The sequence below is a fragment of the Pseudoalteromonas sp. Angola-30 genome, from assembly GCF_028599215.1.
Taxonomy (GTDB): domain Bacteria; phylum Pseudomonadota; class Gammaproteobacteria; order Enterobacterales; family Alteromonadaceae; genus Pseudoalteromonas; species Pseudoalteromonas atlantica.
In genome coordinates this window covers 1-57,671 of the sequence record NZ_JAQREI010000010.1, presented here as the reverse complement: position 1 = coordinate 57,671, position 57,671 = coordinate 1, and the positions used below count along the sequence as shown (strand labels likewise).

The window sequence follows — 57,671 nt, the reverse complement described above, 5'->3', positions numbered from 1 at the left end:
AAAATGTGAATATCGTCTTCTGATAGGTCAATAACCGTGGTTGCTTGCTCTGCAAGGTGTCCACCGTCAATAATTAAATCTACGTGTTTATCTAAACGCGTTAAAATTTCATCTGGGTCTGATTCTGTAAACTCTTCTCCAGGTAAAATTAACGAACACGACATTAACGGCTCCCCAAGCTCTGCAAGTAATGCACATGCAATTGGATGCTCTATAACGCGCATACCAATGGTTTTTTTCTTATCGTTTAATAACCGCTTTGGCACCTCTTTTGTACCTTTAAAAATAAAGGTGTATGGCCCTGGCGTATTATTTTTAATAAGCCTAAACATTTGGTTATCTACACGGGCATAAGTTGCCAGCTCAGATAAATCGCGGCATACCAGCGTAAAGTTATGGTGTTTTTCTATTCCACGAATACGCTCAATGCGCTCTTTTGCTTGCTTATTACCGAGGTTACACCCTATCGCGTAGCCCGAATCTGTTGGGTATACAACAACCCCGCCCTGTTTAATAATATCAACCGCTTGGCTAATAAGTCGTGGCTGTGGGTTTGCTGGGTGAATATGAATTAATTGACTCATGATAATGCTCCTTCTTGCCCTTCCCACACTTGCCAAACCCCTTGGCAGTCTTTGGGTAAGTATAAGTTTTTACCTAGCTCTAAATAACTAGTTGGAAAATGAAAGTCAGAACCTTGCGAGCACAGTAAACCGTACTCTTGGCTCAATTGTCCTAAAAATTGGCGTTCAGTGGGCGCTTGTTGCGGCTGCGCAACTTCCATGGCATCGCCCCCGTCACTTTTGTATTGCACAAGTAACTTGCGTAACCATTTATTAGACATTTGATAACGCCCTGGGTGTGCAAGTACCGCAACCCCGCCTGCAGCATGAATGGCGCTAATGGCTGTTTGCATATCACACCAATTGCTAGGAACATAACCTGTTTTACTGCGCCCTAAGTATTTTTTAAATACCCCAGGAAAATTTTTAGCAACGCCTCTTTCAATCAATGCACGCGCAAAATGTGCACGTGTTATTTGGGCGTTTTCTGCCAGCGCCTTGGCTTGCTCGTAAATGCCATCAAAACCGTTTTTTGCCAGCCTTTTGCCTATTTCAATAGCGCGTTCATCACGCTTTTGCTGCTGCGCCGATAACAATGATGTAAGGGCATTGTTGTTTATATCAATATTTAGCCCAACAATATGTATTTCAAAGCTTTCCCACTTGGTAGAAATTTCTACGCCAGATATAAGCTTAAGCGGTAGGTTTTCTGTTTCGATAAACGCTTTTGCCGGCGTAATAGCAGCCACAGTGTCATGATCGGTTATCGCAAACACATCAATGTTTTTTTCTACGGCGCGGTTTAATAATTGCTCAACTGTTAAATGTCCGTCTGAATGCGTTGTATGGCTGTGTAAATCGTATTTTATCAAAAGAAAACTGCTTAAATTTAAGGGTAATAGATGTTTATATAAGTATAACAACTTTTTTGACTAAATTGTTTTAAATAAACACTTGACACAAAAGCGCTAAATACGTTTTACTGTAGCCACTTTAAGACACATTAAGAATTAATAAAAATGATCAATTCAATTCAACACACTATTTGGTGGTGGCACTCATAATTTTTGGGTGATGAATTGTCGTGTCTAGCAAATATTCAAAACCCGCAACTATGCGGGTTTTTTTATAACTAAATTTTACGTATTTAATTTTTTATTTTGAGGCAAAAAAACATGAATAACGGTCTTACTCTTACACATCGTTGGTGGTGGCGCCTGATATAGCGGGACGGTAATGATCTGTTTGTAATTTAGATATCGTTATTCAAACCCCGCATTGCAAAAGCATTGCGGGGTTTTATTTTTTGAGGGAATGAGGTTTGATTTTTAGTCATATAACTACCACACCAGGCGAAGTTACTAGCATAACGCAAGTACGCGACTACATTAGTAGCCCACTTGCACTTTATGCGGCACTTGATAAGCCTAATTCGCTACTGCTTGAATCAGCCGAAATTGATTCTAAAGACAGTGTTAAAAGCTTAATTTTAGTTGACTGCGCGCTGCGCATTGTTTGCCAAGGTAAAACCGTCACGATAAGCGCACAATCTAATAACGGTAAACAGTTACTGCCATATTTAAGAGCCAATGTGCAAAGCTGCGATGCAACCTTAACTGACACAAGCCTAACTCTTATTTATAAAGGCGGCTCTAATGACATTGACGAGGCAAGTAAACTGGTTGCCGATAATGCATTTAGCGCACTACGCACCTGTATAAACAGTATCAAAAGCACCACCGAAAACCCGTTTTCGGTATTTTTAGGCGGTGTATTTGCCTACGACATGGTGGCTAATTTTGAGAAGCTAAGCGACGTACCCGATGGCGAAAACACCTGCCCAGACTACGTGTTTTACTTAGCCGAAACCTTAGTGGTTATCGACCATCAAAAACAAACCACCGAGCTTATTGGTAATGTGTTTAATGGCCCAGACGTACACGCTAATTGTTTTGAGGTAGGTAAAGAGCTAGAACGATTAAATGCCCTATGTGATAAAGCAGAAGAGTTTAGTGCGCCTATGCAAACAGGCACCTGCGATGTAAGTGTTGATATAAGCGATGAAACTTACTGCGAGCAAGTGGTTAAGCTTAAAAAGAACATCGTTGATGGTGATATTTTTCAGGTTGTGCCTTCGCGTACGTTTTCACTGCCCTGCCCTGATTCGTTGCACGCATATAGCCAGCTTAAAAAGCAAAACCCAAGCCCTTATATGTTTTATATGCGCGATGAAGAATTTGCTTTATTTGGCGCCTCACCTGAGTCTGCGCTTAAATACGAAGTACAAAGCAAACAAGTTGAAGTTTACCCTATTGCCGGTACTCGCCCACGTGGAAAATTTGCCAATGGCGCAATCAACCCAGATTTAGACAGCCGTATAGAGCTTGAACTAAGAAACGATCAAAAAGAGCGTGCCGAGCATTTAATGCTGGTTGATTTAGCTCGTAACGATGTGGCACGCATTAGTGTAGCCGGCACGCGCCATGCAAAAGAGCTATTAAAAGTAGACCGCTACTCGCAAGTAATGCACTTGGTTTCTCGCGTGGTGGGCACCTTAAAGCCTGAGCTTGATGCACTACACGCTTACCAAGCGTGTATGAACATGGGCACGCTGGTAGGCGCTCCGAAAGTACGCGCTGCCGAACTTGTACGCCAAACCGAAGGCAAACGCCGTGGCAGCTACGGTGGCGCAGTAGGCTATTTAACAGGCGATGGTGCAATGGATAGCTGCATTGTTATTCGCTCAGCGTTTGTTAAAAATAATACCGCGTATGTGCAAGCAGGTGCAGGTGTCGTTTACGATTCTGATCCGCAAGCCGAAGCTAACGAAACCCGCGCTAAAGCCCAAGCGGTGATCACCGCCATAAAATCGACTTATGAGGCGGTATAAAATGAGCACAGCAAACCCAATGAAAATATACTTTTTAGATAACTTTGATTCGTTTAGCTACAACCTTGTTGATGAACTAACCATGCTGGGCTGTGAGCTTGTGGTATACAGAAATAACATACGTGCAGAGGTTATTTTTAATAAAATGCGTCAAGAGCCTGGGCAAGTATTATTAGTGCTTTCGCCAGGACCTGGTGCACCCAGTGATGCAGGTTGCTTAATGGAATTAATCGAACTGGCTAAAGGCCACTTCCCCATGCTGGGCATTTGTCTAGGGCAACAAGCACTTACACAAAGTTATGGCGGAGTAATCGGCCACGCTGGCGAAACCGTACATGGTAAGTCATCAATCATTAATTTAAACCCGCATCCGGTGTTTGAAGGAATGGGCAACACCATGCCCGTAGCCCGTTACCATTCATTAATGGCAACCAAGGTACCTGAAAATATTGAGGTAATTGCACAATTTGACGATATTCCTATGGCCATATATCACCACGACGATAAAGCGTTAGGTTATCAATTTCATCCTGAGTCAATACTTACGCCAAATGGTGCAATGCTACTTCAACAAAGTGTTGCGTACTTAACGCGCACCAACTAATAGAGGACATTATGAGTACCCAAGCACAAGAGACCATAAATGTTCAATACGCTATTGAGCAACTTATTCAAGGCAAGTCGTTAAACTATGCCCAATCAAACGCATTATTTAACCAAATAATGCAAGGTAACATGAGCGAAATAGAGCTCACTGCATTGCTAATTAGCCTTAAAATAAAAGGCGAAGTAAGCGATGAAATTGCCGGCGCGGCAGCGTCAATGCGAGAAAACGCCGTTGCCTTTACAACCGCTAGCACGCAACTTGCCGATAGCTGCGGCACCGGGGGCGATGGCTCAAACACGATTAATATTAGTACTACCGCGGCTATTGTTGCAGCTGCCGCGGGTATTAATATGGTAAAACATGGTAATCGCAGTGTATCGAGTAATTCGGGCTCTGCTGATTTATTAAAAGCACTGGGCATTAATATTGATATGAGCCCAGCACAGGCTGCACAGTGCCTTGAACAAACCCATTTTACCTTTTTGTTTGCACCGCATTATCACAGTGGTGTACGCCACGCGATGGGCGTACGTACTGCGCTTAAAACACGTACCATTTTTAATATTTTAGGCCCGCTTGCTAACCCTGCTGCACCACACGTGCAATTACTGGGTGTTTACGATGAGTCTTTATGTATGCCAATGGCGCAAACACTTAAAACATTAGGCACTAAGCGCGCGATGATAGTGCATGGCTCTGGCACTGACGAAATAGCCCTGCACGGCCCAACTAACGTAGTTGAGCTAAACAATGGCGAAATAACGCAGTACACATTAAACCCAAGCGACTTTGACCTTGCAAACTATTCACTTGAACAACTAGCCGGTGAAGGCCCACAATATAACGCAAATGCAAGCCTTGCTATTTTACAAGGTAAAGGCAGTGATGCGCACAATGCTGCAATCGTGGTCAATGTGGCTGCACTTTTATACCTTAGCGGTAAAGTACAGTCATTAAAAGAAGGCGCACAACAGGTACAAACATTACTAAGTTCAGGCAAAGCCATGAACACATTAAATGCAATTATTGAGGTAAGTCATGGCTAATGTATTAGACAAAATTGTTGCTGATAAAAAGCAAGAGCTAATAGAGCGTAAAGCCGCGCGCCCACTAGAGAGCTTTAAACACCTAGCAGTGCCAACTAGCCGCAGCTTTTATAAAGCGTTAGCAAAGCCGGGTACGCAGTTTATTTTAGAATGTAAAAAAGCATCTCCTTCAAAAGGGCTAATAAGAGAGCCGTTTGATTTAACCGAGATCACCTCTGTTTATAAAAAATATGCTAGCTGCATGAGCGTACTTACAGATACTAAATACTTTCAAGGTAGTTTTGATTATTTAGAGTTTGTGCGTAGCCAAGTAGAGCAGCCACTTATTTGTAAAGACTTTTTTATTGATGAGTACCAAGTTTACATGGCACGTATTTATGGCGGCGATGCTATATTACTAATGCTTTCAGTGCTTGATGATGAACAATATAAAGCGCTACATGCAGTTGCCGACTCGCTTAACATGTCGGTATTAACCGAAGTAAGTAACGAAGAAGAAGTGCACCGTGCCCTTGCACTTGATGCGCAAATTATTGGTATTAATAACCGTGACCTTCGCGATTTAAGCACTGATTTAGCAACCACCGAAAAGCTACGTACGCTTATCCCACAAGATAAAGTGGTTATCTCAGAGTCAGGTATTTACACTCATCAAGATGTTAAACGTTTAGCGCCATTATGTGACGGCTTTTTAATTGGCAGTTCTTTAATGGCTGAGCGCGATTTAGAACAAGCCTGCAAAAAAGTGATTTTAGGTGATAACAAAGTGTGCGGTTTAACCCGAGCACAAGACGTACAGGCCGCTTACAACAACGGCGCAGTGTACGGTGGACTCATTTTTTACCCTAAGTCGCCTCGTTATGTTGATTTAGATTGTGCTATTGAGCTGAGCCAAAGTGCGCCACTTAAATTTGTCGGTGTTTTTGTTAATGCAAGCCCGCAGCAAGTGGTACAATACGCGCACGAACTAAAACTTGCCGCAGTACAATTACACGGTCAAGAAAGTGACGATTACATTGCCGCATTACGTACACAGTTACCTAAAGGTTGTGAAATTTGGAAAGCACAGGCAATTAAAGATACATTGCCAACCCCAGCTACGGGCGTAGACCGCCATCTTTATGATACCCACAGCGATACACAAGCCGGTGGTACAGGTAAAGCATTTGATTGGGCAGTACTGCGCGACGCAACAACCCCCTTTATGCTAGCGGGTGGCTTAAATCCAGACAATATAAAAGACGCGCTTTCTCAAGGTGCCCTAGGCCTTGATTTAAATTCAGGCGTTGAAGAATCTGCGGGTAAAAAGTGCCCTATCAAATTACAAAATGCTTTTACAAGCATCAGAAATTATTGAGGTTATAATGCAAAATCCAGCTTATTTTGGCGAGTTTGGCGGTATGTTTGTACCTGAGCTACTTGTCCCTGCGCTTAAGCAGTTAGAGAACGAATTTAACAAAGCACAAAAAGACCCTGAGTTTCAGGCTGAGTTTACAAAATTATTAAACGAGTATGCCGGTCGCCCTACGCCGCTTACATTAACGCGTAATTTAATTAAAAACCCTAAAGTTAAACTTTACCTAAAACGTGAAGATTTACTGCACGGCGGCGCACACAAAACCAACCAAGTACTTGGTCAAGCGTTGCTAACTAAACGTATGGGTAAAAAAGAAGTTATTGCCGAAACTGGTGCGGGCCAACACGGCGTGGCAACAGCCCTAGCCTGTGCATTACTTGGCTTAAAATGCCGCATTTATATGGGTGCTAAAGACGTTGAGCGCCAACAGCCTAACGTATTTAGAATGAAATTAATGGGCGCAGAGGTTATTCCGGTAACCGCCGGCTCTGGCACATTAAAAGATGCGGTAAACGAAGCGCTACGCGACTGGTCTGCAAACTACCAAGACGCTCACTACTTACTTGGTACCGCAGCGGGTCCTCACCCATTCCCAACAATTGTACGAGAGTATCAAAAAATCATTGGTGAAGAAGCTAAACAACAAGTATTAAAAGCAGAAGGACGCTTACCGGATGCCGTACTAGCCTGTGTTGGCGGTGGCTCTAATGCCATTGGTATGTTTACTGACTTTATTGACGAGCCAAGTGTAAAACTTATTGGTGTAGAGCCTGCAGGTAAAGGCCTAGATACCCACGAGCACGGCGCTACAATTTGTAAAGGTACTAAAGGTATATTGCACGGTACCTATACGTACATTATGCAAAATGACGATGGCCAAATTGAAGAGTCATACTCAGTATCTGCCGGCCTTGATTACCCAGCAGTAGGCCCACAGCACGCGTTTTTACACGAAACAGGCCGTGCTCAATATGTGGGGATTACCGATACAGAAGCCCTTGACGCGTTCCAAGCACTGGCTAAAAACGAAGGCATTATTCCAGCTCTTGAATCAAGCCATGCCCTTGCTTATGCGCTTAAATACGCCGAAGAGCAAACAGAAGAAAGCATTTTAGTGGTTAACTTAAGTGGCCGTGGCGATAAAGATTTAACCCACGTACACAGTGTTTTATCACAAGGAGGTCAGCTATGAGCCAGTTAAATACAGATCGTTACGGTAAAACCTTTGCTGCACTTAATGAGCAAAAACAAGGTGCATTTGTGCCATTTGTTACCATTGGCGACCCAGGTAAAGAGCAAAGTATTGCCATTATTAAAAGCTTAATTGATGGCGGCGCGGATGCACTGGAGCTAGGTATTCCGTTTTCGGACCCAATCGCCGATGGCCCAGTTATTCAAGCGGCGAATATTCGTGCTCTCGATGTAAACATTAACACGCAAGATTGCTTTGATATTATTAAAGAAATACGCGATTACAATGCAGATATTCCAATTGGCTTATTATTGTATTCTAACCTTGTGTTTAAACGCGGTTTAGAAACATTTTATAAAGATGCTAAAGCGGCGGGAGTAGACTCTATTTTAGTTGCTGATGTACCACTGCATGAGTCTAAAATGTTTAGAAAAGCAGCCATGGCAAACGGTGTAGACCCAATATTTATTGCCACACCCAATGCCGATGACGATACTCTGCGCCAATGTGCATCTTACGGCCGTGGCTACACATATTTATTATCGCGTGCGGGTGTTACCGGCACCGATACTAAAGCGCAAATGCCAGCGGGTAACATAGTAACTAAGCTAAAAGAATACCATGCAGCCCCTGCTTTATTAGGCTTTGGTATTTCTACGCCCGATGATGTAAAAGCCGCTCTAAACGCCGGCGCAGCTGGTGCTATTTCAGGCTCAGCCGTTGTTAAAATTATTGAAGCAAACCTAAATGATTTAGACGCGATGACAACGCAGTTAAAAGCGTTTGTAGCAGATATGAAAGCGGCCACCGCACTGTAAAAAATTAAAATTTACGCATTAAAAAAGGGCATTTAAAATGCCCTTTTTTATTAAGCTCTACACTTAATGAGCTTGATGCTTACCTTCTAAAATTTCTTCAATAAATTTTGCATTAAATGCTTCTAAATCTGCAGGACTGCGGCTTGTTACTAAACCTTGGTCTACACTCACCTCTTCATCAACCCAGTTTGCACCAGCATTGATTAAATCACTTTTAATGCTCGGGAATGATGTAACGGTACGGTCGCGTAATTTATTAATTTCGGCAAGTAACCAAGGGGCATGGCAAATAGCTGCGACGGGTTTGTTTTTCTCGGCGCCAAAAAAGCCATCTATAAACGCTTTTGCGTGCTTATCTTGGCGTAACGTATCTGGGTTAAATAAGCCACCTGGCAGCATAAGCGCATCGTAATCGCTGGCACTGGCATTTGTAACAAGTTTATCTACGCTTACTTTGTCGCCCCATTTATCTTCATCCCAGCCGGTGATTTCACCCTCTTTTACCGACACAATATCAATATCGGCGCCGGCATTAAGTAAAGCATCACGTGGAGATAATAGCTCACTTTGCTCAAAACCATCGGTAGCTAAAATAGCAATTTTTTTGCCTTGTAAACGAGTGCTTGTTTGTAATGTAGACATATAGATCTCCTTATTGCGTTTAATAAAATGTTTCAATCACCCTATTAAAAGCATAAGCGATGCCAAATTTAACCTATTGAAAATAATGGATAATATAAATTAAAGCTATCAAAGCTATGTAAATCATTTAGAGGGTTTGAACAATCTACATAGCTTAATTTAAAGTGCGTATGAAAAACCAGCACACAAGCTTTGCTTACAAGATGAAGTAGTTAGGCATTAACTAAAAGCTGGGGATTTATTTTCTAGACGCACCCTATTAGCGGGGTGCGCAAAACTATAATTTTGTGATTAATAGCGCTAACTAAACCTAAAAAGGTAACCGGGCTTAGCAAGTATTGGTTGCAGGAACTAGTCGCTGGTACTGGTCACTGGTACCGGTCAATACAAGTTGCTATTTAAAGGAGATCTTTTAATGCTTTGGCAGGTTTAAATACGGGTTTGTTAGCGCCTTCTATTTCAATGCTTTCGCCTGTTTGTGGGTTACGGCCAGTGCGCGCTGGGTAGTAGCTTAAAGCGAATGTACCAAATCCATTAATTTGCACTTGGTCGCCTTCAGACAGCGATTTAGTAATTACTTTTTGTAAGCTAGTAAGGGCTGCTTGTGTGTCTTTTTTTGTTAGTTCACTGCGTTTTGCTATTTGGGCAACAAGTTGTGCTTTGTTCATTGTAGGCTCCTAAATGCACACTTAATCAGTGTTGGTTAAGCGTGGGAATATGATGATGGATAATTAAAGCCACGCAGGCTAAGGCTTACAGGGCAACAAGTCAACCTTGTAGTTGCCTAGTGTTATGTGGTAAAAACTTCCCTGACTTCTTTTTGTATAATTTAGGTAGTATATGCACGCATTGATTGAATACATCCCGCTAATATTATTTTTTGCGGTATTTAAATTAGTTGATATTTACTGGGCAACAGGCCTTTTAATGGTCACTACGCTTATTCAAGTTGCGTATAGCTACTTTAAGCACGGCCATGTACCTGCCCGCCAATGGCTATTTTTTGCTATTGCAGCGGTGTTTGGCACATTAACCTTAGTACTCCACGATGAGCAGTATATAAAATGGAAAGCCACGTTAATTTATGCAGGCCTAAGCCTTACCTTATTAATTAGCCGCTACGTGCTGAATAAAAATCTTGTTAAAAAAGCCCTTAGCTCAATCCTCGAAAACGCCAACGACTCTAAACAGGCGATTGAAGTACCTGAGCCGGTGTGGAATAAGCTTAACTTAATGTGGGTTGCCATTACCGCAGGTATTGCAGTGCTGAATATTTACATTGCGTATAATTTCTCACTCGATTTTTGGGTTAACTTTAAAGTGTTTGGCTTAATGGCCATTACTTTTGTGAGTATTTTGATCACTATTTTTGCTTTGTATAAATACTTCCCTGATGAAGAAGAACCCGCAAAGTAAAACACCTTCGTCATAAAAATGTCGTCTTTGCTTGATAGCGTGTAAAAAAAATCAATCAGAGACGACCTTGAACGCCAATCAATACCGCTGGTTTGAATTTACCCTAATATTTGTTTTATTGCCTTTAATAGGCTTTACCCTTCGTAGTTACCTAGCTAACTGGCTAATACCCGCACTGATTGTTTTAATGAGTGTGTGCTGCATGTTATTACTGAACGACCCTCACTTTAAGCGATTTAGACTTACAAGCCTGGGGCAGTTTTCTGCGGTAAAGCGACGTTTATTTAGTTTCTTTTTTTTAGGAGCGCTTTTTTCAGGCGTGTTTTACGGCATTATTCACCAAGAAAATTGGTTTAGTATGCCGCTGCACTCATTTTATAACTGGTTACTTTTACTGCTTCTATACCCGCTGCTGTCGGTATTACCACAAGAGCTAATTTTCAGAACCTACTTTTTTCATCGCTATAAACGTATTATGCCCAAAAAAAGAGTGCGTATAGTGGTAAGCGCAACGGTGTTTGCCCTTGCCCATATTGTGTATGCCAATTGGGTGGCTGTAGGCTTAGCATTTTTAGGCGGGTTATTATTTTCGTTTACTTACGCGCAAAGCCGCTCAACCATAGTGTGTGTAATTGAGCATAGCTTATGGGGATTGTGGATGTTTACACTGGGGATTGGCACTTCATTAGACTCAGGAGCTATCAGCTAACAAGCTAAGCCGCTATTTTAAACACAAAAAAGCCGCGTTAATACGCGGCTTTTGAAAACTTTTTTAGCCTAAAAACCAAATAACTTAAAGGCAAAAAACTTAGTCGCTACTGTATTAATAAATATGGCTAATAAAATAACCGGAATAAACGTAGAAAGCGAAAAGTTAACGTATTTCTCCATAAAGCTACCGGCGTAATTTGGTGAGCCTTGGCTTAGCTCATCTGTTAGGCGCGCTTTTTTCCAGCGGTACATAACAAATAAACACACCATTAAACCATTCAGTGGCAATATAGTGTCGTAAAATACATCATACACAATATCAAAAAAGCTTTTATTACCGCTGCCGTAACTAGTAAACGACGTTAGGCTATCAACCATACCAAACGACATAGTACATAATATAGTTAACACACCGGTGGCTAGCGTTAAAATACCTAAGGCTTTTTTACGGCTGACCCCTTTGCGGTCGCTAAGGGTCGCTGTAGGTACTTCTACAATTGATACAAGCGAAGTAATCGCTGCAAAAAACACTAATAAAAAGAACGAAAACGCCACTGCAGACGCGCCAAAGTAACCAATATCATTTTGTAGTGCTAATAAAATTTTAGGTAAGTATACAAATATCATCGATACAGACGAGTCAGAAAGAGCGGCAGGGTCGGTATTAGGATCAAAACTAAATATTGCCGGTAAAACCATTAAACCGGCAACAAATGCCACTAATGAGTCGGTAATAGCCACCATTTTTGCACTGCCAACAATGTCATCTTTTTTAGATATGTAAGAGGCGTACGTCATTAAAATGCCCATACCTAGCGATAGTGAGAAAAACGCTTGGCTTAGTGCACCATTAAGCACACTGGCGCTCATTTTAGAAAAATCAGGAATAACATAATATTTAACACCAGCCATGGCGTTATCAAGCGTTAATACATACGCTACAAGGGCGAGCAACATAACAAATAAAGCCGGCATTAAAAACTTAGCGGCTTTTTCTATGCCTTGTTTAACCCCACCCAATAAAATAAGGTTAACAATAATAACGACCACTGCCATGTAGCCAAAAACAGTGTAGCTATTTATAAAGCTGCCAAAATGGCTCGGATCTGCCAATGCATCTAAATTACCCATGGCGGTTTGGCTTAAGTAACCAAAAATCCACACGGTAATAACCATGTAAAATACGGCAATCATAAACGGCGTTAATACAGCCAAAAAGCCTGCAAACTTCCATTTTTTGTCGTTATTTGCCAGCGCTTTGTACGAACCAAGTGGATCTTTTTGCGCGTTACGACCCATGGCCATTTCAGCCATCATTACTGGTAAACAAATAAAAGCAACAAACAAAGCGTATACAAGTAAAAATGCACCACCACCATTTTTAGTTGCCGACACAGGAAAACCTACTAAGTTGCCAATACCCACTGCCGAACCTGCTGCAGCCAGTATAAAGCCAAGACGGGAGCTAAAATGCTCTCTATTATTGCTCATGTATTAACCTTGTTATTTTTAAGTTATTCAAGCGACTCTACCAGTGTTGTGCCGCGCTTTTCAAGCAATTACACACTAAAAATAATTAATAACTGTAAACCTAGCTTTAACGGTAATTTGTTCACCAACTATCAACGTTGTGCTAGTATTTGCGTTATTAAACTTAACATTTTTTTGAGAATTACTATGTTGTACATGATTTATTCAACCGACGTTGAAAACAGCTTACCGCTTAGAAAAGAAGCCCGCCCCGCCCACTTAGCACGTTTAAGCGAACTCGACTCTCAAAACCGTTTATTTGTTGCCGGCCCACTGCCAGCAATCGACAGTGAAGACCCGCAAGATGCTGGATTTACAGGTTCATTAGTCATTGCAGAATTTGATTCACTTGAAAAAGCACGTGAATGGGCAGCCTCTGATCCATACGTTGCAGCCGGCGTTTACGCAAACACCGTTGTAAAACCATATAAAAAAGTATTACCAGCGTAACGCACACCCTGAATTTAAAACGTTATTTAATTCAGGGTTGGTTCACTGCTAATTAATTAAGCTGGCGAACGTAAAAGCGCATATTGGACGTTTTTACTTGAGTTTTAGTAGCTTAGTTAATTAGAATAGCTGGGTTTGATCTAGGAGTTCCCGTCATGCGTGTATTATTAACCCTTGGTTTAATTGCCTGTATTAGCGTCAGTGGCGCCGTACACGCAAGTTCGACTGTTACCAAAGCAGTTAAAAAAACTGAGATCAGCAAAAAGAAAGCCGTAATACTTGCAAAAGAAGAAACTGACGGTAAAACCTTAAAAATTACAGAACAAGCAAAATTTTATACTGTACGTATACTCAAATCTGACGGCCACGTCGTTGATTTACATATAAATAAAAAAACCGGCGAAGTGAAAAAGGATTAGCAAATGCGAATTTTAGTTATAGAAGATGATTTACACTTAGCAGACAACCTACGTAATGCTTTAGAGAAAGAACGTTACAGTGTTGATTTATGTCACGATGGCGAAGCTGGCCTATTCCATATTACAGAATACCCGCTAGATATGGCGGTGGTTGATTTAGGCTTACCAAAAATTGACGGTATTGAGCTAATCAATAAAGCACGTGCACAAGGCGTGACGATCCCTATTTTAATCTTAACGGCGCGCGACCGCTGGCAAGACAAAGTTGAAGGCCTAGATGCTGGTGCCGACGACTACTTAACCAAGCCGTTTCATGTTGAAGAATTAATTGCGCGTTGTAACGCACTTATTCGCCGCAGTGCGGGTAAAGCAAACCCTGAAATGACAGCGGGTCCAATTAAAATTCATACTCGCTCACAACAAGTTTGGGTTAACGACAAAGAACTTAGCCTTACGGCTTATGAGTACAAAGTACTTGAGTATTTAATGGTTAACCCGCAAAAAGTAATTTCTAAATCAGAACTTACTGAGCATATTTACGACCAAGATTTCGATCTTGATTCTAACGTTATCGAAGTATTTGTACTTCGTCTGCGTAAAAAATTAGACCCTGAAGGCACATTAAACCCAGTAGAAACACTACGTGGGCGTGGTTACAGGCTTAAAAGTCAGTGGTAGCATCGCAAATATCGCTTAAAATAAGGCAAGGATTTATCCTTGTCTTTGTTTTATTGGTGGCACTGCCTATTTTGTTTTACTCGATTGGTAAAGCGTATTACGCCTCATTAGTCGAAACCACCGAAAAAAATCTAGAAGCCCACTTATACTCCCTTATTTCTGAAGTCGACTTTACTGAGCGCGGCATTATTATGCCCAGCACAATTTTAACGCCTGAGCTTAATAACTTAAATTCAGATACCTACGCAATGATTTACCGCGATGATGTACCTGTGTGGCACTCAGAGTCGGCTGTAAACGTAAACTTTAAACCCGAGTACATAGAGCCTAAAGCAGGTGCGGCCGACTTTAGACGTGTGGTTTACAACAATGCGGTTTACTGGCAATTAAGCCTAACGGTCATTTTAAATAATATTGACCAATCTGAGCAGGCACGTTTTATATTACTTAAACGAAACGATGCATTGCTAAGGTTAATGGATGGCTTTAAACAAACCTTAGTCGATTGGATGTTTATAATGGGTATTGCGATTGCCGGTTTAATGGCAATTGGATTTATTTGGAGCGGCCGGCCGTTACAACGTCTTGATAAAGAAATAAAAGCCATTGAGTCGGGCGATATTCAAGAAATTAAAGGCTTATACCCTGTAGAGCTACAAACAATTAAATCAGACCTAAACTTATTACTAGAGTCGCAGCAACGTCAAAAAGAGCGCTACAGAGCCTCTTTAAGTGACCTAGCACATGCATTAAAAACGCCCCTTGCGGTATTAAAATCAAGCCCGCTTGCTAATGATGCCGATGCCCAAGAGCAACTTGATAGAATAAATGTGATGATCGAGCATCAGTTAAAACGTGCAGCTACTGGCGCCTCAGATACATGGAAAAAACAAACTCCAGTTAAACCTGTGGTTGATTCTATTTTAAGTGCAATGGCCAAGGTATACCGCGATAAAGACATTATATTTAATTGTACCGTGACCGATAAAGATTACTTTTTAGGTGACCAAACAGATTTAATGGAATTACTGGGTAATTTAATTGATAACGCCTGTAAAGCGTGTCGCTCGCAAGTAGAAATACAAGTTATTCAAAGTAAAACACTGTGCATAGGCATTAGTGACGATGGACCCGGTGTACCCGAGGATAAACGCGAGTCTTTATTAACCCGTGGTACCCGCCTTGATACTTACGAAAGCGGCCATGGTGTTGGTATGGCGATAGTCTCGGACTTGGTTAAATCTTATAACGGACACTTAACGATTAATAAGTCGGACACCTTGGGCGGCGCACAATTTATTTTAGAGTTTAATTACAATGATAAAAAATAGCCTTTTAATTACACTTGCGAGCCTATTAGCACTAAGTGCTAATGTCAGTGCGCAAGCACAGTGTACGCTTGAGCAAAACGCAACGCCAAGCCAAACTAAACGCTATACGCAGTGTTTAGACACCCAAATAAATCAGGCTAAATACAATCAGGGTACTTGGGTTCAAAAACGTAAATATGAACTCACTAAATTAGAAGAGCAAAGCGGAAATACGCAAATACTGATGTTGTTTAAGCGCAGCGTCGACAACCACCAAAAGTATATTGAAGCAAGCTGCCAATGGCGCTATATATTAAAACTGCCAAATGCCAGCCAAGCTGCTATTGATTACAAATTATGTGAACTTGCACTTATTGAACAGTTTACTCAAGTGCTTAAAAAGCCACTTTAAACGGGGATTAACACCCATAAAAAAAGCGATTAATACTGTGTATTAATCGCTTTTTTTGTATCAATTATTTAATCAAATACGCAATTTTAAGCTATGAAAACCAATTGATATTATTTATCGTCTATCGACTCACCAGTACCAAGTAGCGTGGCAACCCAGCGCCCTTCATCACTTGCCTCTAGGGCTATTTTAACAATCATGGTAAGCGGTACCGATAGCAACATGCCTACAGTGCCTAATAACCAACCCCAAAATATTAACGACAAAAACACCACCAAGGTAGAAAGCCCAAGCCCTTTACCCATAAATTTAGGCTCTACAATGTTACCCATTACCGTATTAATAATTAAATACCCTGCACCTACAAGCCCGGCTGTTAATGGTCCTTGTGTAATGAGTGCTAACAATACAGCTGGTACTGCGGCAATAATAGAACCTATATTAGGAATATAATTAAACATAAAGGCCAACACGCCCCACAGCACAAAGTAGTCAACATCTAAAATCCATAAGTAAAATGCTGCAATAATACCGGTGGCTAAACTCACCAATGTTTTAATTGCTAAATACGAATTAATAGAAACCAAAAAGCGGTCAATTTGCTCCATTTTTCTATCTGGGTCGGCAAGTGCCATATGAATTTTTTTGCTTAATGCAGGCCCTTCAAAAAGCATAAACACCACAGTTAAAATTATTAAAAACATGTTTGCCATTACGCCACCTAAGCCGGTAAGCATATTCGTGGCTACATCAACCATTTTACCTGGGTCAAACATAGAGAGAATTTGATCTCTATCGATTAAGATATTGTATTGCGATGCAAGATCGACCAGCCACACAAACTCTTCTTGTAATTGGGCTTTATATTCAGGAAGTTGCTGAGAAAAGTCGTTAACTGATTGTCCTACAAGGCCGCCTAAGCTTACACCTAAGCCCACAATGATAAGCACCACAATAACAACAGAAACCCCTTTAGGGATCCGATAGCGACCAAAAAATGTGATCAGCGGGTTGCATACAATGGCAATAAACGCCGCCAAAATAAAGGGAATAATAATAACACTTGCGGCCTTAATACCGGCTAATACAACCACCAGGGCTGCAAATATTATTAAGCTTTTATTTACGCCAGTTAAACTTGCCAACGCGCCAATCCTTTTCTTATGAAATTCGCTTTAGTGTAAGGCAAAAACTAATTAAATGAAATATTTACAAAGTGATCGTTGTTTTTTAGTTAACGTAATAATTTGCATTAAGATAGTTTAAATAGTATACATTTTAAACAAATCGTACACTTAAAATTGGTAAGATTTTTATGCATATTTTTTTTACAGGCGCTACAGGCCTAATAGGTAAACACTTAACGCCTTTTTTGCTGCATCATCATAAAGTAACCGTACTGAGCCGAAATAAAACCAAAGCCCATGTATTGCTTGGTCATAATATTGATGTAGTAAGCAGCGTTGATGAGGTTAATTTTAACCATGTTGATACCGTGATTAATTTAGCCGGCGAACCTATCGTCAACAAACGCTGGAGGCAGGCACAAAAACAAACAATTAAAAACAGCAGAATAAACCTTACCACGCAAATCAGCGATGCTATTTTAAATTGCAGCACGCCCCCTGCTACATTTATATCTGGTAGTGCCATTGGCTATTATGGCCGCCAAGGCGATACCCCGGTAGATGAGGACACCGAAGATGTAAATAATGAATTTAGCCATCAGCTATGTAAAGAGTGGGAGCACGCGGCACTAAAAGCGCAAAGTGATAAAACACGGGTGTGCTTATTACGCACGGGAATTGTACTTAGCAAAAACGGCGGCGCTTTAAGTAAAATGCTTCCTGCGTTTAAATTTTTTGCAGGTGGCCCCATTGGTGATGGGGAGCAAGGTATGTCGTGGATTCATATTGATGACATGATCCAACTGATTTTATTTATTATAAAACACACGTCGCTTTGCGGGCCAATTAACGCCACTGCACCCACCCCTGTTAGCAATAAAGTATTTAGCAAAAGTTTAGGTAAAGCATTGTCACGCCCTGCGGCCCTAACCATGCCAAGCCCTGTGTTAAAATTGTTAATGGGTGAAATGTCTGATTTGCTCACTACTGGGCAATATGTAATACCCAAAAAAGCGTTAGCGCATAATTACCGTTTTCATTTTACGGATATAGATTCGGCTCTAAGAAGTTTAATAAAGTAGGTGTATTCAGCATAGATACACCTAATAAAGGTTATAAAAATACTACTTTAAGCTAGGTTACTGTAATTAATATAAGCTTTAGTATCTAGTCTCCATTAAAATAGTCGTTTTATAATAAAAGAACCTTTCTATGCTGCACTTACCAACCGTTATAAGCCTTTCTTTTATTTTAAACCTTATAATTGGGCTGTATTTTATCTCTATTTATCAATATAAAAAACAAACTAGTTTTTTATATTTTGGCCTAGCTTGTACGACCTTTACATTCGCCATACTATGCGCAAGCTTACGCGTGATCATTGCATGGCCGTTTATTACCCATTACTTTGCCAGTCTATTTATTATTGCTTGCCCACTTTTTTTAATTATGGGATTAAAAGCACTCAGCCCTTTAAATAAAAGCATATGCAAGCAAGTTAGCTATTTACTCATCGTGGCTGCGGTTTTTGTGCTCATAGTTTACAACACCGCTGTAGAGCAAATATTGGTTAGTTTAACTGTGGCAGGGTTATTTTTGTATGCTTCGTATATTGTTTTAAGCACCCGCTTTATAGCAAAATTACAGCAACGTATGCTATTGCTTTGCCTATTACTGCATGCACTCGTTATGCTAATACAGGGAGTTTTATTACTGTTGCCGTTTTTTACCGCGCTCAACTTTGATTTTGCCTCTGTTTTGCAATTTACTTTAGCTGTACACTTAATACTTGCCACTAGCGCCGCCCTATTGCTGCCTTTTTTAGTGTTTGCCAATACAGAGCATACACTCAACTCCCTTGCTAATCGCGACCCATTAACCCAGCTATTAAATAAACGCGGTTTAAATGCAGTGGCCAAGACGTTATTTAATAAAAATAATGACGAGCATCCCCTTAGCATTATTATGGTCGATATAGACTTTTTTAAGCGCGTTAACGATGAATTCGGACACGATGCAGGTGATGAGGCAATTAAATGGGTTTCGCAGCATATTGCCGCGCTTTTTTCTAACAGCGCAGTTACCGCGCGTGTTGGCGGCGAAGAGTTTGCAATTTTACTTAGCCACTGCACTTTAAATGAGGCACAGTGCGCGGCAAACACCCTCAGAAAAAACATTAAAAACAAGCCCTTTAGCTATTACGGCAACACCATTTATTTAAGAATAAGTGCTGGAGTGGCGTGCAGCGATACTCAAACAAGCTCTTTTAAATCGCTACTTAGTGCGGCAGATAAGCGCTTGTATATTGCTAAAACCACAGGACGCGACAAAGTTATATATGAATCTGCACAAAACCCTTTTATAAATAACAAACCGGTTTGCACATAAAAAAAGCCCTTCAATTGAAGGGCTTTGACATACACACTAAAACAAAATGATTACTGACATTTAAGCCCAGCAGAGTCTGCCTTATTAGGCACAAACTGAATGTTTGCTACCGACACTGAGGTTTTACTGCTTGCATGTAAACTAAACGGGCTTGTAAGGCTTGCAAAGTCTACGCCTTGGTTAGCAAAACAACGTAAGTCTACCGACACCGACTGCCATTTATTTTTGATGGATTGATCAACCATTTTACTCAAAGCAATCGCACCACCACACTCACCTGAACAAGTCATAGCAAGGTTTACGTCATCGGTTAGTGGCTCATTGAGTTTAATATCAAAACTAATAACGCCATTAGCCTCTAAATACGTAATGGTATCTTCTGCAAAGCTTGTGACTATTTCAGCACTTGCCTTTTGCTCGCCACTAAAATTAAATTGGCGCGCGTCTTCTTGAACTGTTTTATCCTCAGTACGGTATTTAAGTGAACCTAGTTGATGAGTACTGCTTGATACATCTAATAGCTCATCGCCAGATTTAAGTAATAAACGCCACGGAGCAACCGGTGCGCCAACTAAAATATCCATACTAGTGAGTGCTGAGTTATCTAATTTAGAGTCTTCGTCTAAATTATCAGCCAATACATTTTTATCGCCATAAGTTAAACCAAAGCCGTACGGTAATAATGGGCTGTAATCGTCATCGCCTTTATTAACCGTTGCTTGTACTGCTGTTTTAGGCCATGAAAACGAAAGCTTGCCGCTAAAGTCATGTTGAATACTGCCATCTTTACCTTTTAAAATAACATCGGCAATACCGCCGCCTTCTGTACCTGGCAGCCATGCTGCAACAAATGCATCTGAGGCATTTAATTCACTGTTAACCCACATAGGGCGACCGGAAATAAATACCGATACAACCGCAATACCCTGCTCTTTTAACGACTTTAATAACGCGAGCGATTTTTTATTACCACGCTCAAATTCAAGGTTATCTCTATCGCCATGGCCTTCTGCATAAGGCTCTTCACCAAATACCACAACGGCTACATCTGGGCGCTGATCATATGAGCCATCCACGCTTAAAATGGCACGACCACCCGCCTCAGTAATTTGTTTTTCAAGACCTGCGTAAATAGACGTGGCACCAGGAAAATCAGCATTTTTGTTATTTGTCCCTTGCCAAGTAATACTCCAACCACCCGACTGCTTACCTATGTTATCGGCTCCATCGCCGGCAATTAGTACAGTTTGGTTTGCATCAAGAGGCAAAATATTGTTTTTGTTTTTAAGTAAAACAAGTGATTCACGTACTGCCTGACGCGCAACTTCGCGGTGCTGCTGCGCACCAATTAGCTCAGTTTTACCCGAAAACTGACGCTTAGCCGGGCTTGGTTTATTAAATAAACCAGCACGCAATTTAACGCGTAAAATTCTACTTACTGCATCATCAATGCGCGACATGCTGATTTCGCCAGCTTTGACTTGCGCTATGGTGTTTTCGTACAGCGGCTTCCAAGCGCCCGTTGGCACCATAAAAATATCAAGTCCCGCGTTAACAGCCTGTGCACAGCTTTCGTTTGTACAGCCTTCAATTTGGCCGTGGCCGTTCCAATCCCCTACCACAAAACCATCAAAGCCCATGCGGGTTTTAAGCACATCGGTTAACAGGTATTTATTGCCGTGGTTTTTAACCCCATGCCAGCTATTAAACGATGCCATAACCGACTGACTTCCCGCCGATAAGCCACCTACATAACCTTGGGCATGTATATCAAACAAATCTTGCTCACTGTCGATATTATTACCTTGGTCATCGCCATCGACTGTGCCGCCATCACCTAAAAAGTGCTTAACGGTACTAATAACACGTTTATCACTTAAAAAGTCGCCATCGGCCTTGCCCTGTAAACCATTTACAATGGCAGCTGAATAATCGCGTACAATGCGAGGGTCTTCTGAATAACCTTCATAGGTTCTGCCCCAGCGGTCGTCACGCACAACAGCCACTGTAGGTGCAAATACCCAATCAATACCCGTTGCCATTACTTCAACCGCAGTGATAGCTGCTATTTGCTCAATCAATGCCGGGTTGTTTGCCGCACCTAAACCAATATTATGCGGAAATAAGGTCGCGCCAATTACATTATTGTGACCATGCACCGCATCGGTGCCCCACATTGTGGGTATTTTACTGCCATCGATAGAGTCATCTACCGACGCCTGATAAAAATCTTCAGCCAATTTTACCCAGTCCATTGGTGTTGCGTGTTTATCACCGTTAGGAAACGCACCGCCCCCATTTAGGTATGAGCCAAAGCCATATTTGCGCATGTCTTCAACGGTAATATCACGAATTTCTGGTTGAATCATTTGAGCTACTTTTTGCTCAAGTGTCATCGTTTTTAAATAATCGGCTATTTTAGCTTCAATTTCTGGGTCTTGTTTTACGGCAATATTAAGTTTTGGCCAAATTTTCTCTGTTTTAGACAACGCATTATTAGCTTCAGGAGAGGTTGTCGCGTCATTTGAACAAGCCGCTAAAATGCCTAGTGATGCAATTAATGAGGCACGTGCTATTTTATTAAGTGAAAAAGGGGTTTTCATTATAGAGTCTCCTGAGCTTGAACTGGTTTGCTTCCGCTTAAACCATAAAACGCGATAAATAAGTAACAAAAAATTGGTAAAACATACGAAAGTTGAACACCCACGCTATCAGCAAGTGCACCTTGTAAAAGTGGCACTATTGCACCCCCTACAATCGCCAAGCACAAAATACCAGAGCCCTGCGCGGTATGCTTACCAAGGCCATTTAACGCTAAACTAAAAATAGTTGGGAACATAATAGAATTGAATAAACCAACCAAAAGTATTGACCACATTGCTAATTGACCCGACGTGCTCATGGCAATAACCACCAAAATAATAGCCATGCTTGCGTTAAAGCCAAGTACTTTACCAGCGGGTAATTTTTGCATTACCGCTGCACCAATAAAACGCCCCACCATAGCTCCGCCAAAATAATATGTGATGTAGTGAGCGGCAACATGCTCTTTTAAACCGGCAATATTTTCTTGTGCTAAAAAGCTAACTAAAAAACTGCCAATCGCAACCTCTGCACCTACATACATAAATATACCCACAGCACCGAGTGTTAGGTGGCGGTATTGCCATGCACTACCTTCAATTGTCTCTGACTTTTCAGCGGCTTCTTTTTGCTCATTCATTATGTCTGGTAATTTAAGCCATGCAAAAATACCGGCTAGTAAAATAAGCATGCCTGCTAATAGTAAATAAGGAAGTTGTACCGACTCTGCATTTTGTGCCGGTGTTAAAAACGCCTCAGAGGCAGAGTCAAGAATCAAAAATGCACCAAATGTAGGGGCAACCGTAGTGCCTAGCGCATTAAATGCTTGCGTTAAGGTAAGGCGAGAAGACGCTGTTTTAGGGGCGCCCAATAAACTTACATAAGGGTTTGCAGAAACCTGCAATAAGGTAATACCGCTTGCCAGAACAAATAAAGCAAACAGAAATACTGGGTAATTATGTAGCGCCGCGGCTGGGTAAAAAAGTACACAACCACATGCCGCTATAAGTAACCCCACTACAATGCCTTTTTTATACCCTAATTTTTTAACTATATAGCCACTTGGCAGTGACATTAAAAAATAAGCGCCAAAAAAACAAAACTGAACCAGCATTGCCTGAACATAAGTTAGGTTAAACACCGCTTTTAAATGCGGGATTAAAATATCGTTTAAGCAGGTAATAAACCCCCACATAAAAAATAAAGTAGTTAAAGATGTTAATGCAAAACCATAGTTTTTATCTTGGTAGTTTTGCGACTGTGTGTGTGTCGTCAGTGGTGCTGAACTGGCCATGGGCTCTCCGCAATTTATTATTATAAATTAATGCAAAAGTCGTTATTAAAAATTGCCGTGTAACCCAGCAACATTAAAGAGTTGACCTTCGTATCAATTAACACTAATCTAAAAATGTAAGCGCTTTCACGTGTAATTAAATACGAACATGTAACATATTTCAACAAGTTTTATTTTTTTATAAACGCGCCCTTACGCTTCATCGCAGTAAATACAGTGGCTATTTATGCATTTAAGGTTTAAAAAGGTTTGTTACTAATGACAAAATTATCGTTACCATCTCATTCACCTCTATTAACAAAAAACTTTGTTTATGGTGTGGCTACGGCATCATTTCAAATTGAAGGCGGGTATGAGCATCGCCTGCCCTGTATATGGGATACCTTTTGCGATACACCCAACAAAATAGCCGACAGCTCAAATGGGCATGTTGCCTGCGATCATTACAACCAGTGGCAAAACGATATTGAATTAATAGACTCGCTTGGCGTAGATGCATATAGACTTTCTATCTCTTGGCCGCGAGTTATTACCTTATCGGGCGAGCTAAACCCTGAGGGCGTAAAGTTTTATACTAATATTCTTGATGAGCTTAATAAGCGCAACATTAAAGCGTTTGTAACGCTATATCACTGGGATTTACCTCAACATTTAGAAGATAAAGGCGGCTGGTTAAATCGCGATACAGCTTATGAATTTGCTCGGTATGTAAAGCTTATTAGCCAAGCATTTGGCGAGCGGGTATTTTCGTACGCGACCCTAAATGAGCCATTTTGCAGTGCTTTTTTAGGCTACGAAGTAGGCATACATGCCCCAGGTTTAGTGGGCAAAGAGTACGGTAAAAAAGCAGCGCACCATTTATTGCTTGCCCATGGTTTGGCAATGGATGTGTTAAAGCAAACCTCGCCTAATACTCAAAATGGTATTGTGCTTAATTTTACACCTTGCTACCCATTAACGCAGTCAGCCGAGGATATAAATGCAGCTCGTTACGCCGATGATTATTTAAATCAATGGTATATGAAACCAATAATGGATGGCCAATACCCAGAAATTATAAAACAGCTTCCTAGCAATCAGCAGCCTGAAATCCACCCTGGCGATATGGACATAATTTCACAATCTATTGATTACTTGGGCATTAATTTTTATACGCGCCAAGTATACAAAGCACACCCTAGCGATATATACGAGCCACTTGCACCACAAGGGCCTTTAACCGACATGGGCTGGGAAATTTACCCGCAGTCGTTTAGCGATTTACTTGTAACGCTTAACAACACCTACACCTTACCGCCTATTTATATAACCGAGAACGGCGCGGCTATGCCCGACACCATAAAAAATGGCGAGGTAAACGATGTAGAACGCCTAAACTACTATCATAGCCACTTAAATGCCGTGCACGATGCCACAGCCCAAGGGGTTAATATTATTGGTTACTTTGCGTGGAGCTTAATGGATAATTTTGAATGGGCTGAGGGCTACTTAAAACGCTTTGGTATTGTTTACGTTGATTATAAAACTCAGCAACGTACTATAAAAGCCAGTGGCCAAGCTTATAAAAGCTTGATACAAAGCCGTAAATAGCCAATAAAAGCTATTCGATTAATCGCATAAATAAAAATCAAAAAGCGAGAACCTAACATCATGATAAGTGTAAAAGAAAAAATAGCCTATGGCCTTGGCGATACGGCAAGTAATATTATTTTTCAAACAGTTATGATGTTTTTAATGCTTTACTACACAGATGTAGTAGGGCTTTCTCCTGCGGTGGTAGGCACCATGTTTTTAGTGGTTAGATTGTTTGATGCCATCACCGACCCAGTTATGGGCAACTTAGCCGATAAAACCCAGTCGCGCTTTGGCCATTTTAGGCCCTATTTATTGTGGCTTGCCCTGCCCTTTGCGCTTATTAGTATTTTAGCTTTTACCACGCCAGAGCTTGAAGGCACCGATAAAATTATTTACGCCTTTACTACCTACACCTTGCTTATGGTGGCGTATACCGCCATAAATATTCCTTATTGCGCATTAGGTGGCGTGCTCACTAACGATGTAAAAGAGCGTGTTAGCGTGCAATCTTATCGTTTTGTGTTTGGTATGTTAGGCGGCGTTATTGTTGCGGGCTGTACAATGCCAATGGTTGAATACTTTGGCCAAGGCGATAATGCCAAAGGCTACCAATACACCATGACGGCAATGAGCTTGCTTGGCTTAGTGTTATTTTTACTGTGTTTTTTTGGTACCAAAGAGCGTGTAGAGCAACCGCCTGAGCAAAACCTGTCGTTGTTTAAAAGTTTAAAAACCTTGATTAAAAACGATCAATGGCGAGTCCTGTGCGCTGCCGCGCTATTTTTACTCACTGGCCAAGTATTACGTTTAACCTTAGGGGTTTATTACGTTAAATACTATCTAGGGCAAGAAGATTTAATTACCTCCTTTATGACCCTAGGAGTGGTTGCCAGTATGGTTGGGTGTGCGTGTGCTCAGCCGTTGGCTAAGCGATTTTGTAAAATAAAAGCCTATATTAGTTTGCAGTTAATCGCTGCGGGCATATGTATTGCGAGCTATTTTATCTCCCCTGATAATATTACCTTGGCATTTGCCGCCTTTATTTTGTGGAAGTTTTTTTTAGATATGGCCACCCCGCTACTGTGGGCAAAAATGGCCGACACCATAGACTACGGGCACCACAAAACTGGGGTAAGAATTACTGGCCTAGTATATTCGGGCGTTATATTTTTTATAAAAATGGGTGTGGCGTTAGGCGGTGCAATTGCAGGCTGGCTGCTGTCTTTTTATAATTACCAAGCGCAAACAATGCAGAGCCTTGATACGCAACAGGGTATTTTATTATCGTTTACTATTATACCGGCGTTTGGCTCTTTGTTTGTTGCATTTATTATGCGTAAATACACGCTCAATAACGCACAGTTAGCCTCTATACAGGCATCGCTAAAAACTAGTGCTAGTTAACATTTGGTGGGTACGGTATTATTTGCCCGCCAAAATAAAGGATATAAGTGAGTTAACAATAACATGGCCACAATTTATGAAGTGTCGGAGCTTGCTGGCGTATCGTTAGCTACAGTGTCACGGGTAATGAATAAAAACACCCGCGTAAGTGAAAAAACCACTAAAAAAGTACTCGATGCAATGCAGCAGCTGGGCTATAAGCCCAACTCTATTGCGCAATCGCTTGCCTCTAACAGAACCAACAGCGTGGGTATTTTGGTATCAGAGCTTCATGGTCCTTTCTTTGCTCAAATGATGGCAGGCATCGAGTCAGCCCTACGCGCTGCGGGTAAGCACGTTATTATTACCACCGGTCACAGTGAAGACGATAAAGAAAAAGACGGCATTGAATTTTTAATTAGCCGCAAATGCGATGCGCTAATTTTACATGTAGAGTCAGTCAGTGATGACTACCTAATTGAGCTAAGTAAAGGTAAAACCCCTATTTACCTTATTAACCGATACGTACATTCACTTGAAAGTAACTGCATTAGCCTAGATAACGAACTCGGCGGCTACTTAGCCAGTAAATCTATTGTTGAACAAGGCCACACAAATATAGCTTATATCGCGGGGCCGCAAGTTAAAGCCGATGCCAGAAACCGTTTAAAAGGCCATAAAAAAGCGCTGCACGAAAAAAACATTCCCTTTAATGAGGCGCTGTTTTACGAAGGTGATTTTAACGAAATTGGCGGCAGCAAAGGCCTTGAAAAACTACTCAACACGCGTATTCCGTTTAGTGCTTTAGTGTGTGCCAACGATGAAATGGCATCAGGTGCTATGAAATACGCCCGTGAGCATGGTTTTAATTTACCAAACGATTTGTCGGTGATTGGCTTTGATAACGTTATATTTGCCAATTATCTTTACCCTACACTTACCACCATAGATAACCCAGTAGAAGAAATGGGTGAAATGGCTGCAAAAATGGTGCTACAAGATGTCTATCAGTATAAAAACTTACACATAAACCGCGTGTTTGAACCCACCCTAATTAGACGTGATTCAACCCAAGCATTGTCAAAATAACGCATAAAAACGCATAAAAACGCATAAAAAAACGGCGCTATATTAAGCGCCGTTTTTATTAACCCCCAGTAACTTATTTTGCTATCCAGGGGGTTACTTTAACTACGTTTTCTATATCACCAAGCAGATTTACGTCATCTTCCCAGTTATCCTGTACTGCAAAGTAGCAGATTGATTTTTCGCACTGTATATGTGGGTTATTAAAAGTCACAGGCTCTTTAAATGTTACAGCAACGCCTTTTTGCTCAGGCAATAAAAACCACATGAGCTTACTAACAAAAAAGCCTGATAAATCTGTTAAAAGTTCATCTAACTCGTTATTAATTGTGTACAACGAATCTTTAGTTAAGCTAAGCCCTTCAAATTCGCTGGCCTCAATTTGCAGTTTTAACTGACAATCGTGATCAGGGTTTTGTGGCTCTACAACAATAACGGCTTTATCCGTATCGAGCTGCTTATCAAACGGTAAAAGTAACTGTGCTTTATCGGTAAAATTAAGCGGGTATTCGTTATTTTCAGTTAAAATTGTGCCGCTTTTAATTGCACATGCCTCGTTTGTGGCAATATCGCTAATGTAAAAGTTAACTCGTGCATACTGAAAGTCGCCCTTGTTAACCACTTTTAATCTATCGTAAAAGCCATCGTACGACATAACAAACTCTTTGGCATTGACGGTACTTGCCGCCAAACTTAATAAAATGAGTATGGCGTTAATATTTATGAGTCGTTTTTTATTCATCAAAGTAAGCTCTGTTTTGGTTAATCATGGTGTTTAGCTCTTCTATGTAGGCCTCGCCGCGCTCTGAGTACGACATTAAACCATGCGTTAGTGCCGTTGCCGCAATGGGCTTTTGCTGTTGTCGTAAATCTTCGCGTATCAGGCGTAAATCTTTGTAGGCATTATGCGTGTTTATATTTCTAAAATACGAGCTTACTGCCGCGCGTACCGACTTAAATGCAGCAACTTCGTGCGCCGCTCCACTATTGCGGCGTCTTGGCACCATACCGCAGCCTTTTGAATAACACCATTGGCCAAAAAAGTTAAGCCCTATGCGTGCAAAGCGCGATGTGCCCCACGCCGACTCATTCGCCGCTTGCATTAGCGCAAGCTCTTTAGGAATAATATCAACACGGCGCAGCGCTTGGCTTAAAATTAGGGTGTTTACTGTTTCTGGTAAGCCATAGGCTTTTAAAATATTAACGATGTCGCGCTGTTGCTTTTTCTCGAGCGGTTCGTTGTATTCAAGCATCATACGCGCAATTTCTAACTTAGCGCGTTGCTGTAATATTTTTTTATTTTCAGCCTCAACATGCGGGCGAATAAAATCAAAAAATGCCTGTTTTTTCTCTTTTACATCAGCAAACTCAGAAAATTTAGGTAAGGTAACATTGTGCAGGGGTTTTTCTTTTTTCTTTACTTTTTTAGGTTGTTCACCTGTGGTTTGTTCTTCAACCTCTTGCTCATTACTTTGCATAAACGGATATGCAAGCGCCCATAAAAAAAATACGCTTAGTAACAGCTTTAAAATGGTTTTTAGCATGTAGTCTCTCTTTCAAACAACAATTATGCATGGGTAATACACACACATACGAAACCCCATTATACCTAAGCCACTACATAAACGCGAATAACACCCAGTGTGTAACCCTTTAAGGGCCACGCTTTGCTAAAAAATGCTAAAGTGGCTGCTTGCGATAAATATATTATCCACCAGCTCAGGTTATGTACTTGTTCATTCGCAATTTATTAGGGCATGGGTATACTGAGCTTATACCGTGTATAACAATGTTTTGTGAGTAAGCAGTATGGATAAGCAATGGCAAAGCCGAATAATAGAACAGTATAAAAATCGTCCTAACGATAATCGCTCCCCCTGGCAGGTAGACCGCTCTCGTATAATTCATGCCGCAGCTTTTAGGCGCTTACAAGCAAAAACCCAAATTATGGGGATAGGCTTAAACGACTTTTATCGCACACGCTTAACGCATTCTTTGGAGGTATCGCAAATTGGTACCGGCATATTACGGCATTTAAAAGCACAGCACAGCGATTTTGAACACTTCCCCTCTACCGGTTTATTAGAAACCTTATGTTTAGCCCACGATATAGGCCATCCGCCGTTTGGCCATGGCGGCGAAATAGCCTTAAATTATATGATGCGTGAGCACGGTGGATTTGAAGGCAACGCACAAACATTACGTATAGTCGCTAAACTTGAGCCTTACTCTAACGGCCACGGCATGAACCTAACGCGCCGCACGTTGCTTGGCTTTATTAAATACCCCGCATTTATAGACGATTTATGGCACACCATTCCGACGGTAAATAATACACGCTCATTTATAAAAGCAGATGATTGGCGCCCCGCTAAAGGCTTATACAAAGACGATGCTCAAATATTTAAATGGATCATTGCCCCTTTAAGCGACAACGACAAAGCCCTATTAACTAGCCATACACCAATAGATCAGTACCGTGCAAAAACCCGTTATAAATCGTTAGATAGCGCTATAATGGAACATGCCGATGACATAGCATATGCAGTGCACGACCTAGAAGATGCCATAGCCACTAAAGTGCTCACACTAGATGATTGGCAAACACATGCATTACCCCACTTAAACACGCTTAATTACGATTGGTTAAACACTAAATTAGACTCGCTTACCCAACGCTTGTTTTCAAAAAACGATTTTGAGCGTAAAGATGCCATTGGCGAGCTGGTAAATATGTTTATTATTCATATTCATTTAGATGTTCAGCATGGTGATTTTGAGTGCCCTATTTTAAAGTACACTGCAAAGCTAGACCCACAGTACGAGCGTGTTTTACAAATACTTAAGCATTTTGTATTTAATCGCTTAATACGCGACCCAGAAATGCAGCAAATAGAGTTTAAAGGTCAAAACTTACTGATTGAATTATTTACCGCTTTTGCCAGTGACCCTCTGCGTTTATTACCCGAAACAACGCAAGCGCTTTATCTAGACGCTGAAAAACAAAACCAAGGGATGCGCATAATATGCGACTACCTAAGCGGCATGAGCGATGAGTACGCCTATAAAACCTACCAGCGGTTATTCTCACCAGTACAATAAAAAGCCAAGAGCACACCATGTTAAGCGTTTGGTTAAGGGTAGAGCCTGTGAAAGGGGTTATTGCAAATAAATAGGCGTGCGCAGGAGGCGTTATCGAGCCCACTCGGTTACAAACCTTGCGCCGCAGTTAAATAACCTCTTGTTTGCAAAAATTTTTCCTGCAAAATCTAGCAGGCCCTTGTATATTTAATAAACTATAAAAATAAGAGCATTGACTATGAACACACCACACACTTTTAACTCCTTTAAAGCGTTTTACCCGTATTACTTAAAAGAGCACCGCAATGTAACCTGCAGAAGGCTTCACTTTATTGGCAGCACGCTAGTACTTGCAGTCATCTTTATTGCATTGATCAAGCAGCAATATAGCTTGCTGTGGTTATTACCGGTTATTGGCTACGGATTTGCTTGGGTTGGGCATTTCTTTTTTGAAAAAAACCGCCCCGCCACTTTTAAGCACCCCCTTTATAGCTTATGGGGAGATTGGGTCATGTTTAAAGATATACTTATCGGTAAAATAAAATTTTAATTTTTATATTATTTTATTATAAAAATCACTCGCAACCTTTTTAAACGCTATACAATTTTCAGCTTAAATAACCTGCTCTTTATATGTTAATTTATTTAACATATAAAAGGTGGGTTATACATTTAATTTAAAAAACACTGAGTAACAGCCATTATTAAAGGCGTGCGCACTGCTCTTACCTGTTAATTAAAAGTAAACTTCATGGTTGCCAATTATTTTGTGGTTCATCAGTTACTTACAAACTCCAGCCTATTTATAGCTTTTACCTCATTTAGTCTTATTAATTAGACCTTGTAACTATATACCCTTTAATTTTAATTGAATGTTATTCAATTGACTCGTTTTGTTAATGCGGTTTATGTTCTCAAAGCAGCTCCATTAAAAAGTAGCAGCTATAAAAACAAAAATTTTAAATCAATGGGTGATCAAATGAGGATTAACAACATGAATAAAAGCCTACCGTTTAGGTTAAATAACTTAAAAGTGAGTACAGCAGTGGCTGTGGGCGCATCGCTTTCGCTATTTGGTGCGTTTACTGCCCACGCGGCACAGCAAACACCTCAAGCACAAGAAGATATAGAGCAAATAAGCGTTATTGGCTCACGCCGTTTAGGGCGCACAGTTGAAGACAGCGCCGTACCTATTGATATTATTGGCGCTGAGGCGCTTACCAGTTCAGGCCTTACGGAAACAAACGCGCTACTGAGCAATTTGTTACCAAGTTTTAACTTTCCACAGGCATCGCTTACCGATGGCAGTGATCATGTACGCCCTGCACAACTACGTGGTTTAGCACCCGATCATACCTTAGTGCTGGTTAATGGAAAGCGTCGTCATAGTAGCGCACTGCTTAATTTAAATGGTTCAACGGGCCGTGGCTCATCTTCTGTAGATTTAAATGCAATACCAGCTAATGCAATTGAACGCATTGAAGTTTTACGCGATGGCGCTGCGGCGCAATACGGCTCTGATGCTATAGCGGGTGTGATTAACATTGTACTTAAAAGCGCAAGCAGCGGCGGCTCCCTTGCGGCTATTTATGGGGCTAATATCACCGAAATGGATGGTGTGCCTCAGCTTGAATCGGTATCAGAGGGTAGCAATGGCAACCTAGCATTTACCGAAGGCGGCGATCGCTCTTTAACCGATGGGCAAACGCTCACTTTGCAAGGTAATATTGGTTTAGAGCTTGGTGATAATGGCTTTTTAAACATTTCGACTGAATACCGCGACCGCCACTCAACTAACCGTGCCGATTACGATCAACGCGAAAACTACGACCGATTAGAAGATGGCTCACTCGACCCTCGCGAGTTTACAGTTAACCGCTATAACCATAACTTTGGTAATGGGAATGTAGAAGACCTATCGGTTTTTTATAATGCAGGGTATCAATTAGCTAACGATGCAGATTTGTATTCATTTGGCTCTTACTCTAAACGTGAAGGTGAAGGCGCTGGTTTTTATAGACGCGCAAGCGATAGCCGTAATATAGAAGAAATATACCCCGACGGTTTTTTACCTGTGATCACCTCAGATATAAACGACTACTCACTCGCGTTAGGTGTTAAAGGCTTTATAAGTGATTGGAACTACGATGTATCGGCTGTGTATGGTGAAGATGCATTTGAATTTGGCGTAACCAATAGTTTAAATACCTCATATGGCCCCACTAGCCAAACACGCTTTGATGCAGGTACGCTCACATACGATCAACTTACTTTAAATGTTGATTTAAGCCGCGAAGTGGATGTCAGCTTTTTAGAAAGCGCGGTAAGTGTTGCCATTGGTGCTGAGTACCGCACAGAAGGCTATCAAATAGAAGCTGGCGAAGAAGCCTCATACGCACAAGGCTCATTTGGCCCAGGTGGCGTAGTCACAGGCGAAGATGGCCCGTTTGGTGCAGCAGGTGCACAAGTATTTCCAGGCTTTACACCCGAATCAGAAGGTGACAACAGCCGCCATAATGTAAGCTTTTACATAGACTTAGAAACCTACCTGACAGATGATTGGAACATAGCTGTGGCAGCCCGTTATGAGGATTACTCAGATTTTGGCGATACACTTAACGGCAAAATTGCAACGCGCTATTCGTTAACCGAAGATTTAGCCATACGCGCTTCAGCTTCAACGGGGTTTAGAGCGCCTTCATTACAACAGCAATATTTTACTTCGGTTGCTACTGTATTTGTTGATAGCGTTCCGACCGAAACCGGCACCTTTGCACCAAGCAGCGATGTAGCTAAAGCGCTTGGATCACCGGGCCTTGATGCCGAAGAAGCCACTAACTACGGGGTTGGCTTTACTTGGTCTACCGACTTTAATTTCAGCTTATCGGTTGATTACTATCAAATACTAATTGATGACCGTATTGTTTTATCTAACAATTTATCGGGCGCAGCAATAGAAGAGCTACTAGCAGGCACGGGCGCTAACCAAGGCCGCTTTTTCTTAAACGCTATTGATAGTAAAACGCGTGGTGTTGATGTGGTTGCCTCGTACAACTTAATAACCGATGGCTATGGCGATATTGCCTTTAACTTAGGGTATAACTACGGCAAAAATGAAGTCACTGATATTATTGACCCGCCCGCTGAACTGCAAGGTGCTGGGTTTGATCAAGACAACTTGTTCTCAGGTACAGAGCTGCGCCGCTTTGAAGTAAGCACCCCGCGCAATAAATATAATTTAAGTGCTACATGGACCCATGATGCGCTGCGTACCACACTAAGAACTACGCGTTATGGTGAAACCCAAGACCCTTCATCAACGCCTGAGCTAAACGAGGTATTAAAGCCTAAGTGGATCACTGATTTAGATGTAGCCTATGCCGCTACCGATAACCTAACGCTTAGTTTAGGTGCCAATAACATTTTTGATGTATACCCAGATCCTACCCGCGAAAATGTAGAAGAAGTCTCTACTTTTTCTCGCTTGTTTGCTTATTCGAGCTTTTCGCCCTACGGATTTAATGGCCGTTACGTGTATGGCAAAATAGAAATGAAGTTTTAAGCGCTAAACATTTCAAAAAGTACTCAAAAACACAAAAGCCACCTAGTCGGTGGCTTTTTACTGCGAACTGCTCAAATCAATTAGATTTTAGTTAACCAGCCGTGTTTGTCTTCACTTTTACCCCATTGAATATCGTTCAATGCTTGGCGTAATCGCGCTGTTGTAGGGCCTGGCTCGCCACTGCCTACTTTGTATTCTTTATCGTTATGAATAAACGTGCCTACCGGCGTTAACACCGCAGCAGTACCTGAAAGTGCAGCTTCTGTGCCTGGCTTTGCAGCACGCTCTAAAAGCTCGGTAACGCTAAAGTTACGCTCGCTTACCGTCATGCCTAAATCTTTTGCAATGGTTAAAATGCTATTACGGGTTACGCCATGTAAAAACGTGCTATCAAGCGCTTTGGTAATAATTTCGTTACCATCAATAAGAATAAAGTTAGCTGCACCTGTTTCTTGTACGTCGCCGCCAGGGCAAAACAAGATTTGATCAGCTTGGTATTTTTCGCGTGCTGCGCTAATTGGTGCAAGTGCACTGGCATAGTTACCGCCACTTTTTACCATGCCCATGTGCGGGGCACAGCGCATGCCATCTTCTTCAAGTAATACACGCAGTGCAGTAGCGCCGCCGGTAAAGTAATCGCCAACTGGCGATAAAAGTGTATATAACAACGAGCTCATTGACGGTGCAGCCGCTTTACCAATGGCAGCCTCTGTTCCTATGTGAGTTGGGCGAATGTACATAGAGCCTGGTGGTAGTGGCGTTTCATCAGCATACTCTTTAACAATCTCGATAATCATGTCTTTTAGCATTTGACCGTCAAAGCTTGGTAAGCTTAATAACGCAGAGCTTTGCTGCATACGCGCAATGTTTGCATCTATTCTAAAAATATAAATAGAGCCATCTTCGTGGCGAAAAGCTTTTAAGCCTTCAAAACACGTGCTTGAATAATGAAGGACGTGCGCGCCCGCATGAAGTTCAAGTTTATCGGAAGGGACGATTGAGCTTTCGCTCCATTGGTTATCAGAAAAACGAGCTTGAATCATCTGCGGCATAAACACGGTACCGAATGCGGCCATTTTAATCTCTCTTGTGTGGTCTATTTTTCTCCATTGTATGACATTCATGCATCATTTAACCATAGCAAAACTGAGGCTTTTTTAATTATCAAAAAGAAATTTTTGCAACTGCTGTTTATAAATTGGCCATATTGTTAAGCACATACAAAAAAGCCGATTAATGCACCTTCATTAATCGGCTTTTTAAAGACACATTATTTATTTAAACGAGTACCTAATAATACGTTTTAATACCGAGCTGTACTGTTTAAAAAAACCACCGGTATGATAATCAATACCGTGTTTTTGCATAACGGCTTGCACTTGCGGGGCCACTTCTTGATAGCGAGAGGACGGCATATCTGGAAATAAGTGATGCTCAATTTGGCAACTTAAATGCCCAGTTAAAACATGAAACCAATGCGGGCCTGTAATATTAGATGAGCCCAATACCTGGCGATAATACCACTGCCCTTGCGTTTCGTTTATGCAGTCTTCTTCTTTAAAGGTTTCGGTGTCCTCGGTAAAGTGGCCACAAAAAATAATGGTTGAGGTCCATAAATTACGGATCAAATTTGCCAGTAAGTTGCCTGCTAATACCCATAAAAACAAAGGGCCTGCCAATAAAGGAAATATCACATAATCTTTTATTAATTGGCGCGCACCTTTACTAAAAAAGCGCTGCTTTAGGGTAGAATGCGATACACCCCCTTCGCGGTTTTCTTTCTTTTTACCTATAAACACACGTTCCGCTGCCAGCTCGTGATACGACACACCCCACTGAAACAGCACACTTAAATTTATATATGTAATAAACTGCCACACATTTTTTAAGCGCCATTTAAAATCATTGCTTAAACGCAATAAGCCATAACCAAAGTCGCGGTCTTTACCAATAATATTAGTGTAGGTGTGGTGCTCAAAGTTATGAACGCGATGCCAACTTTGCCCATCGCAAGCAATATCCCATTCATAATGCTGCGAGTTAAGCTGCTTATCGTTCATCCAATCGTATTGGCCGTGCATAACATTGTGGCCAATTTCCATGTTGTCTAAAATTTTTGCCAGCGCTAATAACAGTACACCCGCAACCCAAAGTAATGGCTGAATAAAGCCCAGCATAAGTAAAATACGGCCACTCCACTCACATAGCCGCTGCTTTTTAACAACCGAGCGAATGTAGTTTGCATCTTGTTGCCCTACTTTGCCTAGCGTATCCATTTTTATGCTATCTAAATCGTGGGCTAACTGATCAAAGTTTATGTTTTTCATAGCTGTAACTCCAAGTCGCTAACAGGTTGACTTACACACAGTTGAATTAACTGCTCGCCGTTATCACTCAACTCACCAGTTTTTAAATTACGCACCACGCCTGACTTTTTAATGCACTGGCACTGGTGGCAAATACCAATGCCACACCCGCGTTTAACCGGTAATTGTTTTGCTTCAAACTGTGCTAACAATGCATTGTTAGCATTTACGACATGAGCGCTGCTATTAATCTGTACGTTAAACAGGCTGTCGTCATTTTGGCTTGGCAGCGTTAAACCAAATGCCTCTTGGTAGTAATTTAAATGGTGTTTTTTAGCAAAGTCACACACCGTTTTCATGAAGTTTGCAGGCCCACAGCAGTATATATCTGGGTTTTCCCATACATTTACATGGCGAGTAATATCATCTGATTGCTCGCGTGTGAGCAGTAAAAAAGAAAAATGCGAAAACTGGTTTGCTAATGCGCTTAGCTCGTCTACACATTGGTGTGCAGCAGCTTTGGCATAGTAAATCAGCGATACTTTTTGTGTGGTATATTTTAAATGCTCACTAATCATGGCAAGCATAGGTGTAATACCCGAGCCGCCCGCTATAAACGTTGCATTGTTTTGGGTGTTTTTATAAACAAAGTCGCCACTAGGCGCTGAAACATTGCACCACTCACCGACTCGTAAAGCCCTGCTTAAAAGGCTTGTAAAACGCCCTTGCTCATTAGTTTTAATTAATAAACGCACCAACCCCGTTTTTTTAAATTGCTCAGGGCTTGAGGCAACTGTAAACACACGAGTTAATAAACGCCCGTTTATTTCTACCGTTAAACTAATATGTTGGCCAGCAATGTGTGCCTGCCAGTGCTGAGTTGGCTTTAAGGTAATACTTAAAAAATCACCATTGTGCTGCGTCAGCTCTTCTATTTTTGCTCTATAAAGACCAGCACGCCACGCAGGCTTAACCATTTGCATTATGGGCTCAATGTAGCCTGCAAAGCTTTGATGGTGTAAAAACCACTTCGAAAATTGGTCTAATACTTTAGTAATCATCACTATTAATCTCTTGGATATTAAATATTGAATTTGAACTTACATGTGTACGCTCAAACTTCAGCGCACAAGTGTACGCCCAAAAAAATTAATTTCAACAGTATTAGAGTAAATATTCAGTTTTTTTAGCGCAATTTTTACGCATCCCTCTAATTTAAAGCGCTGTACTAAAGCCTCAATTAAGGTGTAATAAATAGCTATTTAAAATATTAAAACCAGCCATACAGCACTGCGGGTAAACTCTTTATGATTGAAATGTATATAGTTTTTATTAAAGCGCTACATTTAGCAAAATCATCAGCAGCATGCTAATGTAGGTATTACTTGCTTATTTATTGGACAGGGATATGACTGCGTTTATACCTACAAAAACGATTGCTAAAACATTATCAACGGCGTTTATAGCTGTACTCGTTTCAACACCGGTGGCGGCTGTTGATTACAAAAACCTTGATGTATTACCGCTCAATGTAAAGGCCGTCAGTGTGGCTAAAGGGGTAACTATCCCCTGGGCTATTGAGCCGTTAAGTAATGGTGATTTACTTATAACCGAGCGCAGCGGCACACTTTATTTACTGCCTAAAAACTCATCTAACTTAACTAAGCTCTCGGGTTTGCCACAAATTGATGCCAACGGGCAAGGCGGTTTACTAGATTTAGCCCTACATAGCGGACCAGACGATAGCCAATGGCTTTACATAACTTACTCAAGTACCCAAGGCGCTAAAAGTGGCAGTAATACAGCCCTAATGCGCGCCAAGCTTAGTGACGATCGCACTGAGCTTTTAAACACACAATTACTATACAAAGGTGAGCATAACAGCACAAAAGGCCAGCACTACGGAAGCCGTATTGTGTTTGATAACCAAGGGTATGTTTACTTTTCGATTGGCGATCGCGGGTCGCGCGATAAAAACCCACAAGACTTAACCCGTGATGGTGGTAAAATTTATCGCTTACACGATAATGGCCGTATTCCTAAAGATAACCCGTTTGTAAATCAAAAAAGCGTTAAACACGCTATTTGGTCTTACGGACACCGTAACCCGCAAGGCATGTGGTTTGAAAAAACAACACAAACGTTATGGTCTCATGAGCACGGCCCACGCGGCGGCGATGAGCTAAACATAATTAAAGCGGGCGCTAATTATGGCTGGCCGGTGGTTAGCTATGGGGTTAATTACAGCGGTACGTCGTTTACCGAAATACAAGAAAAAGACGGCATGCAATCGCCCGTACTGCATTGGACCCCCTCCATTGCCCCTTCTGACATGTTATTGGTTAGCAGCGATAAGTACCCGCAATTAAAAGGCAAGCTTTTGCTATCGTCTATGAAGTTTTCGTTTTTAAGTGCACTGGAAATATCTAACAAAGGTGTTTCAAAGCAATATAAAATTTTAGAAGGAATAGGCCGCGTCCGCAGCTTAGCACAAGGCAGTGATGGCTATATTTACTTAGGCATTGACGGACAAGGAATTAAACGCCTTGAGCCTGAGCAATAAAACCGTTAGTAACCGCAGCATAGCAAATAATGCGTTTACCTTGTTTTTATATAACAAGGTAAACGCCCTACGGCTAAAAGAACTATTTAGCTCTTTGTAGCGTATGGTAATGCTAGGGCGTGTTGATCTCTGATGGTTGAATTTGCAGTAGTATGTTTGGTTTTTAGGCAAGGCAGAGCCTATGAAGTGTGGTTACTCCCCATAAATAGGCGATAACGCAGCATAAATGCCAAACATGCGCTGCCCTTCGGGTTCTGCCTAGGGGCGATAAACTCTTTGTTGCCTACATGGATGTAGGTAAGGGGCGTGAGCAGGACGCGGAAGCTTTACTCGGTTTTTACTTAGCCCACTAGGTTGCAAACCTCGCGCCGCGATTTAATCGCCCCTAGATTGAACAAATTTCAACCCGCAAAGATCAGCACGCCCTAGCCTAAGCCAAGCGTAATAAACCAATATTGGATGGTTACTTTAACTCACTTTTAGCTTCAGGTTATTAAAAAATTTAAACACTAGGGTATTAATTTAAAGTGCTACACGTTAGTTGTTTGTAGCACTAACAACGCTAAGCTACCTGATCAGATTCATCGCTTGAACACGGGCAGTTATCGTCATTTTGTTTAAGGCATTGTTGGTAATTAAACCAATGAGCCACAGCAATAAACGCCGACCCAATTAAAGTAAACGCTTTTTCGGCAACCTCATGCCCTAGTAATACCGCACATATCATAAAGGCTAGCCCAATAACGCCACAGGCCATATAACGTAAACGTTTATGCTTTTTACAGCCTAGGCTCAATGCTAATAAACTGGTGGGCAATACCGCCGCAAGAATCCATAAATGAAATTGTTCACTATCTATTTGCAGTACAGCAAAGCTTGGCAATAGCGCTAAAATAACCGGGGTTGCAAAACAATGCACTGTACACATTAACGATAACCCAATCGCCATACGATCCATAACACTTTGACTCGACTTCATTATTTCCTCTACTAAATTAGTGCCTCTACTCAAAAGCGTTACTTTTAAAGAGACATTTTAGTAACAACAGTTAATTACTATTGATACATTATAACACTTCTCGCATAATTGATATAATATAACATCTAACAAGGTAGTCAAATGAAACCTAGATCACAATTAGCTGCTCTCATAGCAGCTTTATTACCTGCAAGTGTGCTTGCATCCACAATTGAAGGTGTTGTTCTAAACAACAAAGGTAAAGTAGTTACCAATGCAACAGTAGAAGTTGAAGGCTCAGACCTTAAAGTAACCACCGATGAAAACGGTAAATTTGTAATAACCGAGCTAAACAATGGCTTAAAAGAGCTTCATGTTGTGGCGCCAGGTTATGCTCACCTTCATCGCGATATAACAATAACGAATGATGAAAACCAATCGGTTACGTTTAATTTAAAGCGCTCACCTATTGAAGTTATTGATATTGAAGCAACCCCTATTCATATGTCGGCAATGGAATCTGCCTCACCTGTTAGTGTTTTATCTGGCGAACAACTAAGGCGACAACAAGCTGCAACACTTGGCGACAGCCTTGAAAAACTTCCAGGCGTTAATACTAACTTTCACGGGAAGGTAGCCAGTACACCAATTATTCGTGGTTTAAGCGGCCCGCGTGTACTTATTACTCAAAATGGCCTTGATGTAAGTGATGTGTCGCGCGTTGGCCCCGATCATTCTGTTGCATCAGAAGCGTCTACCGCACAACAAATTGAAGTATTGCGCGGCCCTGCAACACTGTTTTATGGCAGTGGCGCCATTGGTGGCGTAGTAAATGTGGTAGATAACCGCGTACCAACCGACAGCACAACACGCGGCGAGTGGAACCTAGAACATAACTCAGTAGATAACCAAAAAGTAGCCTCGTTTAATGCCACCACAGGCACAGACTCGGTGGCTTTTTACGCCGATGCATTTTGGCGTGAAGCCGATGACTACGAAGTGCCTGTAGCGGCTGAGATAGATAGCGACGGTGAAGAGCATCGCGGCGATTACACTGTTGAAAACAGTAATGAAGAGTCTGACGGTTTTACTGTTGGCGCTAGCTATTTAATGGATAACGGATTTATTGGCTTAGCAGTAGAGCAATTTAATCGTCAATACGGTATTCCGGGCCATACGCACGGCGAGGAAGAAGAGGAAGAGCACAGCGACGAAGAAGAAAGCGTATTTGCTGATTTAGAGCAAACTAAAGTGCAATTATTAGGTGAGTACAACCTAGATAATAAATGGCTAAACAAAGTAAACCTTCGCGTTGGCCACACCGACTACGAACACGCTGAAATTGAAGGTGGCGCTGTAGGCACCACATTTAAAAACGAAACAAACGAATTTCGTATAGACCTACTACATAACCAATTTAACGAGTGGAATGGCGGCATTAGCTTTCATTACAAACAAAGCGATGTTGAAGCACAAGGTGAAGAGGCCTTTACTCCTCCATCAGAAACCGAAAGCTTTGCTGTAGCGCTAATGGAAGAAAGGCACTTTGGTGATTTTTTAGTGCAGCTAGGTGGGCGTATTGAGCGTGTAACAATTGAAGCAGGCGACGTATTACTGCCAAATATTGACGCTCATGCACACGATGAGGCGCAAGAAGCCGACGAGCATGATCACGACCACGAAGAAAGCGCAGAAACCACTCGTGTATTTGACGTAGAGCACGAATTTACGCCAATCAGTTTATCTGCAGGCGTAGTGTGGGATTTTACACCTAACTATAATTTAGGACTTTCTGTATCGCGCTCTGAACGTGCGCCTTCTGCTTCTGAATTGTTATCGTTTGGGCCACACATTGGTACTGGTACCTACGAAGTAGGCGCACTATTTGATTTAGATGAAGACGGCCATTTAGGTTTATCTAGTCAAACAATTGACCTAGAAACAGCCAATAATATCGATTTAACACTACGTAAAACCCAAGGTGATGTTGGCTTTATTTTAAATGCCTTTTACAACCAAGTAGATAATTACTATTACCAAATAGACACTGGTTTATTCGCCGAAAGTGGCCACGACCATGGCGATGAAGAAGAAGGGGCTGACGAACACGACCATTCATCAGAACTGCCGGTTTATTTATTTAAAACAGACGACGTAATTTTACACGGGTTTGAAGCGCAAATTGCGTGGCAATTAACCGATGAATTTAAAGTAGATTTATTCTCAGATTACGTTCGTGCACGCCTAAAAGACGGCGGCGATTTACCCCGTACTCCACCGCTTCGTTTTGGCAGCGAACTAAGCTACCAAACAGATAAACTCAGTGCGCATATTCACGTTACTCGCTATCAAAAGCAAGACCGCACAGCCCCACAAGAAACAGCAACTGACGGCTACACATTGGTTGATGCAAGCATCTCTTACGACCTTTCAGTATTAAACCAAGATATGTCTGTGTACCTGCGAGGCACCAACTTAACAGATACAGAAGCACGCGTGCACAGCTCGTTTGTAAAAGATATAGCACCACGTCCAGGACGTAGCTTTGCGCTAGGCATTCGCGGTTATTTTTAAGCATTAAAAAATTATAATTAAAGGAAATAAACATGAAAAAACTATACAAATTAAAGCTTATTGCACTGGCTATTAGCACTACATTTATTACAGCCTGTGGCGATGCCCAGACCAATATTGTAGAAAAAGACCCTATTGTTGTAGAAGACGAGCACGATCATGACGATGATGATCACGACCATGATGATGGCTACACAATTGATTCATTGGGCAGATTAGCTGTACTGGCAGGCGATAGCAACGAAGCCAGCTTTTATGACCTAGATGACAACGCTTTACTTGAAACATTTACCCTGACGAATGATTCAAACACGCTATCGTCATCACCTGATTTTCGTTATACCGTTATTGCAAGCCGCGCACAAGATTACTTAGGCTTTATTGATGGTGGTTTATGGCGTGAAGACCATGGCGAGCATTTACACGACTACGAGCAAAGCCCAGCGGCTAGCAGTTATGAGCTAACAAGTGGCAGCCGCCCTACTCACCTTGTAAAACATGACGGCCAATTAGCTGTTTTTTATGATGGTGATGCAGACTCAGGCACGGTTGCCTCTGTTGAAGTATTAACAGATAACGACATAACCAGCGCAACAGCAACACTTCCGGGTATTAGTTACGATATTAATATGCACGGCGTAGCAGAGCCACGCGGTGAGCATTTATTATCAACACTTCGCCGTGATGACAGCGAAAGCACATCGGTTGCTAAAGTACTGCCAGACCAAGTAGGTGTTTATCATTTTCATGATGGTGAATATGAGCTTGAACAAACCTTAGACCTTACGTGCCCTGATTTACACGGTGCTGCACAAAACCACGACTACGTGGCATTTGGCTGTAGCGATGGTGTGTTATTAGCCCACCAGCACGATGATGAATACGAAGCTGAAAAAATAGCGAACATTACAGCCGTTGACGATTTACGCATTGGTACTATTTATGGCCACGAAGATAGCGAGACCTTTATTGGCGTAGCATCTGGCCATGGTGGCGGCGAAGCCGTAATTGTAACTATTAACCCAGCAACAGCACAAATGGAAGAACTAGAATGGCAACTAGCCGATGACGCAAGTGCTGTGTCGTATTCTTTTTCTGCCCATGGCGAGCACTTTTTAATATTAGACAGCTTAGGCTTTTTAAATGTATTTAGTGCACACGACCATGATGGCGAAATGCATTGGGAGCTTGAAGGCCAAGTTGATATTACCGAGCAAGATGTATCAACCATGCCAGAGGGTATGAGCTTTAGCATGACAGTGGCGCAAAATGGTCAGTTTGCTTATGTAGCCGACCCTATTGCTCAGCACGTTGTGCAAGTACACCTTGAAGACTTAGAAATTGAAAGTGAGGTTGAGCTTACTTTTGCTCCTAGTGCAATTACTTGGCTTGGTATTGCGCAAGAGGAAGAAGAAGACGATCACGACCACTAATTTCACTCTTTAAAAAGAGTACTCCCTTGAAGGTTGGCGTTTTAATGCCAACCTTTTTTATTCACATTTTGTAACAGACCTTTTATCGCAAGTGCATCGCTATTTATAACCTTATTGTTATGATGTAACAGCTATTAATATAGGATGTAATCCCATGAAAAAATTAACAACATTGGCGCTTGCCTTGGCTGCGGTTATTGCACCGAGTGTATCGGCCTATGAAACTAAAGACACTCGCTTACTACGCTTTCCTGATATTCATAACCAAAACGTGACCTTTGTTTATAGCGGCGATATTTATATTGCTAATACACAAACCGGCGAAAGCAAACGTTTAACCGACCACATTGGTTTTGAAACATTTCCTAAGTTTTCTCCTGATGGTAAGCGTATTGCGTTTTCGGCTGAGTATAACGGCAGCCGCCAAGTTTATGTAATTAACAGCGATGGTTCAGGCCTAAAGCAGCTTACATACTACAACGATGTTGGCCCAATGCCGCCGCGTGGTGGCTTTGATTACCGCGTTTTAGATTGGACCGCCGATGGTAAAAATGTGGTGTTTAGAGCAAACCGCACACCATGGGGTAAACGTATGGGTCGCCCTTATATGGTCCCTGCCGACGGTGGCCTTGAGCAGCCTTTAGCTATTCCAGAAACTGGCGGCGGTATGCTCTCCCCAGATGGTAGCAAGTATGTTTATACGCCCATTGACCGTGAGTTTCGTACCTGGAAACGCACCCGTGGCGGCCGCGCGCAAGACGTATGGATTTACGATTTAGAAAATAACACCTCAGAGCAACTAACCACTAACCGTGCAACCGACCAGCAACCTACCTGGGTTGGCGACAATATTTATTTTGTATCTGACCGTGATTACACACTAAACCTTTACCAATACCGCAAAGGCAGCGAGCCTAAAAAGCTCACTAATTATAAAAACTTTGACGTACTTTGGCCCTCAGCAGGCCCTAATGCGATTGTGTACGAAAGCGGCGGTTACTTATATCGCTTTGACGCAAAAACACAAAAAAGCACTAAGCTGAGCATTAACATTGCAGGTGTGCGCCAATACGCTATGCCGTACAGCAAAAATGTGAGCGACTTTATTGATTCTATGTCGATTTCTCACGATGGCAAACGTGCTGTATTTACAGCCCGTGGCGAGCTATTTAGTGTACCTGTTAAACAGGGTCCTACGCGTAACTTATCGTACACAGATAAGAGCCGTGAAATAGACGCAAGTTGGTCGCCAAATGGGCGTTACATTGCTTATATGAGCGATGAAAGCGGCGAGTACGAAATTTACTTAAAAGATCGCAGTAAAAATAATGCCATTAAACAGCTCACTAGCAATGGCACTATTTGGCGCTTTACGCCTATTTGGTCACCCGATAGTTCAAAATTATTATTTGCAGATAAAAACCACACACTGTGGTGGTTAGATGCAAAATCGGGCAAGCAACACAAAATTGATACCGGCATTTACGACGAAGACGGCATTACTCAATATACGTGGTCGCCTAACAGCCAAGACATTGTGTATGTTAAAAATAACGAAAATCGTTATGCCTCACTGTGGCACTACAACCTTAAAAAAGAAAAGGTAACACGCCTAACAGATGAAATGAGTAACGAGCAAAACCCAACTTTTTCGCCAGATGGCCAATACCTTTACTTTAGCTCTGAGCGCGACTTTAACCTTGCGTTTAGCAGCTACGAGTTTGACTACATGTTTAACCGCGCCACCCGTATTTATGCGGCTGCAGTAAACGACAGTGTTAAACCGCTTATTGCCTTACAAAGTGACGAAACCACGATTGTAAAAGACGATGACGACGAAAAAGAAGACGACAAAAAAGTTAAAAACGCACTGCAAAGTAGCGACTTTATGCAGCGTGTTACCGCGCTTAATGCTCCTGCTGGCGATTACCGTGGCTTAACCGCAGTAAAAGACGGCGTACTGACACTTGCTAATGGCGGATTACAACTTATAGGCACCGAACACGATAGCGAGCTAGAAACAGTCGCTAAAGGCGTTAGCAATTACACTATATCGAGCAATAGCGAGCACCTACTTGTACATACAAGTGGCGGTTACAGCTTAATTGAGCCTAAACCCAAGCAAGACCTAGACGCCAACAAGCTCGATTTAAGCAAAATGACGCTTAAAATTAACCCGCAAGCTGAGTGGCAACAAATGTACATAGAAGGCTGGCGCACATTGCGCGATTGGTTCTACGACGAAAACCACCACGGTCAAGATTGGGATGCTATTTTAGCTAAATACCAGCCTATGGCTGATGCTATTAGCCATCGTAGCGACCTTGATTACATACTTAGCGAAATTGCCGGCGAAATTAACTCAGGCCATATTTACGTGCAATCGGGTGATATGCCAAAAGCCGAGCGTAAAAACCACGGTTTATTAGGCGCTAAGCTTGCAAGCGATCCATCGGGTTATGTAAAAATAGAGCAAATCTTCAAAGGTGAAAACTGGCATGACGATTTCCGCTCTCCGCTAGGCACTACAGGCGTAAAAGCACATAACGGCGATTACATAATTGCGGTAAACGGCCGCTCGGTTAAAGACGTTGCTAACTTTTACGAACTCCTTGAAAACACCCAAGGCGAGCAAGTGGAGCTAGTGCTAAACAGCAAACCGCGTAGCAAAGGCGCGTGGCAAGTAACAGTAAAACCTGTAGCCAGTGAGCAAGGCCTACGTTATTTAGACTGGGTTAACTCGCGTGCAGCCTACGTTAATAAGCTATCAAACGGGCGTATTGGCTACGTGCACCTGCCAAATACCGCGTATGAAGGTAACCGCGCCATGTTTAAAAATTACATGCCGCAAACCACCAAAGACGCCATGATTATTGATGACCGTTACAATGGCGGTGGCTATATTCCTGAGCACATGATCACCTGGCTTGCACGTAAACCACTTAACTATTGGAAACGCCGAGGCACCGAGCCGACTAAAACTCCACAGTTTGCGCACGACGGTCCTAAAGCAATGCTAATAAACGGCTATTCAAGCTCAGGCGGTGACGCAATTCCTTACTACTTCCGCCAAGCGGGTTTAGGTAAGCTAATTGGTACGCGTACGTGGGGTGGCTTAATTGGTATTTCTGGCAACCCTGCTCTTGTAGATGGCGGGCAAGTAATTGCGGCTACATTCCGTATTTTAGATACCCAAGGTAACTGGATTATAGAAAACGAAGGCGTTGCTCCTGATATTAAAGTGGTTGACCGCCCAGAGCTTATTTATAAAGGCCAAGATCCATCGATAGAGCGTGCTGTACAAGAGTTATTAAAGGAGCTTAAAGAAAATCCTAAGCAACCTTTAGTGGTGCCACCAGCTCCGTCTAAGTTTTAATTTGCTGCATAGCTAAACAATCTAATACCAATAAAAAACCCTGCATAATTTGCAGGGTTTTTATTAATTCGAGTTTAATAACTTATATGTATTAAGGCTTATCTTTTTCTCCAACCACTCCACACATCTTCAACGTCGGCTTTTTTCTTCTTTTTCTTACCTGTGCCCTCTGGCTTTGCCATTGGCTTATCGTTTTTAAGTGCTTGTGCTGCATCAAGGTTTGCTTGGTTTACCGCAAAACCCGTTACTTCCTCACGCTCTAAACGCAGTTTGTTTTTTTTCTCTATTATTTTAAAGTGATGAAAGTCTTCGTAATCAATTAACGATAACGCTAGGCCAACTTCGCCGGCACGGCCACTTCGGCCAATACGGTGCATATAATCAGCGGGGCTACGCGGTAAGTTAAAGTTAATAACAACAGGCAGTTTGGCAATATCTAAACCACGGGCTGCTATATCGGTGGCTATAAGTACTTCTATTTCGCCCGCTTTAAACTTTTCAATTACGCGAGTACGCTCACTTTGGCCTTTGTCACCATGAAATACCTGTGCGTTAATACCACGCTTTTCAAGCTTAGCTGCTAAGTGCTCACAGTCTTTTTTAGCGTTTACAAAAATAAGTGCTTGGCGCCATTTATGCGCTTTAATTAAATGCGCTAAAACCGTGGTTTTTTCGCCTTTATTAACTGTAAATACGCGCTGTACTAAGGTGCTTTCGTCTTTGCTTTGAACTTGTATTTCAACAGGGTTGGTTAACAGCTCTTGCGTTAATTGTGTTACTTGCTCTGGGAAGGTCGCTGAAAACAACATGGTTTGTTTTTTAGCAGGCGTAAGCGCTAACAGCTCGGCAAGCTCTTCGGTAAAGCCAAGGCTTAGCATGCGGTCGGCTTCATCAAGCACTAAGGTCGTTACTTTATCGAGCTTAATAGCATTGCTTGAGATTAAATCGAGCAAACGCCCTGGTGTTGCCACGATAATATCGGCGCCGCCGCGTAGAGCCTGCATTTGTGTATTAACCGACACACCACCAAATACCGCCACCGTTTTAATCGCGCCATTAAAGTTAGCAGAATACGATTTAACGCTATCGGCCACCTGCGTAGCAAGCTCACGGGTAGGTACCAAAATAAGCCCCGTTACAAAGTTACCTTTGCTCGCTGTTTTTTTAGATCCATGCTCTAAAAATAGGGTTTGCAGCATTGGCAAAGCAAACGTCGCTGTTTTACCTGAGCCAGTATTTGCCCCCGCAATTAAATCGCTACCAGCCAGTACACTTGGAATCGCCTTAGCTTGAATTGGCGTAGGTTGGTTATATTCCAAATCGGTTAAACGAGCTTGTAGCTCTGGAATAAGGCCAAGATCGTTAAAGGTGCTAGGGCTTGTTGCTGAGGTCATAAAATTGTGGGCTTATTGCTAAAAAAGTAGCCTGTAATTTTAGCGTATTTAGCGCTTATTAAGTAGGGATTAGTGATTTTAATGTGGTTTAAGTAATGGCTGCGAGCGTCGAGCTACAAGCTTCGAGGAAATTTGACTGTCACCGTGAGCACTCCAAACTTAAAGAGGCTTTCATAAAAAGCCAACAACTAAGTTAGCAATATTATTAATTCTTGCTAAGTTCTGCTTGTAACCTAGCTTTTGTTTCTCTTAAATAATTTATATAAGGATATGATTCATTTGTAATGGCTAAAGCAGACTCCATCTGTTCAAGCGCTTGACGAGTATCACCTTGCATTTCATAACCGTAGGACAAGGCTGAAAGCGCATCGACTGATTTTGGGTGGTTTTTTATATTGTACTTAAACACTTCAATAGCACGGGTAAATTGCTTGCTGCCCGTTAAGTTATAACCGAGTGATCTAACAGCGCGATCCGGTGGCGCAATCTGCTCGCCCCATTGCTGAGATAACTTTTTATAATAAACATCAATAGACTCTATATCATCGCTTAAAGCACTCATGGGCATTTGTTTAGGTAAAAACAAATTATGGTAGGCATTAAAAGCCCCTGCGGCCGATGTTAAGTTATGCGATACATTATTAAACGCGTCACTAAAGAAGCGTAAATTTGGCAAGCTATTAGATTGCAAAGCTTGCTGAAGTTCATTGTATCGCTCACGCATTAAGCCAGCTTCTTCACCAATATTTATATAAACATAGTTATTCAGATCTTTTGATTTATTGATAAACGACTTAGCCGCTTTTACCGGTGCGCCATAGTTCCACCAAACCGCAGGGCTGTAAGCAATGTGTGCTTGGAAAAGCTCAGGGTTAGCTTGCATTGTATAAAGTGCAAACACGCCTGCCGCAGAAGCCCCAGCAATTACATTAAAGTTGTGCGAACGGTAACTTTTATTAATCAAGGGCATAAGCTCTTGCTCAATAAATGCTAAAAACTTTGCTGCACCACCGCCTTCACCTACCGGGCCTTGTGGTTCTTTATTTACTGTGGGGTAAAAATCTCTGAGTCGATTGGTGTTTTCAATAGCGACAATAATAACCTCAGGCGCACGATTATCATTTTGTAAACGCTCCATCACTGCACTTATAAGTGGTATATTACCCGCGCCATCAAGGCGATAAATGACCGGATAAACTTTGTTTGGATTAGCTTGATAACTCTTTGGAAGCTGGACAACAACGGTACGTTGCTCATTTAAAACGGCTGATTTAATAGTATGTGTTTGTTGCGTATAACTAATGGTTTGCTGTTTTAAATCAGGCTCTGCAAGTGTGCTACTAGAATAAAATATAAATAAACTACATATAAAAACAGCGGTTAATAAACGCATTACTAATCCTTTAGAAAATAGTGTGTTATTTAATCTAACAGGCTTTGAGGTACAAAAAAAGGCGCATTAAGCGCCTTTTTATCTTTAACAGGTAATTACCAACCTTTTGATTTTACTCAACCGTAACCGATTTAGCTAAGTTACGTGGTTGGTCAACGTCAGTACCTTTAATTACCGCTACGTAGTACGACAGTAACTGTAATGGCAATGTGTAAACAATTGGCGCAATAATGTCGTCAGTGTGGTTTACGTTGATTACACGCATTGTGTCGTCTGACTCAAAGTGTGAATCTTTATCTGCGAATACGTAAATAATGCCGCCACGTGCGCGTACTTCTTCTACGTTTGATTTAAGCTTTTCTAATAGCTCATTGTTTGGTGCTACAACAATAATTGGCATGTCGGCATCTATAAGCGCAAGTGGGCCATGTTTTAGCTCGCCCGCTGCGTAGGCTTCTGCGTGAATGTACGAAATCTCTTTAAGTTTAAGTGCACCTTCCATTGCAATTGGGTATTGCGAGCCACGACCTAAAAACAGTGAGTGATGCTTGTCGGCAAATTCTTCTGCAAGGTCTGCAATGCCATCAGCTAGTAGTAATGTTTCTTCAAGCTTAGCTGGAAGTACTTTAATTGCATTTACAATGGCACTTTGATCAAGCTGTTTTTCTTGAGCTATAGACGCAGTAAGCATTAACAAACCAACTAATTGCGTTGTAAATGCTTTAGTAGATGCTACGCCAATTTCAGCGCCCGCTTTAGTCATAAAGGCAAGGTCTGATTCGCGTACAAGCGATGAACCCGGTACGTTACAAATAGTCATTGAGGCCATGTAACCTTGCTCTTTAGCTAGGCGTAGCGCAGCTAGCGTATCGGCAGTTTCACCCGATTGAGAAATAGTAACAAGTAGGCTGTTTTCATGAACAAACGACTGACGGTATCTAAATTCAGAAGCTATTTCTACATTACAGCTAACACCCGCAAATTGCTCAAGCCAGTAACGTGCAACCATACCTGAATGGTATGACGTACCACAGGCAATAATTTGTACGTGTTTTACATCTTTAAATATTTGCTGAGCGCTGTCGCCAAAGGCGTCAATTGCTACGCGGTCGTCGTTTAAGCGTCCTTCGAGGGTATTGCGTACCGCAAGTGGTTGCTCGTAGATTTCTTTTAGCATGTAGTGGCGGTAATCGCCTTTGCCTGAAGCATCTTGCGTGATATTTGATTCAACAACTTCACGTTCTACAGCGTCGCCATTTTCATCAAAAATTTCAACAGTGTCGCGTGTAATACGGGCTACGTCGCCTTCTTCTAAGAAGATAAAGCTACGAGTAACTGGTAATAGTGCTAGTTGATCAGAGGCAATAAAGTTTTCGCCAAGGCCTAAACCTATAACAAGCGGGCTACCTGAGCGCGCTACGATGATTTCGTTGTCGTTTGCTTTATCAAATACAACGGTACCAAATGCACCTTCAAATTGCTTAACAGCTGCTTGAACAGATGCAAGTAACGTAGTGTGTTGCTTACGAAGCTTATGAATTAAGTGCACCATTACTTCGGTATCGGTTTCAGATAAGAACTCGTAGCCTTCTTCTTTAAGCGATGCGCGTAAGCTTGCATGGTTTTCAATAATACCGTTATGCACAAGTGCTAGCTGGTTGTTTGATACATGCGGATGAGCGTTTTCTTCTGTAACACTACCGTGTGTTGCCCAACGTGTGTGTGCAATACCTGTATGACCGCTAACGCCTGCTTTCTCAAGTGCAGCTTCTACGTTAACTACTTTACCTACTGCTTTTACAGTATTAAGTGTGTTGCCATCAAGCAATGCTACGCCTGCTGAGTCGTAGCCACGGTATTCAAGACGTTTAAGGCCTTCAACTAAAATTTTATTTACTGGACGTTCTGCAACTGCCCCAACTATTCCACACATAGTGTCTCCATTAATTTTTTAATTCTAGTAACTCACTTTGTAGTTACTAATCAATAATCTCTGCACAAATTAGTTTTACACCACAGGCCTCAATCGCTTTGCGTTTATCATCTGCTAAGCCAGTGTCGGTTATTAAGGTGGTTACTATTTTCCACGGTAACTCTAAATTTGGTATTTTTCGGCCAATCTTATCTGATTCAACCATAACGATTACTTCACGGGCGGCTTTTGCCATAACTTGGCTTAAGCCGACTAACTCATTAAAGGTAGTCGTGCCGCGTTTTACATCTATGCCGTCAGCACCAATAAATAGCTGATCAAAGTCATAAGAGCATAATACGTTTTCGGCAACTTGCCCCTGAAACGACTCAGAATGCGGATCCCAAGTACCGCCAGTCATTAAAAGTGTTGGCTCGTTTTCAAGTGATAGTAAACGGCTCGCCACTTTAATCGCGTTAGTCATTACAACTAACCCGTGCTTATTTGCAAGCTCTGGGATCATAGCGGCCGTAGTACGCCCGCTATCAATAATAATACGGTTATGATCTTTTATAAGTGCAGCAGCAGCCTTTGCTATTGCTACTTTGCGCTTAGAGTCTATTTCGTCGGTGACGATTTCTTTTGGCAGCGCGATAGCACCGCCGTAACGGCGCAGTAATAAGCCACTTTTTTCAAGTGCGGTTAAATCTTTACGAATGGTTACTTCAGATGTTTGAAACTGCTCCGCAAGCGTTTCAACAGCCACTTCACCTAGCTCATTTACCTGAGTAAGTATTAAATGACGGCGTTGCTGGGTGTTTCGTTTAGTCATAAAGCTCGTAGATTAAGTTTCGTTTCGAAAGATGTGCAATTCTAAACGAAACTAGTTAAATGGCAAGTGAACGAGCAAAAAAAGCGCAATGTGCGCTTTTTAATTTAACAGTATGTAGATGTGGTGAAACATTCTAGCTTGCTCAATGAGCTAGAAACTAGATTACTGAGCACGCTATTATTTTTTAGTTCAAATATGGGTATGTTAAAAACTCACTACCTAAAATATATAAACTCCAAGAATCACGCTCATCTTTTTGAATTAGTACATCGTGGTAATTATTCGAGATTTGTGGACTCTCCCAAATAACTTGATTTGATAACTTATCCACTAGGCTAATTGTTTTTTCTATAGAGTACTGCGCCAAATAGTTACGGCCATAAACGCCACCTATAGCCTCATCGAGGATTTTCTCTTTGTGGTAAATTGTAAAGCCCTTAGTTTGTTGCCCATCCAAAATTTCTAATGCTTTCGTTTTCGTATCTAATACTATTAAACCACCTTCCTCATCGAAACTACCAAAAGTACGATAATCAATTATTAGCTCTAGTTGAGGATCTGAATCTAGCTGGATAGCGTGTACATGCGCTACATGGCTTGTTGATTCTTGTAAGAAATCTAAAGGAACAGGCCAATTGCTACTGTCAATTGAAATGGGTGATAAGCTAGGGTTTTCGTAAAAAGCTATACCTAAATCGTAATAACCTATTATTATTTTTGACATCTCTTCAGACGGCAAGTAAGGAAAGAAGACTCTTGATACGACTTCACCTGTTTGTTTTACAATTGTGAAATATCTAGTACCACTTTTAAAACTCAAGTGTGTTTCGGACTCTGTAAAAGCAAAATCATACGAATTAGAAAAAGTCACTTCTGAAACGCTAGTTTGCCAAATTACACTGGTTGAACCTATGTTTCGTTTAACAATAAATGTCTCGTTATTGATTTGAGTTAATGAATACTCAATTTGATTTTCATTATCTTGCGTTAACAGCATCTCTCCAGTGAAAGTAACAGGTGCATTATTGTGCGTTATCTGAGCCGAACGGCCAAAATCTGAAACGCTAACCGTATCATTAACAGCACCAACTATATGAAGATTAGGAAGTTGACCTTGAGGCACTGATGAATACTCAAGCTGCCATCGCCCATTATCATAGCTAAAGCTTTGCATCGTATATTCTTCGTATAAATAACTTCCTTCTAAACTATCTGTTTTGCTTACTAATAAAGACTGTAATCCATCATTATCAAAATCAACAGCTCCTATTACTCTCCCAAAGGGGTTTTCATCAATAGATACAGAGAACAGTTGCCACTGCTGATCAAAGTAATGAAGCTCTTTTGAATTAGAAAAGTAAACATGACTATAAGGGCTATCTACCTCAAGGCCGATTGAAATTCCATCATGGAAACTAGTCTCAAACTTTTCAATACTAACCTGCAGTTCACCATCTTCCCACCATATTAGTTCACTATAGTGATCGGAGGCTTTATACCTAGTTACACGACAATCACCACCACTGGTAAACGCCTTAAATTCATATTCAGAGTATGGCTCTATCAGGTATTTGTTCTGTTTGACATCAAATATACTTCCCCTATCAATTAACTCTTTAAAGCCGTCATTATTCAAATCACAAACTTGAATCAAGCTATTTGAATAATTAAGTGAAAGGTCCGGCGCAACAATAAGCTTAGTGATAGAAAGATCATTCCCATTAATAAGATAACTATCATACGAATGACCCGCCGAAAGGAGGATATCTTCAATATCATCGCCGTTGTAATCAAATACCATAGAGTTATAATTCTCAGCCGAAACATCATCTATGAGCAAACTACTCGAGTCCTCATTACTTAAAAATATTTGATGTTTAGCTGCCTCTTGGTTGTAAGTAATACTGAGCCAATTTAGTTGCGTCCCTGACTGATTAAGAAATGCACCTACATGCTCAGCATTTAAAGGTAAGGGAGGTATCCATTTATTGTATTCTAGAAACCCTGTCTCACTGAGATTTAAGACATAATCAACATTACTGCGTAATACACCCCTTTTATTGTTCGAAAGCTTAATTGAAGCTACACCGGATGTTGAGTTGTTCACATAACCAACTGAGTGATTATCTACGCCACCACGTGAGTGAAGGTTGATTTGATGCTTAGCTCTTGTTTGAGTATCAGAGTTTGATATATCAACAGCAAAATTTACCTTTAAATTACTACCAAAGTCAGGCGCGTTGCTTAACCAATTAACCTCTCCTTGCTCTGAAATCGAGATATTACTAGGCCCATAAGCTATTTTGTACTCAAAAGGACCATCGACTTCATCATTAGACAAATTAATAATGGCTGTATAGTGTTCACCTAATTCTATTTCATCATATGCAGTAATATCAGAAACAATTGCAGGGAGTTTTTCTAATTTGAACTCATGCTCTGCAGTATTTTCTGCGCCACTTGGGTCTACAACTGTTAACGAAATACGATAAAGACCAGGTAGATCTCCAAGAAATTCTATTTTACTCCCTGTGCTAATCTGCCAGCTAGCATTTTCAGGAAAAGCTGTTAATTTCCACTCATAACCCAATGGTTCTAAATCAGGGTCTTTGGACTGCGATGCATCAAGTGTAATTATAGAGTTTCTTCTAATTGAGTCAGGGGCTAAAATATCAGCCCTAGGAGCAGAGTTGACTTCATTGTTATAAACATCGTCTAGATCTGCTAAATAAAACTCTAGTGGTATAAACTCATTAGTTAAACGTATGCTCGAAATGTCATTGCCCTTAAGCTCAGCTAAAGCAGTATTTTGTGATACAAAGCTGTATTGCGCACCAACAATCGGAGGCAACGCTATATCATTATTGGGATAGAATTTGTCCGTTTTTACTGTTAACTTTCCTAAATCACTAAAATAAATATCACCATTAAAACCAATACCATATCCAATATTAGTTGCATCTAAAACTGCATCAAGCCTTACATCCGAAAATAGAATATCATGCGAGCTTTCGTCTGAACCTTTGAATAGGATATTTACAATAGCGCTACTGTCACTATTTTCCTCTTCGCTACTAGCAATAGCAAAACCTTCTGTTGAGTAGACAACACCGAGCACTTCGTTACTAATTGTTAAATTGGGTACTATTCCATATTCAAGAACAAATTCAGCGTTAGAGCTTTCGATATAAATATCAGATTGCCCATTAAAAACCCACCCAGCAGCAGAGCAATTGTTATAAGTAATTATATAGTGCTGATTAGCCTCTTCCTCTTTCATTACAGTAGAGCCTGTAACACAACCGGAATGATCAGATTGGTTACTTAGCACTGGGTCGTGGAGAAATAGATTTTGATAATCCTCACCAAATACTATGGAATTAAGACTATCTAGTAAATATGAGTACTGGGTAGTTAGTTGAGTTACATTACTTGCTGTTATTTCGAATAAAGATGTTTCACCGTTATAAATAGGCGTATTTTGATAGTCAGGCTTAACAAATTCAGCTTTTCCTGAAGAGCCAGAATCATTATTAACTGGTTTACTCGTATCACCACCCCCTCCTCCACAACCACTTAAAAGAGTTATTAAACATAGTACTTGGATTGATTTATTAATTTTCATCACTTGCTCCCTGTTACATTAATTTTACATCATTATCTTTTTTTTAAAAGCTTTAAAATAAAATCTAGTATTGATCATGGAGCTTCTTCACCTCGGCCTTAGTATAAAAGTTACAACATCATCTCAGTAAACATATATAACCATGCGATAATACCTAGAACAGTAATTGGACACCCAATAAAGAGCGAAATTAATGCAGCCATTTAATAGCTTAAACAGAGAGCTTTTAGCCCTACGTAAACAAACAGGCGAAATATGCCGACTCTTCAATAAAAGCCCGAGTAAAGGTAATTTAAAACGCATTAAAGAGCTATTCGCTCAATGTGGTGAAGGCGTAATTATAGAATCAGGTTTTCATTGCGATTATGGTAATCAAATAGCTATTGGTGATCGTAGCTTCATAAACATTAACTGTACGGTATTAGATGCCCCAATTAGTGAAGGAGCTATCAGCATTGGTGATGACTGCTTAATTGGCCCTAATGTTCAGCTATTGACTGTATCCCATGCTGTTAACCCTACACTGCGACTGAATAAAGAAAACTTTGCTGCTCCTATTACAATAGGCAACAACGTATGGATTGGCGCAGGTGCAATTATTTTAGCGGGCGTATGCATTGGGGATAACAGTATTATTGGTGCGGGATCTGTAGTTACTAAAAGTGTAGAGGCGGATACTGTTGTTGCTGGTAATCCAGCTCGTGAGATAAGAACACTATAATTATAATCGATGTTTTTTAGCGTCGGGAGTCGCTACGCTCGCCCGACCTACATTCTAGAAGTAGATGAGTGTGCATTAATTGTCCGCATTTCACTTTTCTGCAGACGTAAAAAAGCCCGGCTCTTTCGAGTCGGGCTTTCTTGTATTTGAAGCCTGGCAATGTCGTCGTGCCCACAGCGGTAGAGAGTCACATAGCAAATGCACATTATCATTGAGCCGGGAGTCGCTACGCTCGCCCGACCTACATTCTAGAAATAGATAAGTGTGCATTAATTGTCCGTATTTCACTTGTCTGCAGACGTAAAAAAGCCCGGCTCTTTCGAGTCGGGCTTTCTTATATTTGGAGCCTGGCAATGTCCTACTTTCACATAGCAAATGCTACACTATCATCGGCGCTGTTTCGTTTCACTACTGAGTTCGGCATGGGGTCAGGTGGGTCCAAAACGCTATGGTTACCAAGCAAA

General features: G+C 41.4%; 45 protein-coding genes and 1 rRNA gene (1 of these 46 running past the window's edge). 26 read left to right on the top strand and 20 right to left on the bottom strand.

The genetic code is table 11. From position 1 onward, the window contains the following. Both PSH54_RS13180 and rnm read right to left on the bottom strand, forming a co-directional pair. Positions 1 to 584: the 5' portion of an L-threonylcarbamoyladenylate synthase gene (locus tag PSH54_RS13180; protein WP_004586789.1), read on the bottom strand. 37 nt of this gene lie to the left of the window's left edge; the window shows 584 of its 621 coding nt (coding positions 1-584); the start codon lies at positions 582 to 584; its stop codon lies off the left edge, out of view. Continuing rightward, positions 581 to 1,435, bottom strand: coding sequence for an RNase RNM (rnm, locus tag PSH54_RS13175; protein ID WP_004586790.1), 855 nt, complete (start codon positions 1,433 to 1,435; stop codon positions 581 to 583). Before rnm ends, PSH54_RS13180 begins: the two co-directional genes overlap by 4 nt. Before the next feature lie 449 nt (positions 1,436 to 1,884). On the opposite strand from rnm, the gene PSH54_RS13170 reads away from it, so the two are divergent. From PSH54_RS13170 to trpA, 6 genes are read left to right on the top strand one after another with little or no spacing between them, the layout of a single operon-like run. Further along, entirely contained in the window at positions 1,885 to 3,453 is a 1,569-nt protein-coding gene (locus PSH54_RS13170; RefSeq protein WP_273606302.1) for an anthranilate synthase component 1, read from the top strand. A gap of 1 nt (position 3,454) precedes the next feature. Further along, on the top strand, positions 3,455 to 4,057 hold the full coding sequence (locus tag PSH54_RS13165) for an aminodeoxychorismate/anthranilate synthase component II (RefSeq protein ID WP_054982635.1): 603 nt from the start codon (positions 3,455 to 3,457) through the stop codon (positions 4,055 to 4,057). 11 nt (positions 4,058 to 4,068) lie between these two features. Beyond that, positions 4,069 to 5,106, top strand: a complete 1,038-nt coding sequence (trpD, locus tag PSH54_RS13160) for an anthranilate phosphoribosyltransferase (RefSeq protein ID WP_248442123.1) — start codon at positions 4,069 to 4,071, stop codon at positions 5,104 to 5,106. Beyond that, entirely contained in the window at positions 5,099 to 6,463 is a 1,365-nt protein-coding gene (trpCF, locus tag PSH54_RS13155; protein ID WP_138684958.1) for a bifunctional indole-3-glycerol-phosphate synthase TrpC/phosphoribosylanthranilate isomerase TrpF, read from the top strand. Before trpD ends, trpCF begins: the two co-directional genes overlap by 8 nt. 7 nt (positions 6,464 to 6,470) lie before the next feature. Then, positions 6,471 to 7,655, top strand: a complete 1,185-nt coding sequence (gene trpB, locus PSH54_RS13150) for a tryptophan synthase subunit beta (RefSeq protein WP_004586795.1) — start codon at positions 6,471 to 6,473, stop codon at positions 7,653 to 7,655. Beyond that, entirely contained in the window at positions 7,652 to 8,473 is an 822-nt protein-coding gene (trpA, locus tag PSH54_RS13145; RefSeq protein WP_004586796.1) for a tryptophan synthase subunit alpha, read from the top strand. The genes trpB and trpA overlap by 4 nt, the downstream gene beginning before the upstream one ends. 63 nt (positions 8,474 to 8,536) lie before the next feature. On the opposite strand, the gene PSH54_RS13140 is transcribed toward trpA, so the two are convergent. After that, entirely contained in the window at positions 8,537 to 9,115 is a 579-nt protein-coding gene (locus tag PSH54_RS13140; protein WP_004586797.1) for a type 1 glutamine amidotransferase domain-containing protein, read from the bottom strand. Positions 9,116 to 9,513: 398 nt separating this feature from the next. Then, a complete protein-coding gene (locus PSH54_RS13135; protein ID WP_004586798.1) occupies positions 9,514 to 9,783 on the bottom strand; it encodes an HU family DNA-binding protein in 270 nt (89 codons plus the stop codon). 172 nt (positions 9,784 to 9,955) lie between these two features. Here PSH54_RS13135 and PSH54_RS13130 point away from each other — a divergent pair, with 172 nt between their 5' ends. After that, the gene (locus PSH54_RS13130; protein WP_004586799.1) at positions 9,956 to 10,531 is read left to right on the top strand and encodes an inner membrane-spanning protein YciB; all 576 of its coding nucleotides are present in this window, start codon (positions 9,956 to 9,958) and stop codon (positions 10,529 to 10,531) included. A gap of 67 nt (positions 10,532 to 10,598) precedes the next feature. Continuing rightward, positions 10,599 to 11,240 carry a CPBP family intramembrane glutamic endopeptidase gene (locus PSH54_RS13125; protein ID WP_096041561.1) on the top strand — a complete coding sequence of 214 codons (642 nt, stop codon included), beginning with the start codon at positions 10,599 to 10,601 and terminating at the stop codon, positions 11,238 to 11,240. Positions 11,241 to 11,308: 68 nt separating this feature from the next. Here PSH54_RS13125 and PSH54_RS13120 read toward each other — a convergent pair whose 3' ends face one another. After that, positions 11,309 to 12,733 (bottom strand): sodium-dependent transporter, encoded by a 1,425-nt coding sequence (locus PSH54_RS13120; protein ID WP_138612631.1) that lies wholly within the window; start codon positions 12,731 to 12,733, stop codon positions 11,309 to 11,311. Positions 12,734 to 12,919: 186 nt separating this feature from the next. Here PSH54_RS13120 and PSH54_RS13115 point away from each other — a divergent pair, with 186 nt between their 5' ends. From PSH54_RS13115 to PSH54_RS13095, 5 genes are all read left to right on the top strand, one after another. Next, positions 12,920 to 13,222 carry a YciI family protein gene (locus tag PSH54_RS13115; RefSeq protein WP_024033446.1) on the top strand — a complete coding sequence of 101 codons (303 nt, stop codon included), beginning with the start codon at positions 12,920 to 12,922 and terminating at the stop codon, positions 13,220 to 13,222. 155 nt (positions 13,223 to 13,377) lie between these two features. Then, on the top strand, positions 13,378 to 13,641 hold the full coding sequence (locus PSH54_RS13110; RefSeq protein WP_024033445.1) for a PepSY domain-containing protein: 264 nt from the start codon (positions 13,378 to 13,380) through the stop codon (positions 13,639 to 13,641). Positions 13,642 to 13,644: 3 nt separating this feature from the next. Then, positions 13,645 to 14,319 (top strand): response regulator transcription factor, encoded by a 675-nt coding sequence (locus tag PSH54_RS13105; RefSeq protein ID WP_004586804.1) that lies wholly within the window; start codon positions 13,645 to 13,647, stop codon positions 14,317 to 14,319. Further along, on the top strand, positions 14,313 to 15,650 hold the full coding sequence (locus PSH54_RS13100) for an ATP-binding protein (protein WP_004586805.1): 1,338 nt from the start codon (positions 14,313 to 14,315) through the stop codon (positions 15,648 to 15,650). The genes PSH54_RS13105 and PSH54_RS13100 overlap by 7 nt, the downstream gene beginning before the upstream one ends. Then, a complete protein-coding gene (locus PSH54_RS13095; protein ID WP_029772701.1) occupies positions 15,637 to 16,041 on the top strand; it encodes a hypothetical protein in 405 nt (134 codons plus the stop codon). The genes PSH54_RS13100 and PSH54_RS13095 overlap by 14 nt, the downstream gene beginning before the upstream one ends. A gap of 110 nt (positions 16,042 to 16,151) precedes the next feature. Here PSH54_RS13095 and PSH54_RS13090 read toward each other — a convergent pair whose 3' ends face one another. Beyond that, positions 16,152 to 17,186: an AI-2E family transporter gene (locus PSH54_RS13090; protein ID WP_024033443.1), complete on the bottom strand. Its 1,035-nt coding sequence runs from the start codon at positions 17,184 to 17,186 to the stop codon at positions 16,152 to 16,154. A gap of 170 nt (positions 17,187 to 17,356) precedes the next feature. Here PSH54_RS13090 and PSH54_RS13085 point away from each other — a divergent pair, with 170 nt between their 5' ends. Next, a complete protein-coding gene (locus PSH54_RS13085) occupies positions 17,357 to 18,250 on the top strand; it encodes a TIGR01777 family oxidoreductase (protein ID WP_273606301.1) in 894 nt (297 codons plus the stop codon). Positions 18,251 to 18,542: 292 nt separating this feature from the next. After that, positions 18,543 to 19,556, top strand: coding sequence for a GGDEF domain-containing protein (locus tag PSH54_RS13080; RefSeq protein ID WP_273606300.1), 1,014 nt, complete (start codon positions 18,543 to 18,545; stop codon positions 19,554 to 19,556). A gap of 50 nt (positions 19,557 to 19,606) precedes the next feature. On the opposite strand, the gene PSH54_RS13075 is transcribed toward PSH54_RS13080, so the two are convergent. Together PSH54_RS13075 and PSH54_RS13070 are read right to left on the bottom strand one after the other, a co-directional pair. Beyond that, complete coding sequence (locus PSH54_RS13075; protein ID WP_273606299.1) at positions 19,607 to 22,159, bottom strand: glycoside hydrolase family 3 protein; 2,553 nt, start codon at positions 22,157 to 22,159, stop codon at positions 19,607 to 19,609. Beyond that, complete coding sequence (locus PSH54_RS13070) at positions 22,159 to 23,433, bottom strand: sugar MFS transporter (RefSeq protein ID WP_024033438.1); 1,275 nt, start codon at positions 23,431 to 23,433, stop codon at positions 22,159 to 22,161. Before PSH54_RS13070 ends, PSH54_RS13075 begins: the two co-directional genes overlap by 1 nt. A gap of 258 nt (positions 23,434 to 23,691) precedes the next feature. Between PSH54_RS13070 and PSH54_RS13065 the strand changes: the two genes are divergently transcribed. The 3 genes from PSH54_RS13065 (at position 23,692) to PSH54_RS13055 (ending at position 27,480) form a co-directional block, all read left to right on the top strand. Further along, complete coding sequence (locus PSH54_RS13065; RefSeq protein ID WP_273606298.1) at positions 23,692 to 25,023, top strand: GH1 family beta-glucosidase; 1,332 nt, start codon at positions 23,692 to 23,694, stop codon at positions 25,021 to 25,023. A gap of 60 nt (positions 25,024 to 25,083) precedes the next feature. Then, positions 25,084 to 26,412 carry a glycoside-pentoside-hexuronide (GPH):cation symporter gene (locus PSH54_RS13060; RefSeq protein ID WP_054982646.1) on the top strand — a complete coding sequence of 443 codons (1,329 nt, stop codon included), beginning with the start codon at positions 25,084 to 25,086 and terminating at the stop codon, positions 26,410 to 26,412. Positions 26,413 to 26,475: 63 nt separating this feature from the next. After that, on the top strand, positions 26,476 to 27,480 hold the full coding sequence (locus PSH54_RS13055) for a LacI family DNA-binding transcriptional regulator (protein WP_138612625.1): 1,005 nt from the start codon (positions 26,476 to 26,478) through the stop codon (positions 27,478 to 27,480). 73 nt (positions 27,481 to 27,553) lie between these two features. On the opposite strand, the gene PSH54_RS13050 is transcribed toward PSH54_RS13055, so the two are convergent. After that, the gene (locus PSH54_RS13050; RefSeq protein ID WP_031289865.1) at positions 27,554 to 28,219 is read right to left on the bottom strand and encodes a DUF2987 domain-containing protein; all 666 of its coding nucleotides are present in this window, start codon (positions 28,217 to 28,219) and stop codon (positions 27,554 to 27,556) included. Continuing rightward, the gene (locus tag PSH54_RS13045; protein ID WP_029772709.1) at positions 28,212 to 29,021 is read right to left on the bottom strand and encodes a glucosaminidase domain-containing protein; all 810 of its coding nucleotides are present in this window, start codon (positions 29,019 to 29,021) and stop codon (positions 28,212 to 28,214) included. The genes PSH54_RS13050 and PSH54_RS13045 overlap by 8 nt, the downstream gene beginning before the upstream one ends. A gap of 265 nt (positions 29,022 to 29,286) precedes the next feature. On the opposite strand from PSH54_RS13045, the gene PSH54_RS13040 reads away from it, so the two are divergent. The 3 genes from PSH54_RS13040 to PSH54_RS13030 all read left to right on the top strand — a co-directional run bounded on the left by PSH54_RS13040 (position 29,287) and on the right by PSH54_RS13030 (position 34,120). After that, positions 29,287 to 30,579 carry an anti-phage deoxyguanosine triphosphatase gene (locus tag PSH54_RS13040; RefSeq protein WP_273606297.1) on the top strand — a complete coding sequence of 431 codons (1,293 nt, stop codon included), beginning with the start codon at positions 29,287 to 29,289 and terminating at the stop codon, positions 30,577 to 30,579. Positions 30,580 to 30,796: 217 nt separating this feature from the next. Further along, positions 30,797 to 31,108 (top strand): Mpo1-like protein, encoded by a 312-nt coding sequence (locus tag PSH54_RS13035; protein ID WP_138612622.1) that lies wholly within the window; start codon positions 30,797 to 30,799, stop codon positions 31,106 to 31,108. A 444-nt stretch (positions 31,109 to 31,552) separates the two neighbouring features. Beyond that, a complete protein-coding gene (locus tag PSH54_RS13030) occupies positions 31,553 to 34,120 on the top strand; it encodes a TonB-dependent receptor plug domain-containing protein (RefSeq protein WP_273606296.1) in 2,568 nt (855 codons plus the stop codon). Positions 34,121 to 34,200: 80 nt separating this feature from the next. Here PSH54_RS13030 and PSH54_RS13025 read toward each other — a convergent pair whose 3' ends face one another. From PSH54_RS13025 to PSH54_RS13015, 3 genes are all read right to left on the bottom strand, one after another. Further along, positions 34,201 to 35,244, bottom strand: coding sequence for a branched-chain amino acid aminotransferase (locus PSH54_RS13025; RefSeq protein ID WP_083901793.1), 1,044 nt, complete (start codon positions 35,242 to 35,244; stop codon positions 34,201 to 34,203). 150 nt (positions 35,245 to 35,394) lie between these two features. Continuing rightward, the gene (locus tag PSH54_RS13020) at positions 35,395 to 36,447 is read right to left on the bottom strand and encodes a fatty acid desaturase family protein (protein ID WP_138684972.1); all 1,053 of its coding nucleotides are present in this window, start codon (positions 36,445 to 36,447) and stop codon (positions 35,395 to 35,397) included. Next, positions 36,444 to 37,487 (bottom strand): flavin reductase family protein, encoded by a 1,044-nt coding sequence (locus tag PSH54_RS13015; protein WP_248461642.1) that lies wholly within the window; start codon positions 37,485 to 37,487, stop codon positions 36,444 to 36,446. The genes PSH54_RS13020 and PSH54_RS13015 overlap by 4 nt, the downstream gene beginning before the upstream one ends. Before the next feature lie 347 nt (positions 37,488 to 37,834). Here PSH54_RS13015 and PSH54_RS13010 point away from each other — a divergent pair, with 347 nt between their 5' ends. Then, a complete protein-coding gene (locus PSH54_RS13010) occupies positions 37,835 to 38,989 on the top strand; it encodes a PQQ-dependent sugar dehydrogenase (RefSeq protein ID WP_273606295.1) in 1,155 nt (384 codons plus the stop codon). Positions 38,990 to 39,551: 562 nt separating this feature from the next. On the opposite strand, the gene PSH54_RS13005 is transcribed toward PSH54_RS13010, so the two are convergent. Continuing rightward, the gene (locus tag PSH54_RS13005; RefSeq protein ID WP_264390869.1) at positions 39,552 to 39,968 is read right to left on the bottom strand and encodes a MerC domain-containing protein; all 417 of its coding nucleotides are present in this window, start codon (positions 39,966 to 39,968) and stop codon (positions 39,552 to 39,554) included. 141 nt (positions 39,969 to 40,109) lie between these two features. Here PSH54_RS13005 and PSH54_RS13000 point away from each other — a divergent pair, with 141 nt between their 5' ends. The 3 genes from PSH54_RS13000 to PSH54_RS12990 all read left to right on the top strand — a co-directional run bounded on the left by PSH54_RS13000 (position 40,110) and on the right by PSH54_RS12990 (position 47,330). Beyond that, a complete protein-coding gene (locus PSH54_RS13000) occupies positions 40,110 to 42,521 on the top strand; it encodes a TonB-dependent receptor (RefSeq protein WP_273606294.1) in 2,412 nt (803 codons plus the stop codon). A gap of 32 nt (positions 42,522 to 42,553) precedes the next feature. Continuing rightward, entirely contained in the window at positions 42,554 to 43,954 is a 1,401-nt protein-coding gene (locus PSH54_RS12995) for a 5-methyltetrahydrofolate--homocysteine methyltransferase (protein ID WP_273606293.1), read from the top strand. 154 nt (positions 43,955 to 44,108) lie between these two features. Then, positions 44,109 to 47,330 carry a S41 family peptidase gene (locus PSH54_RS12990; protein ID WP_273606292.1) on the top strand — a complete coding sequence of 1,074 codons (3,222 nt, stop codon included), beginning with the start codon at positions 44,109 to 44,111 and terminating at the stop codon, positions 47,328 to 47,330. A 98-nt stretch (positions 47,331 to 47,428) separates the two neighbouring features. On the opposite strand, the gene PSH54_RS12985 is transcribed toward PSH54_RS12990, so the two are convergent. From PSH54_RS12985 to PSH54_RS12965, 5 genes are all read right to left on the bottom strand, one after another. Beyond that, a complete protein-coding gene (locus tag PSH54_RS12985) occupies positions 47,429 to 48,724 on the bottom strand; it encodes a DEAD/DEAH box helicase (protein WP_273606291.1) in 1,296 nt (431 codons plus the stop codon). Between the two features lie 205 nt (positions 48,725 to 48,929). After that, a complete protein-coding gene (locus PSH54_RS12980) occupies positions 48,930 to 50,117 on the bottom strand; it encodes an alpha/beta hydrolase-fold protein (RefSeq protein ID WP_273606290.1) in 1,188 nt (395 codons plus the stop codon). Between the two features lie 112 nt (positions 50,118 to 50,229). After that, positions 50,230 to 52,050, bottom strand: coding sequence for a glutamine--fructose-6-phosphate transaminase (isomerizing) (gene glmS / locus PSH54_RS12975; RefSeq protein ID WP_273606289.1), 1,821 nt, complete (start codon positions 52,048 to 52,050; stop codon positions 50,230 to 50,232). 46 nt (positions 52,051 to 52,096) lie between these two features. Then, positions 52,097 to 52,861, bottom strand: a complete 765-nt coding sequence (locus PSH54_RS12970) for a DeoR/GlpR family DNA-binding transcription regulator (RefSeq protein ID WP_273606288.1) — start codon at positions 52,859 to 52,861, stop codon at positions 52,097 to 52,099. Between the two features lie 184 nt (positions 52,862 to 53,045). Beyond that, complete coding sequence (locus tag PSH54_RS12965; protein ID WP_273606287.1) at positions 53,046 to 56,486, bottom strand: PKD domain-containing protein; 3,441 nt, start codon at positions 56,484 to 56,486, stop codon at positions 53,046 to 53,048. A gap of 193 nt (positions 56,487 to 56,679) precedes the next feature. On the opposite strand from PSH54_RS12965, the gene PSH54_RS12960 reads away from it, so the two are divergent. Further along, on the top strand, positions 56,680 to 57,207 hold the full coding sequence (locus tag PSH54_RS12960) for a sugar O-acetyltransferase (RefSeq protein WP_273606286.1): 528 nt from the start codon (positions 56,680 to 56,682) through the stop codon (positions 57,205 to 57,207). 345 nt (positions 57,208 to 57,552) lie between these two features. Here the strand turns inward: PSH54_RS12960 and rrf are convergent. Next, positions 57,553 to 57,667: ribosomal RNA gene (rrf, locus tag PSH54_RS12955) — 5S ribosomal RNA — on the bottom strand. Between the last annotated feature and the right edge of the window lie 4 nt (positions 57,668 to 57,671).

What these genes read in the sequence shown, in the direction of transcription:
- PSH54_RS13165 (WP_054982635.1), top strand. Translation starts at nt 3,455, where the DNA reads ATGAGCACAGCAAACCCAATGAAAATATACTTTTTAGATAACTTTGAT.
- trpD (WP_248442123.1), top strand. Translation starts at nt 4,069, where the DNA reads ATGAGTACCCAAGCACAAGAGACCATAAATGTTCAATACGCTATTGAG.
- trpCF (WP_138684958.1), top strand. Translation starts at nt 5,099, where the DNA reads ATGGCTAATGTATTAGACAAAATTGTTGCTGATAAAAAGCAAGAGCTA.
- trpB (WP_004586795.1), top strand. Translation starts at nt 6,471, where the DNA reads ATGCAAAATCCAGCTTATTTTGGCGAGTTTGGCGGTATGTTTGTACCT.
- trpA (WP_004586796.1), top strand. Translation starts at nt 7,652, where the DNA reads ATGAGCCAGTTAAATACAGATCGTTACGGTAAAACCTTTGCTGCACTT.
- PSH54_RS13140 (WP_004586797.1), bottom strand. Translation starts at nt 9,115, where the DNA reads ATGTCTACATTACAAACAAGCACTCGTTTACAAGGCAAAAAAATTGCT.
- PSH54_RS13135 (WP_004586798.1), bottom strand. Translation starts at nt 9,783, where the DNA reads ATGAACAAAGCACAACTTGTTGCCCAAATAGCAAAACGCAGTGAACTA.
- PSH54_RS13130 (WP_004586799.1), top strand. Translation starts at nt 9,956, where the DNA reads ATGCACGCATTGATTGAATACATCCCGCTAATATTATTTTTTGCGGTA.
- PSH54_RS13120 (WP_138612631.1), bottom strand. Translation starts at nt 12,733, where the DNA reads ATGAGCAATAATAGAGAGCATTTTAGCTCCCGTCTTGGCTTTATACTG.
- PSH54_RS13115 (WP_024033446.1), top strand. Translation starts at nt 12,920, where the DNA reads ATGTTGTACATGATTTATTCAACCGACGTTGAAAACAGCTTACCGCTT.
- PSH54_RS13110 (WP_024033445.1), top strand. Translation starts at nt 13,378, where the DNA reads ATGCGTGTATTATTAACCCTTGGTTTAATTGCCTGTATTAGCGTCAGT.
- PSH54_RS13105 (WP_004586804.1), top strand. Translation starts at nt 13,645, where the DNA reads ATGCGAATTTTAGTTATAGAAGATGATTTACACTTAGCAGACAACCTA.
- PSH54_RS13095 (WP_029772701.1), top strand. Translation starts at nt 15,637, where the DNA reads ATGATAAAAAATAGCCTTTTAATTACACTTGCGAGCCTATTAGCACTA.
- PSH54_RS13085 (WP_273606301.1), top strand. Translation starts at nt 17,357, where the DNA reads ATGCATATTTTTTTTACAGGCGCTACAGGCCTAATAGGTAAACACTTA.
- PSH54_RS13075 (WP_273606299.1), bottom strand. Translation starts at nt 22,159, where the DNA reads ATGAAAACCCCTTTTTCACTTAATAAAATAGCACGTGCCTCATTAATT.
- PSH54_RS13070 (WP_024033438.1), bottom strand. Translation starts at nt 23,433, where the DNA reads ATGGCCAGTTCAGCACCACTGACGACACACACACAGTCGCAAAACTAC.
- PSH54_RS13065 (WP_273606298.1), top strand. Translation starts at nt 23,692, where the DNA reads ATGACAAAATTATCGTTACCATCTCATTCACCTCTATTAACAAAAAAC.
- PSH54_RS13060 (WP_054982646.1), top strand. Translation starts at nt 25,084, where the DNA reads ATGATAAGTGTAAAAGAAAAAATAGCCTATGGCCTTGGCGATACGGCA.
- PSH54_RS13055 (WP_138612625.1), top strand. Translation starts at nt 26,476, where the DNA reads ATGGCCACAATTTATGAAGTGTCGGAGCTTGCTGGCGTATCGTTAGCT.
- PSH54_RS13050 (WP_031289865.1), bottom strand. Translation starts at nt 28,219, where the DNA reads ATGAATAAAAAACGACTCATAAATATTAACGCCATACTCATTTTATTA.
- PSH54_RS13045 (WP_029772709.1), bottom strand. Translation starts at nt 29,021, where the DNA reads ATGCTAAAAACCATTTTAAAGCTGTTACTAAGCGTATTTTTTTTATGG.
- PSH54_RS13040 (WP_273606297.1), top strand. Translation starts at nt 29,287, where the DNA reads ATGGATAAGCAATGGCAAAGCCGAATAATAGAACAGTATAAAAATCGT.
- PSH54_RS13035 (WP_138612622.1), top strand. Translation starts at nt 30,797, where the DNA reads ATGAACACACCACACACTTTTAACTCCTTTAAAGCGTTTTACCCGTAT.
- PSH54_RS13030 (WP_273606296.1), top strand. Translation starts at nt 31,553, where the DNA reads ATGAATAAAAGCCTACCGTTTAGGTTAAATAACTTAAAAGTGAGTACA.
- PSH54_RS13025 (WP_083901793.1), bottom strand. Translation starts at nt 35,244, where the DNA reads ATGAATGTCATACAATGGAGAAAAATAGACCACACAAGAGAGATTAAA.
- PSH54_RS13020 (WP_138684972.1), bottom strand. Translation starts at nt 36,447, where the DNA reads ATGAAAAACATAAACTTTGATCAGTTAGCCCACGATTTAGATAGCATA.
- PSH54_RS13015 (WP_248461642.1), bottom strand. Translation starts at nt 37,487, where the DNA reads ATGATTACTAAAGTATTAGACCAATTTTCGAAGTGGTTTTTACACCAT.
- PSH54_RS13010 (WP_273606295.1), top strand. Translation starts at nt 37,835, where the DNA reads ATGACTGCGTTTATACCTACAAAAACGATTGCTAAAACATTATCAACG.
- PSH54_RS13005 (WP_264390869.1), bottom strand. Translation starts at nt 39,968, where the DNA reads ATGAAGTCGAGTCAAAGTGTTATGGATCGTATGGCGATTGGGTTATCG.
- PSH54_RS13000 (WP_273606294.1), top strand. Translation starts at nt 40,110, where the DNA reads ATGAAACCTAGATCACAATTAGCTGCTCTCATAGCAGCTTTATTACCT.
- PSH54_RS12995 (WP_273606293.1), top strand. Translation starts at nt 42,554, where the DNA reads ATGAAAAAACTATACAAATTAAAGCTTATTGCACTGGCTATTAGCACT.
- PSH54_RS12990 (WP_273606292.1), top strand. Translation starts at nt 44,109, where the DNA reads ATGAAAAAATTAACAACATTGGCGCTTGCCTTGGCTGCGGTTATTGCA.
- PSH54_RS12985 (WP_273606291.1), bottom strand. Translation starts at nt 48,724, where the DNA reads ATGACCTCAGCAACAAGCCCTAGCACCTTTAACGATCTTGGCCTTATT.
- PSH54_RS12980 (WP_273606290.1), bottom strand. Translation starts at nt 50,117, where the DNA reads ATGCGTTTATTAACCGCTGTTTTTATATGTAGTTTATTTATATTTTAT.
- glmS (WP_273606289.1), bottom strand. Translation starts at nt 52,050, where the DNA reads ATGTGTGGAATAGTTGGGGCAGTTGCAGAACGTCCAGTAAATAAAATT.
- PSH54_RS12970 (WP_273606288.1), bottom strand. Translation starts at nt 52,861, where the DNA reads ATGACTAAACGAAACACCCAGCAACGCCGTCATTTAATACTTACTCAG.
- PSH54_RS12965 (WP_273606287.1), bottom strand. Translation starts at nt 56,486, where the DNA reads ATGAAAATTAATAAATCAATCCAAGTACTATGTTTAATAACTCTTTTA.
- PSH54_RS12960 (WP_273606286.1), top strand. Translation starts at nt 56,680, where the DNA reads ATGCAGCCATTTAATAGCTTAAACAGAGAGCTTTTAGCCCTACGTAAA.